General features: G+C 58.2%; 50 protein-coding genes and 6 pseudogenes (2 of these 56 running past the window's edge). 22 read left to right on the top strand and 34 right to left on the bottom strand.

Going from position 1 to position 57,671, the window contains the following annotated elements; all coding sequences use genetic code 11:
- On the top strand, positions 1-1,459 hold the 3' portion of the coding sequence (gene traG / locus N2601_RS32045; RefSeq protein WP_260305517.1) for a Ti-type conjugative transfer system protein TraG. Its footprint begins 464 nt before the window's first position; only the last 1,459 of its 1,923 coding nucleotides appear in the window; the start codon falls outside the window, past its left edge; its stop codon occupies positions 1,457-1,459.
- A gap of 6 nt (positions 1,460-1,465) precedes the next feature.
- On the opposite strand, the pseudogene N2601_RS32040 reads toward traG, so the two are convergent.
- Positions 1,466-1,693: pseudogene (locus N2601_RS32040) on the bottom strand (hypothetical protein).
- 564 nt (positions 1,694-2,257) lie between these two features.
- Here N2601_RS32040 and N2601_RS32035 point away from each other — a divergent pair.
- A pseudogene (locus N2601_RS32035) lies at positions 2,258-2,701 on the top strand (thermonuclease family protein).
- Between the two features lie 157 nt (positions 2,702-2,858).
- Here the strand turns inward: N2601_RS32035 and N2601_RS32030 are convergent.
- A complete protein-coding gene (locus tag N2601_RS32030) occupies positions 2,859-3,035 on the bottom strand; it encodes a hypothetical protein (RefSeq protein WP_199773607.1) in 177 nt (58 codons plus the stop codon).
- A 364-nt stretch (positions 3,036-3,399) separates the two neighbouring features.
- Between N2601_RS32030 and N2601_RS32025 the strand changes: the two genes are divergently transcribed.
- Entirely contained in the window at positions 3,400-3,657 is a 258-nt protein-coding gene (locus N2601_RS32025; RefSeq protein ID WP_104825952.1) for a WGR domain-containing protein, read from the top strand.
- A gap of 30 nt (positions 3,658-3,687) precedes the next feature.
- On the opposite strand, the gene N2601_RS32020 is transcribed toward N2601_RS32025, so the two are convergent.
- From N2601_RS32020 to N2601_RS31975, 10 genes and pseudogenes are all read right to left on the bottom strand, one after another.
- Entirely contained in the window at positions 3,688-3,861 is a 174-nt protein-coding gene (locus N2601_RS32020; RefSeq protein ID WP_260305516.1) for a hypothetical protein, read from the bottom strand.
- Positions 3,862-4,192: 331 nt separating this feature from the next.
- On the bottom strand, positions 4,193-4,684 hold the full coding sequence (locus N2601_RS32015; protein ID WP_260305515.1) for a hypothetical protein: 492 nt from the start codon (positions 4,682-4,684) through the stop codon (positions 4,193-4,195).
- Positions 4,685-4,949: 265 nt separating this feature from the next.
- Entirely contained in the window at positions 4,950-5,114 is a 165-nt protein-coding gene (locus tag N2601_RS32010; protein WP_260305513.1) for a hypothetical protein, read from the bottom strand.
- Between the two features lie 325 nt (positions 5,115-5,439).
- A complete protein-coding gene (locus N2601_RS32005; RefSeq protein ID WP_015341939.1) occupies positions 5,440-5,748 on the bottom strand; it encodes a DUF736 domain-containing protein in 309 nt (102 codons plus the stop codon).
- Positions 5,749-6,095: 347 nt separating this feature from the next.
- Positions 6,096-7,151, bottom strand: a complete 1,056-nt coding sequence (locus tag N2601_RS32000; protein WP_260305512.1) for a Fic family protein — start codon at positions 7,149-7,151, stop codon at positions 6,096-6,098.
- 145 nt (positions 7,152-7,296) lie between these two features.
- On the bottom strand, positions 7,297-7,605 hold the full coding sequence (locus N2601_RS31995; protein ID WP_015341939.1) for a DUF736 domain-containing protein: 309 nt from the start codon (positions 7,603-7,605) through the stop codon (positions 7,297-7,299).
- Positions 7,606-8,231: 626 nt separating this feature from the next.
- Positions 8,232-8,540 (bottom strand): annotated as a pseudogene (locus N2601_RS31990) (zincin-like metallopeptidase domain-containing protein); the annotation flags it as partial.
- 104 nt (positions 8,541-8,644) lie between these two features.
- Entirely contained in the window at positions 8,645-9,637 is a 993-nt protein-coding gene (locus N2601_RS31985) for a site-specific integrase (protein ID WP_260305511.1), read from the bottom strand.
- On the bottom strand, positions 9,634-10,572 hold the full coding sequence (locus N2601_RS31980) for a tyrosine-type recombinase/integrase (RefSeq protein WP_260305510.1): 939 nt from the start codon (positions 10,570-10,572) through the stop codon (positions 9,634-9,636). Before N2601_RS31980 ends, N2601_RS31985 begins: the two co-directional genes overlap by 4 nt.
- Positions 10,569-11,789, bottom strand: a complete 1,221-nt coding sequence (locus N2601_RS31975) for a site-specific integrase (RefSeq protein WP_260305509.1) — start codon at positions 11,787-11,789, stop codon at positions 10,569-10,571. Before N2601_RS31975 ends, N2601_RS31980 begins: the two co-directional genes overlap by 4 nt.
- Here N2601_RS31975 and N2601_RS31970 point away from each other — a divergent pair.
- From N2601_RS31970 to N2601_RS31950, 5 genes and pseudogenes are all read left to right on the top strand, one after another.
- Positions 11,776-11,973 (top strand): hypothetical protein, encoded by a 198-nt coding sequence (locus N2601_RS31970; protein ID WP_260305508.1) that lies wholly within the window; start codon positions 11,776-11,778, stop codon positions 11,971-11,973. The genes N2601_RS31975 and N2601_RS31970 overlap by 14 nt on opposite strands.
- Before the next feature lie 57 nt (positions 11,974-12,030).
- Positions 12,031-13,122: an alkene reductase gene (locus N2601_RS31965; RefSeq protein WP_260305507.1), complete on the top strand. Its 1,092-nt coding sequence runs from the start codon at positions 12,031-12,033 to the stop codon at positions 13,120-13,122.
- 30 nt (positions 13,123-13,152) lie between these two features.
- A complete protein-coding gene (locus N2601_RS31960) occupies positions 13,153-13,776 on the top strand; it encodes a TetR/AcrR family transcriptional regulator (protein WP_260305506.1) in 624 nt (207 codons plus the stop codon).
- A 51-nt stretch (positions 13,777-13,827) separates the two neighbouring features.
- On the top strand, positions 13,828-14,115 hold the full coding sequence (locus N2601_RS31955) for a YciI family protein (RefSeq protein ID WP_260305505.1): 288 nt from the start codon (positions 13,828-13,830) through the stop codon (positions 14,113-14,115).
- Between the two features lie 3 nt (positions 14,116-14,118).
- Positions 14,119-14,712 (top strand): annotated as a pseudogene (locus tag N2601_RS31950) (DNA-3-methyladenine glycosylase I); the annotation flags it as partial.
- Positions 14,713-14,829: 117 nt separating this feature from the next.
- Here the strand turns inward: N2601_RS31950 and N2601_RS31945 are convergent.
- The 7 genes and pseudogenes from N2601_RS31945 to pmtA all read right to left on the bottom strand — a co-directional run.
- Positions 14,830-15,460: pseudogene (locus tag N2601_RS31945) on the bottom strand (ArdC family protein); the annotation flags it as partial.
- Complete coding sequence (locus N2601_RS31940) at positions 15,457-15,687, bottom strand: hypothetical protein (protein ID WP_260305504.1); 231 nt, start codon at positions 15,685-15,687, stop codon at positions 15,457-15,459. The pseudogene N2601_RS31945 and the gene N2601_RS31940, both read right to left, overlap by 4 nt.
- A 70-nt stretch (positions 15,688-15,757) precedes the next feature.
- On the bottom strand, positions 15,758-16,345 hold the full coding sequence (locus N2601_RS31935) for a hypothetical protein (protein WP_260305503.1): 588 nt from the start codon (positions 16,343-16,345) through the stop codon (positions 15,758-15,760).
- A gap of 586 nt (positions 16,346-16,931) precedes the next feature.
- Positions 16,932-17,320 (bottom strand): annotated as a pseudogene (locus tag N2601_RS31930) (DUF1419 domain-containing protein); the annotation flags it as partial.
- Positions 17,321-17,394: 74 nt separating this feature from the next.
- The gene (locus N2601_RS31925; RefSeq protein WP_260305502.1) at positions 17,395-18,438 is read right to left on the bottom strand and encodes a DUF3991 and toprim domain-containing protein; all 1,044 of its coding nucleotides are present in this window, start codon (positions 18,436-18,438) and stop codon (positions 17,395-17,397) included.
- A gap of 189 nt (positions 18,439-18,627) precedes the next feature.
- Complete coding sequence (locus N2601_RS31920) at positions 18,628-18,798, bottom strand: hypothetical protein (protein ID WP_260305501.1); 171 nt, start codon at positions 18,796-18,798, stop codon at positions 18,628-18,630.
- 870 nt (positions 18,799-19,668) lie between these two features.
- A complete protein-coding gene (gene pmtA, locus N2601_RS31915) occupies positions 19,669-20,259 on the bottom strand; it encodes a phospholipid N-methyltransferase PmtA (protein WP_260305499.1) in 591 nt (196 codons plus the stop codon).
- Positions 20,260-20,755: 496 nt separating this feature from the next.
- Here pmtA and N2601_RS31910 point away from each other — a divergent pair, with 496 nt between their 5' ends.
- The 4 genes from N2601_RS31910 (at position 20,756) to N2601_RS31895 (ending at position 25,189) form a co-directional block, all read left to right on the top strand.
- Positions 20,756-21,832, top strand: coding sequence for a type I restriction endonuclease (locus tag N2601_RS31910; protein ID WP_260305840.1), 1,077 nt, complete (start codon positions 20,756-20,758; stop codon positions 21,830-21,832).
- Between the two features lie 629 nt (positions 21,833-22,461).
- Entirely contained in the window at positions 22,462-23,547 is a 1,086-nt protein-coding gene (locus N2601_RS31905) for an extracellular catalytic domain type 2 short-chain-length polyhydroxyalkanoate depolymerase (protein WP_260305497.1), read from the top strand.
- Between the two features lie 576 nt (positions 23,548-24,123).
- Positions 24,124-24,600 carry an Hsp20 family protein gene (locus N2601_RS31900; protein WP_260305496.1) on the top strand — a complete coding sequence of 159 codons (477 nt, stop codon included), beginning with the start codon at positions 24,124-24,126 and terminating at the stop codon, positions 24,598-24,600.
- Positions 24,601-24,949: 349 nt separating this feature from the next.
- A complete protein-coding gene (locus N2601_RS31895) occupies positions 24,950-25,189 on the top strand; it encodes an Hsp20 family protein (RefSeq protein ID WP_260305493.1) in 240 nt (79 codons plus the stop codon).
- Positions 25,190-25,315: 126 nt separating this feature from the next.
- Here N2601_RS31895 and N2601_RS31890 read toward each other — a convergent pair whose 3' ends face one another.
- Positions 25,316-26,032, bottom strand: coding sequence for a hypothetical protein (locus N2601_RS31890; RefSeq protein WP_260305490.1), 717 nt, complete (start codon positions 26,030-26,032; stop codon positions 25,316-25,318).
- 480 nt (positions 26,033-26,512) lie between these two features.
- Between N2601_RS31890 and glmS the strand changes: the two genes are divergently transcribed.
- From glmS to N2601_RS31860, 6 genes are all read left to right on the top strand, one after another.
- Positions 26,513-28,339, top strand: coding sequence for a glutamine--fructose-6-phosphate transaminase (isomerizing) (gene glmS / locus N2601_RS31885; RefSeq protein ID WP_260305489.1), 1,827 nt, complete (start codon positions 26,513-26,515; stop codon positions 28,337-28,339).
- Between the two features lie 71 nt (positions 28,340-28,410).
- Positions 28,411-28,941 (top strand): FMN reductase, encoded by a 531-nt coding sequence (gene msuE, locus N2601_RS31880; RefSeq protein WP_260305488.1) that lies wholly within the window; start codon positions 28,411-28,413, stop codon positions 28,939-28,941.
- 370 nt (positions 28,942-29,311) lie between these two features.
- Complete coding sequence (locus N2601_RS31875) at positions 29,312-30,385, top strand: efflux RND transporter periplasmic adaptor subunit (RefSeq protein WP_260305487.1); 1,074 nt, start codon at positions 29,312-29,314, stop codon at positions 30,383-30,385.
- Positions 30,385-33,531, top strand: coding sequence for an efflux RND transporter permease subunit (locus N2601_RS31870; RefSeq protein WP_260305486.1), 3,147 nt, complete (start codon positions 30,385-30,387; stop codon positions 33,529-33,531). Before N2601_RS31875 ends, N2601_RS31870 begins: the two co-directional genes overlap by 1 nt.
- Before the next feature lie 264 nt (positions 33,532-33,795).
- Positions 33,796-34,767, top strand: a complete 972-nt coding sequence (locus tag N2601_RS31865) for a 3'-5' exonuclease (protein WP_260305485.1) — start codon at positions 33,796-33,798, stop codon at positions 34,765-34,767.
- A gap of 393 nt (positions 34,768-35,160) precedes the next feature.
- Positions 35,161-35,700 (top strand): DUF1269 domain-containing protein, encoded by a 540-nt coding sequence (locus N2601_RS31860; RefSeq protein WP_260305484.1) that lies wholly within the window; start codon positions 35,161-35,163, stop codon positions 35,698-35,700.
- Positions 35,701-36,106: 406 nt separating this feature from the next.
- Here the strand turns inward: N2601_RS31860 and N2601_RS31855 are convergent, their stop codons facing one another.
- The 11 genes from N2601_RS31855 to N2601_RS31805 form a co-directional block, all read right to left on the bottom strand.
- Positions 36,107-36,523, bottom strand: coding sequence for a cupin domain-containing protein (locus N2601_RS31855; protein ID WP_260305483.1), 417 nt, complete (start codon positions 36,521-36,523; stop codon positions 36,107-36,109).
- A gap of 15 nt (positions 36,524-36,538) precedes the next feature.
- Entirely contained in the window at positions 36,539-37,912 is a 1,374-nt protein-coding gene (locus tag N2601_RS31850) for an NAD-dependent succinate-semialdehyde dehydrogenase (protein WP_260305839.1), read from the bottom strand.
- 59 nt (positions 37,913-37,971) lie between these two features.
- On the bottom strand, positions 37,972-38,739 hold the full coding sequence (gene tpiA / locus N2601_RS31845; RefSeq protein WP_260305482.1) for a triose-phosphate isomerase: 768 nt from the start codon (positions 38,737-38,739) through the stop codon (positions 37,972-37,974).
- Positions 38,740-38,771: 32 nt separating this feature from the next.
- Positions 38,772-39,410 (bottom strand): 3-oxo-tetronate 4-phosphate decarboxylase, encoded by a 639-nt coding sequence (otnC, locus tag N2601_RS31840; protein ID WP_260305481.1) that lies wholly within the window; start codon positions 39,408-39,410, stop codon positions 38,772-38,774.
- The gene (gene otnK, locus N2601_RS31835) at positions 39,400-40,668 is read right to left on the bottom strand and encodes a 3-oxo-tetronate kinase (RefSeq protein WP_260305838.1); all 1,269 of its coding nucleotides are present in this window, start codon (positions 40,666-40,668) and stop codon (positions 39,400-39,402) included. The genes otnC and otnK overlap by 11 nt, the downstream gene beginning before the upstream one ends.
- A gap of 23 nt (positions 40,669-40,691) precedes the next feature.
- Positions 40,692-41,624 carry an amidohydrolase family protein gene (locus tag N2601_RS31830; protein WP_260305480.1) on the bottom strand — a complete coding sequence of 311 codons (933 nt, stop codon included), beginning with the start codon at positions 41,622-41,624 and terminating at the stop codon, positions 40,692-40,694.
- A 36-nt stretch (positions 41,625-41,660) separates the two neighbouring features.
- On the bottom strand, positions 41,661-42,272 hold the full coding sequence (locus tag N2601_RS31825) for an aspartate/glutamate racemase family protein (RefSeq protein ID WP_245464039.1): 612 nt from the start codon (positions 42,270-42,272) through the stop codon (positions 41,661-41,663).
- A 112-nt stretch (positions 42,273-42,384) separates the two neighbouring features.
- Positions 42,385-43,461: an ABC transporter ATP-binding protein gene (locus N2601_RS31820; protein WP_260305479.1), complete on the bottom strand. Its 1,077-nt coding sequence runs from the start codon at positions 43,459-43,461 to the stop codon at positions 42,385-42,387.
- Positions 43,454-45,220 carry an ABC transporter permease gene (locus tag N2601_RS31815; protein WP_260305478.1) on the bottom strand — a complete coding sequence of 589 codons (1,767 nt, stop codon included), beginning with the start codon at positions 45,218-45,220 and terminating at the stop codon, positions 43,454-43,456. The genes N2601_RS31820 and N2601_RS31815 overlap by 8 nt, the downstream gene beginning before the upstream one ends.
- A gap of 58 nt (positions 45,221-45,278) precedes the next feature.
- On the bottom strand, positions 45,279-46,376 hold the full coding sequence (locus tag N2601_RS31810) for an ABC transporter substrate-binding protein (RefSeq protein ID WP_260305477.1): 1,098 nt from the start codon (positions 46,374-46,376) through the stop codon (positions 45,279-45,281).
- Between the two features lie 119 nt (positions 46,377-46,495).
- A complete protein-coding gene (locus N2601_RS31805) occupies positions 46,496-47,590 on the bottom strand; it encodes an isocitrate/isopropylmalate dehydrogenase family protein (protein ID WP_260305476.1) in 1,095 nt (364 codons plus the stop codon).
- Positions 47,591-47,890: 300 nt separating this feature from the next.
- Here N2601_RS31805 and N2601_RS31800 point away from each other — a divergent pair, with 300 nt between their 5' ends.
- Positions 47,891-49,717, top strand: coding sequence for a methyl-accepting chemotaxis protein (locus N2601_RS31800; protein ID WP_311319469.1), 1,827 nt, complete (start codon positions 47,891-47,893; stop codon positions 49,715-49,717).
- Positions 49,718-49,875: 158 nt separating this feature from the next.
- Here the strand turns inward: N2601_RS31800 and N2601_RS31795 are convergent, their stop codons facing one another.
- Together N2601_RS31795 and N2601_RS31790 are read right to left on the bottom strand one after the other, a co-directional pair.
- The gene (locus N2601_RS31795; protein ID WP_260305475.1) at positions 49,876-50,820 is read right to left on the bottom strand and encodes a GntR family transcriptional regulator; all 945 of its coding nucleotides are present in this window, start codon (positions 50,818-50,820) and stop codon (positions 49,876-49,878) included.
- Between the two features lie 89 nt (positions 50,821-50,909).
- Positions 50,910-51,656 (bottom strand): transporter substrate-binding domain-containing protein, encoded by a 747-nt coding sequence (locus tag N2601_RS31790; protein WP_260305474.1) that lies wholly within the window; start codon positions 51,654-51,656, stop codon positions 50,910-50,912.
- A 92-nt stretch (positions 51,657-51,748) separates the two neighbouring features.
- Here N2601_RS31790 and tam point away from each other — a divergent pair, with 92 nt between their 5' ends.
- A complete protein-coding gene (gene tam, locus N2601_RS31785; protein ID WP_260305473.1) occupies positions 51,749-52,519 on the top strand; it encodes a trans-aconitate 2-methyltransferase in 771 nt (256 codons plus the stop codon).
- A gap of 217 nt (positions 52,520-52,736) precedes the next feature.
- On the opposite strand, the gene N2601_RS31780 is transcribed toward tam, so the two are convergent.
- Positions 52,737-54,224: an efflux transporter outer membrane subunit gene (locus tag N2601_RS31780; protein ID WP_260305472.1), complete on the bottom strand. Its 1,488-nt coding sequence runs from the start codon at positions 54,222-54,224 to the stop codon at positions 52,737-52,739.
- 1,032 nt (positions 54,225-55,256) lie between these two features.
- Here N2601_RS31780 and N2601_RS31775 point away from each other — a divergent pair.
- Both N2601_RS31775 and N2601_RS31770 read left to right on the top strand, forming a co-directional pair.
- A complete protein-coding gene (locus N2601_RS31775; RefSeq protein WP_260305471.1) occupies positions 55,257-56,642 on the top strand; it encodes a M16 family metallopeptidase in 1,386 nt (461 codons plus the stop codon).
- A gap of 7 nt (positions 56,643-56,649) precedes the next feature.
- On the top strand, positions 56,650-57,671 hold the 5' portion of the coding sequence (locus N2601_RS31770) for a M16 family metallopeptidase (protein WP_260305470.1). 328 nt of this gene lie beyond the right edge of the window; the window shows 1,022 of its 1,350 coding nt (coding positions 1-1,022); it begins with the start codon at positions 56,650-56,652; the stop codon falls past the right edge of the window.

The following is a 57,671-nucleotide window of genomic DNA, read 5'->3' as shown; positions in this document are numbered from 1 at the left end:
GCTGCACGGCGAGGCCGACTGGATGAAACTGGCTCATGCCGAAAAGCTGTTTGCCGAGAGCGGCGGCATCGTCATCGGCGAGCGCTACCGGGTCGACCGGGATAGCTGCGCGGCACAATCGGTCCGCGCCGACAGTCCCGAGACCTGGGGAGCAGGCGGTAAGTCGCCGCTGCTTTGCTTCGACGGTTCGTTCGGATCGTCGCACGGTATTGTCTTCGCCGGATCCGGCGGCTTTAAGACGACGTCTGTCACGATCCCGACCGCGCTCAAATGGGGCGGTGCGCTCGTCGTCCTCGATCCGTCGAACGAGGTCGCGCCAATGGTGTCGAAGCACCGTGGCGATGCCAACCGCGACGTCTTCGTGCTCGATCCGAAATACTCAGAAATCGGCTTCAATGCGCTCGATTGGATCGGCCGGTTCGGCGGAACGAAGGAGGAGGATATCGCCTCCGTCGCATCGTGGATCATGAGCGACAGCGGTGGGGCGCGTGGGGTTCGCGACGATTTCTTCCGCACCTCGGCTTTGCAATTGCTCACCGCACTGATTGCCGACGTTTGCCTGTCGGGCCACACGGCGGAAAGCGACCAGACGCTGCGGCAAGTGCGCAAGAATCTTTCCGAGCCGGAACCCCAGCTGCGCCAGCGGCTGCAGGAAATCTATGACGATTCAAATTCGGATTTCGTGAAGGAAAATGTCGCGGCCTTCGTCAACATGACGCCGGAAACCTTCTCGGGCGTTTATGCCAATGCGGTCAAGGAAACGCACTGGCTATCCTACCCGAACTACGCCGCCCTGGTCTCTGGCAAGACCTTTACGACGGGTGATCTTGCAGACGGAAAGACGGACGTGTTCATCAACGTCGATCTCAAGACGTTGGAGACCCATGCGGGCTTGGCGCGCGTCATCATCGGTTCGTTTCTGAACGCGATCTACAACCGCAATGGCGAGATGCCGGGCAGGGCGCTCTTCCTTCTCGATGAGGTGGCACGCCTCGGCTACATGCGCATCCTGGAAACCGCGCGCGACGCCGGCCGCAAATATGGGATCACGCTGACCATGATCTACCAGTCGATCGGCCAGATGCGCGAAACCTATGGCGGCCGCGATGCGGCCAGCAAATGGTTCGAAAGCGCGAGCTGGATTTCATTCGCTGCGATCAACGATCCGGAGACCGCCGACTACATCTCGCGCCGCTGCGGCATGACGACCGTCGAGATCGATCAGGTCAGCCGCAGTGTCCAATCGAAAGGATCGTCGCGCACGCGATCGAAGCAACTCGCCGCCCGGCCGTTGATCCAGCCGCATGAGGTGCTGCGCATGCGTGCCGACGAGCAGATCGTTTTCACGGCCGGAAACGCGCCGCTCCGGTGTGGGCGCGCAATCTGGTTTAGGCGTGAGGACATGAAGGCATGTGTGAAGCCGAACGCGTTCTTCCGCGATAGCGCGGACAATCCGTAAGATCGGTCAAGTCGCATCGGCGGGCGGCTCGTCCAGCAGCCCATCGAAGACTACGAGCAGCGCGTTGGTAATGGCCTACCCCAGAGCATCGCCTGCAGCACGGAGATCGTCCTCCGTGCCGTCACGCGCGGCCTGGGCAAGCTCGAAGCCCTGCTCGCCGACAATCTGTTTCGCGACTTCGATTGCCCAGAGACCGAAGTCGCCGCAGCTTCCAATTTGAACCGTATCGTCGATGATCAACCTTTGGATATTTCCGCGCCCATAAACGCGGTTGCGACAAATGACAGTATATGAGCCATAGCGCAACGCCGAATACCGCCTTCCGCCGCTCTTCAAGAACCCTAGAGCAAAGGACAACTTGCGTTTCGTTTGCCAGCTTGAAACCTATCCGATCGGCCGGCGCGCAGCGCAGCGAGCAAGGCCGATCGACAATAATGAAGAGTATCGGAGAAATCAGCGTGAGCGTCCGCCCGAGGGCGGGATTTCGGGAATTCTCGTCGTGCGAGGAGCGGGAAATAACGCAGCCGCAGGAGCCTCAATATAGTGGCCCACCGGGGAGGCGGGACCGACTGCGTCCCGCTCTCGCACTCCGCCCGATATTCAGCAGGCCGTAAAGACAGATGAAACCGGGTTCGACATAGATTGATGCAAACAGCCGAGGACGGGCAGTTGTCGAATTTGGTGCCGTTGAGACCGCAGCGCAAATCCGCCAGCGGGAACGATCGATATCGGCCGCAGCGAAAATTCCGAACGGGACAGAACGGCCCGCGCAAGTTGCTGATGGCGGTCATCTCAGCCATCATCATTGGAGCGGGGAGTTGGCTTGCATACGGCGGCGCTGGCGATCTCTCCCGCGTGCTGGCTCTCGCCAAGATACCTTCCACGGATACGTCGTCGGCCGCATTTTTAATGTGCGGCGAGAGCGTGCGGACGAACTGCGTCGTCGATGGCGATACGTTCTGGTTCAAGGGAGAAAAAAATCCGCATTGTTGATATCGACCGCCGGAACTCAGCCTACCGCGCTGCGAGGCGGAACGGATCAAGGGCGAGGCAGCGAAGGCGCGCCTATTGGCGCTTTTGAACGCCGGCAAGTTCTCGTTGTCAGCAGGCTTGCGGCACGAGGACAAGTACGGCCGCAAACTCCGAACCGTCACGCGGGAAGGGCGCTCGCTCGGCGACCGCCTCATCGATGAAGGTCTTGCCCGCCGCTGCGATGGCGCAAGACACGGATGGTGTGGGTAACCAACTGCGAGAGGATCGTCACCCGGATGAGCGGAGACCGATTCGGGCACCGTGAGCGTCGCGATTAGAGCCGTGCGCCGCAGGCGTCTCGCCCAAAGACCGTCGGCTTTGCACGTTTAATCGACCGAGACCCGAATTCTATCTGTTGATGGTCACGTTAGCGCGTTCGTGACCCGCGATAGTAAAAGCGCTCGACCAGCGCAGCACCCAGAACCGGCAGCAGCGCCAAAACCGCAAGCTGGAACATCCCATCGAGGCTGAAAAGAATGGACACGGCGATCGCAACGATGGCGCCCAACAGTGCGCCGATGACATAGGAAAGATAGCCTTTCATGTGACATCCTCATGCTGTTCCCGATCCATGGTCTTCCCGGAGGTGAAATCCGGGCGAAGAGAGAAACCTGCGCCAGCGCACACCTGAAAGAGTCGAAGCTCCCTGAAATAGACTCCTCTCATTTTATATTCGAGGTCCGGCGGCAGTCGAAGACATTCATTGTGCCCAGCCCAGCCTCGAGGGAAACCCCGCGCAATTGGTTTAAGTTCCCTATTGATGGTCGCCAGCCGCACGAACGGCATTAGGCAAGTCCGCGCAAGCCCATGGTGTCCGGTCGCATATCATCAGCGATATGAATCGATCCTTGCCGACCGATTCATAAGTCTCGTTGGACGCGATTCCCGGCATAGGCGATTCTGATCTCATGATCGCCCAACCGTACCATCTCTATGTCGAACGCTCTGACGCCGCCAGAAACATGGCGCGCTACTACGCTATGTCGATCGAGCCGAATCTGTTCGGTGACATTTGTCTGCTCAGGAAGTGGGGCCGCATTGGCACGAAGGGTCAGACGATGGTCCACCATTTCGGGCGGGAGGAGGAAGCAGTCGAACTGTTTCTCGATCTGCTGCGACGGAAACGAAAACGCGGCTATCGCCCGCGATCTGTCGTGCCAACATGAGAATGGCCCGCCGAAGCGGGCCGTTTTGCCTCATCGGCGCCGGTTCCAGTCGGTCTCGAAGCACACCTCGGTCTCGACGAAGAACGGGATCTTAACGCCGAGTTTCAGGCCAAGCTTGCCCTTACGGAAGAAGTGGCTGATCACCTTGCCGAGGGCGAGGAGCCGGCGGCCGGTCGCGGCGAGGAACTGAGCGAGTTGTTGCATGATGGATCTCCTTGTCGATTGCGTCATTTGCGGGGATCGACGGCAGACCGGAAAGGAGGATTGCACCTGGCAAGGCCGAAACGGATGTGGAGGACCTGGCGGCGGCTGAATTTTGATGCGCGAGGAGCCGCGGAATGCGGCGGGGAAAATTCCGGCGGCGCCAGGTCGCGGCCGGCCGGACGGACGGGCTGCAATATCCCGGATGAGAGATGACAGCTTGTCGACGAGGACAGTGGAACGGATCGCTTTGCTGCGATCGAAAACTCGCGAATGCCCTCACGGAGAGACGGCTCTCGCTGCCCCTCGGACATTGAGATCGTACAAAGGCTCCTCAGGAGCCTGCACACCTCGCGTCGACGATACACGCCGCATGAATGGCGATGCCTGTTTCCTGGCGGATATCCCTGATGATCGCTGCCAGCGACCCGAGCTCGGTCTCGCACAGCGCGACCATTTCTGGATAGTCGATTTCGACTCCGTCGCAATCTGCCGACAATGCGTTCGTCCAATCGCTACCGTTGATGCGGTATTCGTTCGTGTCGAAATCGATCTCAAGCTCATCTAGCAGATTGATGGTGAAGCGCCCGAACATCTCGTTCTCACCTTCGAGCCGATACGCGGCATATTCATCGTCGCCGGCAAGAACGCTCCGCTCCAATGCCATGATGGTGCGGAGGCAAGCGTGAGCCGCATCGAGCCCTTCGATGAGTCGGTCATGGAGGGCTCGCGAGAACTCGGTATCGCAGCCGAAGCGGTTTGTAAGCACGACGAGCCGGAAACCGGCAAGCTTGGTGTAGAGAACAAGGTTCTGATCGGTGGTCATAATGTGATCTCCTTCGTTGATGACGGAGATCGGCCGCTCCGTGGCAAAGAGGGGTCAAGGACCGCGGACCGCGGCTCGCAAGCGGGGAAACCGATTTTTCCAAAGCGCGGCGGAAAAATTGGAGGAGACCGCGCCGTTCTTGATGCCGGATTTGCTGGAGTAAAATAGGACGGGAGAGAGAGAAGAGACCCGCGAGCCAGGAGGAGCCGCGACCGTGTCCGGCGTGAGCCGGCGGACCGGCTAATACAGCAGAATGAGAGCCGCCTCAAAAAGGCGGCTCGGCGTCGATCGCACCGTCCTGTTCGGCAAGCGTCATGGCCAGATCTGCCTGGGCAAGTTCAAGCTCGCCCTCGATCTGGCGGCGCTCGGCGGCATCGCAGGCGTCCTTCAATTCCATCCGCAGTTCTTCAATGTGCTGCTCGATCGTCATCGTCTCATCTCCTTGAGTTCGTGAAAGACGAGACGGCGGGGCGGGAAGAGATGACGGGGTCAAGGAGCGCGGCAGCGACCGGCGGAGCCGGTGGGTGGGGGTGCCGATTTTGTTGGAGCTGAGGGCACCGGAGCGAAGACAAAATTGGGGGCACCGCTCGTCCTTTGACGCCGGCATTTCCTCCCGGCACAGATACTCCATCTGAGCAGACAATAGTTCCTCTCCGTATCGCACCGAAAAAGCCGGCGACAGGCTCGATGCCTGCCGCCGGCTTGTCTCTATCGCCGGTTTGGCCCCGCCTTGGCGGCGGGGCCTTGTCCGGGTCTCAGTCGCGGTTGGGGCGGGACCAGATCAGCTGGTAGCCGTCCTCGCCCTCGACCTCGGTCAGCGTTGCGTAGATCGGGGCGGGGAAGCTCGGATCGTCGAGCTTGACCGAGAGGTAGTCGCGGTCCTGCTCGGAGCGCTTCTGCCAGGCCGCACCCAGCTCGACATTGCCCGCGTAGATGCGGAAGTGCGGGCCCTTGTCGGAGGGGTTTTCGATGCGGGCGATGCGGGCCTTGACGTTGAGGGCGAGCGTGCGGATCGAGCCGTTGAAGCCGGTTTCGGAGGTGGTGAAGGTGCCGATGGTTGCCATTGTCGTATTCCTTTGCTGTTTCGGGCCGCGCCCATCGCGGCCTCGATGGCTGTCGCAAGGATCGGGGACGATCGGTCCGCACCTGAAAGGCCGGAATGGAATGGAGGGCGGCCAGGAGAAACTTTGTTGTTCCGCGAGGAATGGGCGCATTGCGCGCAGGGGAAGAAAGTTTTGCAGGGGCGTTGCGGGGAGGCGATCGAGGCGAAGCCGGTCTTCGATCAGACATGCCTCATCGAGCCCGCGAATGGAGCGCCGCTGCCCCTGGGAAATGGACGTGGCAATGACGGCCGCGCACAGTTGGGCCATAGCTCTGATCTCGGCGCATCGGCGGGCCAATCACTCCGGCTTTAATTCAGGCCGTACCAGGTCCCGCGACCCGCTCCATGAAGGGTCAGATGCCCCTGCTCGGTCAACGCCCGAAGATGATCCTTGACGGTGTTGCGGCTTGCGCCTGTGGCCTTGGCCGCGTCCATCACCGTAACGCGCCCGCGCTCACGCGCCAGTTCGAGGATCGAGACCGACAACTCCGGCAGCTCGCCCACCAGGAGGCGTTCACGTTCGATCTTACGCTCGAGCCGCTGCTTCTGGCGCTGCAGGCTCCGGAGGAAAAACTCGACCCACGGATTCCAGTCCTGTTGATCTGTCCGGATCGTACCCTGCGTTCGACGAAGCGCGAGGTAATAGGCTTCCTTGTTCTGCTCGACAACGCTTTCGAGAGAGCTGTATGGCACGTAGGTATAGCCCGCCCGAAGGAGCAGCAAAGTGGTCAAGGCTCGCGACAGGCGGCCATTGCCGTCCTGGAAAGGATGAATTTCCAGAAAGACCACCACGAAGACAGCGACGATGAGGAGAGGGTGAAACGTCCCATCCTTCTCCTGGGCCTGTTGCCAGGACACCAGTTCCGACATCCGGCCCGGCGTATCAAAGGGAGATGCTGTCGCGAAGACGACGCCCAGGCTTCGTCCATCTTCGTCGAAGGCTTCGACGTTGTTGGCAAGGGTTTTCCAGTTTCCCCTGTGTCGCTCATCCTTGGTCGAGTGAGCGAGTAGATCGCGATGGAGTTGTCGGATGTGATTTTCATTAAGCGGGATCGTGTCGAAGGCGGAGAAGATCGTTTCCATTACCTCGGCATAGCCTGCGACCTCCTGTTCGTCTCGGCTGGTGAACGAGCCGATCCGGAGGTTCGAGAGCAACCTTTCGACTTCTCGGTCGCTTAGCTTTGCGCCTTCGATACGGGTCGAAGAGCCGATGCTTTCGATCGTAGCAACACGGCGCAAACTGGAGAGCCGGTCCGGCGCGATACGACCGAGCGCTCGCCATGCACCTTTGAATTCGTCGATCTCGGCGATCAACGACAGGATCTCAGGCGTGATACGCAATTTCGCGAGATCGAGGGCCGTCATCCATTATCCCATCCGTTTCCATCCGAATGGGATATGACATACCGGGCTCCATTTTTCCATCCATTTTCATCCAATGAGGAAGAGCGGCGGAAAAAGTCAGAGCGCGGGAAAGGCCCCGCCTTGGCGGCGGGGCCTTGTCCGGGTCTCAGTCGCGGTTGGGGCGGGACCAGATCAGCTGGTAGCCGTCCTCGCCCTCGACCTCGGTCAGCGTTGCGTAGATCGGGGCGGGGAAGCTCGGATCGTCGAGCTTGACCGAGAGGTAGTCGCGGTCCTGCTCGGAGCGCTTCTGCCAGGCCGCACCCAGCTCGACATTGCCCGCGTAGATGCGGAAGTGCGGGCCCTTGTCGGAGGGGTTTTCGATGCGGGCGATGCGGGCCTTGACGTTGAGGGCGAGCGTGCGGATCGAGCCGTTGAAGCCGGTTTCGGAGGTGGTGAAGGTGCCGATGGTTGCCATTGTCGTATTCCTTTGCTGTTTCGGGCCGCGCCCATCGCGGCCTCGATGGCTGTCGCAAGGATCGGGGACGATCGGTCCGCACCTGAAAGGCCGGAATGGAATGGAGGGCGGCCAGGAGAAACTTTGTTGTTCCGCGAGGAATGGGCGCATTGCGCGCAGGGGAAGAAAGTTTTGCAGGGGCGTTGCGGGGAGGCGATCGAGGCGAAGCCGGTCTTCGATCAGACATGCCTCATCGAGCCCGCGAAGGACGTGGCTTGGCTCAGCGGCGGAAGGGATATGGCGATGGCAGCTGCGCCCCCGACTGCCTGCCGGTCCCTGCAACGGCGGTCCCGCTGCCCCGTCCACATGTCAAAAATCAAACATCCGGGAACAGCCGAACAAGGGCATTGCGTTGGCCGTTCTTCGGACTATCGTCGTGCGCGCGAATCGTCGCCTGGAGGATCTCTGCGTCAGCAGACAAAGGCATTTACCATCGAAATCAGCCGTCCCGGAAGCTCAACCGATCGACCGCAGCACCTCGATCTGGTGCAAACTGGACCTTATTGCTGATCGTGACACGCCGACCGCGACCGAAGGCCGAGAGTTGCCGGCCGCTAGCGAGGCCAACGACCGGCGCTGACAAGTCTTCATGCATCAAGGCGCTCGTCGGCTGCGTCGGGTTGCAGCGAATGCAGGAACGTTACGGCCCGTTGCGCACGCGCCGCCGCCTGGAAGATCGCCCGTCTGTCGTCGGTCAGGAGCTTGAGCCAGGAGTTGAGGTAGGACGCGTGACCGGGGCGGGGCTCGAGCTCGGGAACAATCCCGAGGTCGGCGCACAGGAAGCAACTGCCGAGCTCCGCAATCAATTCCTCGCGGGCTCGCTCGGATTTGTCTTTGGCATAGCGGCTGAGGTCGCGACCGAGGCGGTGCGCCGGCGCCGTCCAATGCACTTTATGCCGATATCGGCATAATGTCCATTATGCCGTAAGCCGCATTATGCCGCATGGCCGATATTAAGGGCGGAGGCCCCTCCAATTGGTCATGCGGCGGTTCGGCATAATCAGAGCGATTCTAGGAACGCGAGCAGTTCATCGTTGGGTCGATATCGTCCTGGATGGGCTTCCGGTCTGGTGACTTGAGAGAGAGCCTTCTCCTTCAACCGCATGTCGGCGTGGATATAGATCTGTGTCGTTTCCACGGATTCGTGCCCGAGCCAAAGCGCGATCACGGATTGGTCGACGCCATGATGGAGCAGTTCCATCGCGGTGCTATGCCGCAAGGTGTGCGGTGTAACCCGTTTGCTTGCGAGGCTCGGACATGCTCGGGATGCCGTGAGGCAATGCTTGCGCACCAGATGTTCCAACGCATCACGACTGAGCCGCTCACCGCGGATCGAAGGGAATACGGGACTGTCGCTGTCACGGCGCTCCCCAATCCAACCCTGGATCAGCTTTGCCGTATCGCGACGAAGAGGCGTACTGCGTTCTTTTCGCCCCTTACCGAGGCAACGGATGTGAGCGCCTGCGCCAAGGAACACGTCCGTGCACCGCAGACTGATCAGTTCGGATGCTCGCAATCCGGTCTGAAGTGCAAGCAACAGCAGAGCGTGATCACGCCGCCCCACCCACGTCGTTCGATCCGGCGCGGCCAGCAGCGCCGCTATTTCCTCTGCGTCAAGGAACGTCACGCTTCGCTTCACGTATCGCTTGCTTGGCATCGAGAGAATGCGCTGGCAATGGAGAAGCCAGGTCGGATCGGTCATCGCGACATATCGGAAGAATGACCGGATGGCGGCAAGGCGCGTATTGCGGGTTCGTGCCGTGTTACCGCGCGCCGTTTCAACATGGGTCAGGAACTCGGCGACAAGATCGGCGTCGAGATCTTCGATCGTCAGCTTCGTGGGCGGCTTTCCACACCGTGAACTAGCGTAGCGTATCAGCAGCCGCAATGTGTCCCGGTAGCCGGCGATGGTATGGTGGCTTGCCTCCATCTGTGTGCAGAGCCGGTCTGTGAAGAAGCGTTGGATGAGGGCAGGGAAGCTGGCCGCCTTCATTGCTCCCCCTCCGCCGCAAACGTAATCCGGGCGGAGGCCAATTCCAGCAATTCCGGGACTGCTTCCAGATACCAATAGGTATTGGCCGGGCTCTCGTGACCGAGCCAGGTCGTGAGTTTGATCATCTCGCGCCCGACATCTTGGCCTGAACGATACCAGTTCAGCATCGTCCGAACCGCGAAGCTGTGGCGAAGGTCGTGGATGCGCGGCCCGCGTCCATGGCGCCGGTAGTCCTGCCTGGGCCTCAAACCGATCTGCTGGCAAACCAGCGCGAAGTTGTAGCGTGCGCCGCAATCGCCGAGACGATCGCCCTTGCACGTGACAAACATGGCCTCTGAGCCGCGCCCCAACAGCCGGTCCCGCTCACGCCCATAGCGTTCGAGCTGCCGCACGACCGTTCGATCCAAGGGCAACATTCGTTCCTTGCCGAGCTTCCCGAAGCGGACACGAAGGACGCCGGTCTCAATATCAAGATCAGACTGGTCGAGACGCAGGGCTTCGTTAATCCGAAGCCCTGTCACGGCGATCAGGCCGAAGAGCGTCGAACAGGTGAGACCGCGCATGCCGTACACCGATGGCAACGTTCGGGCTTGCTCGACTATCGCAAGGATTTCGGCGTCGCTGTAGATGTGTGGATGAACCCGTTGGACATGAGCGGGCACCAACCCTTGGGGTGGAACCTCGTGCCGCGGATCCATGCCGTGTAGCCAGAGGGCAAATTGACGTGCCACCCGGAAGCGAGCGCCCCGGGTGGCGGCACTGGCGGCGGGGAGGCTCTCCAGCCAGCGCGTGATCAACCTGGTATCGACATATTCCGCGCCATCCTTGTCGGCAAAGGCGGTGAAGCGACGTAATATGCGTTCGTCCGTACTCAGGTCGGCGCCCAGCCGTCTTCTGATGCGAAGGTAGCGGTGCTGTTCGGCAAGGAATCTCATTGTGCTGCCTCCGCGATCGGCCAAGGCTGGGCGATGGAGCGCAATCCATCCGTGTCGAGCTTCGCATAGATCATCGTCGTAGCGCGCGATCGATGTCGCAACAGATCGCCGATCTCCTCTAGCGAAGCACCGGACCGCACTAGGTTCGTCGCAAGGCTGTGACGAAGGACATGCGATCCGACATAGGGTGTCGGCGGTTTGACCCCGGTTGCCGCAAACGCTTCCCGCAAGATCGAGTTGATGATCTGGCTATCCTTGAATGGACGGTTCGGCGCCCGGTGGCTCACGAACAGCGTCCGGGTTGTCGTCGAAGTCCGCTCCTCGCGCAAATACCTGCTGATCGCCTCGCCCACGTCTGGCGGGATCGGCAGCCGGTCATGGCGTTGACCTTTTCCGCGAACCAGAATCTCACCGGCTCGCCAGTCGATGTCATCGAGCTGGACTGCCATAACCTCTGGCGCGCGCATGCCGAGCCTCGCCATCAACAGCAACATAGCGTAGTCGCGGGCGCCTCGCCGCGGATTGGTCGCGACCGATGCCAGCACGGCCTCCACTTCATCGGGCGACAGATATCGCGGAAGTCTCGCGCCCCAAGGCTTGTGTACCTTGGGTACACAGAGCGAGAGGTTAGTGGTGGTGAGCCCCTGGGCGAACAGATACTGGAAGAAGCCGCGCAGATGCGAGGACAATGTCTTATCCCGGTAGGGCGTCTTGCGCGCAACAACATGCTCCATGAACGCAACGACGTCGCCCGCATTTAGCGCAGCAAGATCGAGCATGCCGTCTCCGAAGCGATGAGCCAGAAAGCGGGCCGCGAACCCCTGCACGTGCTTGGCGGACCGTGTGCTGAGACCACGTTGCCGCAGAAGGTAAAACTCGAGTTCGCTGAGAAGCTCTTTGCGTTCGGCTTGAGCAGCAGTGAGCCGCGGGCGTGTCGCCACGCCGATTTCGATCAGGTGCTGGACGAACAGCCTCGCAAGGTTGGGAACCTTGATTTGGCTCTTCGGTGTCGTCGGCAGCCGCTGACCCAATTCGACCGCAAGCTCTGTCGTCAAACCTGACGGCGCAACTCCCTCGTCTTCAAGCAGTTGGCCAAAGCGCCGCAGGAGATAACGATAATTCTCCACAGTGGCAGGCTTGTAGTTCTTGGCGGAGAGACTTTCCTCGAAAGAGGCGAGGTACGGCTCAAGGCAGGTAAACCGGTTGGGTATTTCCATCATTGTGCTCCGGGTTGGTGGAGCAACAATTTTGTTCAAAAACCTCTACATCAATTCGATACCGGCCTTTGCTGACCTGCTGGCATACATGACGGGTCGCGTTGATTACGGCAAGCCAGGAGCGCCGCAAGAGGATGGTTTGGCACATGTCGGCAGGGAAGAGATATCGATGTTGACAGAGTAGGACAATTGACCTAATCACCGAACTAGGACAAATGACCTAATCCGAGGGGAAAGTTTCATGATAGCCGATCTCTTCAATACCTTTCAGCTAAGCGATTTGCCGCTGTCCAATCGCATGGTGATGGCGCCGATGACGCGCAACCGTGCCGATGGTGGCGGCAATGTGACGCCGATGATGGTTACGCACTACCGGCAGCGAGCCACTGCTGGACTGATCATTTCAGAGTCCACCACTGTTTCCGCAGAAGCCATCGGCTATCCCTGCACGCCCGGCCTTTTCGCCGATACGCATGTGACCAGCTGGCTTCACCTGACCAACGCGGTGCACTCCTCCGGGGGGCGCATTTTCGTGCAACTGCAACACTGCGGCCGGGTTTCCCATCCTAGCCTCCAGCCGGAAGAAGCTTCCCCGGTCGCGCCATCGCCGGTTCGTCCAGCCGGCAAGGCAGTCACATACGCCGGGATGCAGGATTTTGTGACGCCGCGCGAACTGATGCTCGCGGAGATTCCAGGTCTCGTCGCTCAGTTTCGACATGCCGCGGAGTTGGCAAAGCGTGCGGGATTCGATGGGGTCGAGATTCACGGAGCGAACGGATACCTGATCGACCAGTTCCTGCGCGACGGCAGCAACCGGCGAGGTGACGCGTACGGCGGCAGTGTCGGCAACCGCATGCGATTGCTGAATGAGATCCTCGACGCCGTCAGTGAAGTTTGGCCCATAGGGAGAATTGGTGTGCGTCTGACACCAGAAAACAGCTTCAACGACATGGTCGATTCCGACCCGCAAGCTCATTTCGAATACATCATCCGGGAGCTTGGCGCTCGAGGGCTTGCATACGTCCACGTGCTACAAGGGGACATGTCAGCAAAATCGTCTGTGGTTGACTATCGCGCTCTTCGGGCGTGTTTCGCTGGCACATATATCGCGAACAACGGTTATGACCTAGCCCGCGCAAAGCAGGCAATCGCAAATGGCGAAGCCGATCTCGTGGCATTCGGCCTGCCCTTCCTTGCCAACCCTGATCTCGTACGGCGTTATCGGCAGGGATTGCCGTTGAATACGGCTGACCCGGCGACTTTCTATGGTGGGGACGACGCCGGATATACTGACTATCCGTTCTTCACGGGCGAAGAGGCCTCTGCTGCCTAAGGCGTCCGAAGAACAACAGGAGGCACTGCGATGGCCAATCGGGCGACACGTGAACAGATCGTCGGCGTAGCGGACGATCTGTTCTACCGCAGGGGATTTGATCACACGTCCTTTGCAGACATTGCCGAGCTGGTGAAGATTTCTCGAGGCAATTTCTATCATCATTTCAAAACGAAGGACGACATTCTCGAAGCGGTGATCCAGAAACGCCTGGCTGATCGCAATGCTATGCTGGAGCGATGGGAGATAGAGGGCAAGACACCTGTAGAGCGGATCAGCAGCTTCATCGATATCCTGATTGTGAATGGGGATAAGATCAAACTGTATGGATGCCCGATCGGGACCTTAACGAGCGAGCTTGCGAAGCTGAACCATCCAGCGCAGCCAGACGCCGGCAGATTGTTCATGCTGTTTCGGACATGGCTTCGCCGTCAGTTCGTAACACTCGGTCGAGAAGCCGATGCGGATGTGCTTGCCATGCATCTTCTCTCCCGGAGCCAGGGCGCAGCGACCCTTTTCAATGCATTCCAGGATCAAGACTTCGCTCAGCGCGAGGTCGATCAGATGAAGGACTGGTTGAAGGATATCGCTGCCGAGGCGTCAAAACCGACCGGGGATAAGCTGCCTCGAACAAAACCGCTCGACGCGTCATAGCGCGGCAAGCGCCTTTCTCATTCCATCACAGCTCAAGAAACGGGACAGTTCATGTTTATCGTATTTCTCAGGTTTTCCGACAACAAGCCGCAGGCCTCTCAATTCCTTGAGGGACACAATGCCTGGATCAAGAGAGGCTTCGATAGCGGAACTTTTCTGCTTGCAGGCAGCCTGCAGCCGAACGCGGGAGGGACACTCCTCGCCCACAACATTGATCGGATAAGCCTTGAGGCGCTGGTTCAAGAGGATCCTTTCGTGGCTGAGCATGTGGTGAGCGCCGAGATCCACGAAGTCACGCCAGGCCGGCTTGATGAACGGCTTATGTTCCTGAAAGGGTAATTGATGAGCGGAACTGTCCTGGGTCATGACGGGCGGCCGCGCTGCCGCTGGTGCGCGGCCGCACCGGAGTTTCTTCATTACCATGACGTCGAATGGGGCTTTCCGGTCTCCGACGATTTTCGTCTTTTCGAAAAACTCTGCCTCGAAAGTTTTCAGTCGGGCTTGAGCTGGCGCACGATCCTTGCCAAGCGCGAGAACTTCAGGTCTGCCTTCTGTGCTTTCGATTTCAACCGCATCGCGCAATTCGATGGTTCCGACGTCGAGCGACTCTTGAAGGACGAGGGCATCGTCCGCCATCGCGGCAAAATCAATGCTGTCATCAACAACGCGAAGCGAGCGCAAGAGCTTGTCAAGGCCGAGGGCTCTCTCGCCACCTACATCTGGCGCTTCGAGCCGCGACGGGAAGATTGCGCCGAGCCGCAGACTGCATCGACTTCCGCGGCTTCAATTTCGCTATCGAAAGATCTGAAAAGGCGTGGTTGGTCCTTCGTAGGGCCAACCACCGTCTATGCATTCATGCAGGCGATGGGGCTCATCAATGACCACGTCTCGGGATGCGAGATCGGGGCCTCGGTCGAAGAAGCGAGAGCGGAGTTCATCGCCCAGCGTAGCCGACGGAAAGCAAACAGGCAGCAATTATGCCGACCATCAAGGCGGAGTTGGCGTTTAATTCCAATGCCGTTCTCATCAGATTCGGCATAATCCGGCTTACGGCATAATGGGTGACTTCATGACTCAAGGTCGCGTAGTAGCTTGCCGCATCCTTGAAGTTCTCAAATGGTGGCATCTGAATGAGATCGGCGCCCGGCGAGAAGAAGGCCTGGTTGCCGCCGTGGCGAATTGAAGCACCGGTATTGCGGAAGAACTGATCCGCATGCCCGACGCGATCGACCGGATCGACAACCGGCACCAGCCGCTGATGGTACTGCTCGGGAAGTCCCTCGATCTGTTCGACGTTGAATACGCTATACGCCTTTAAGAAAGGGATTTCCCGCTCGACCTCGCCGCCGCTCGCGTCGGTTTCGGACTTGGTGAAACGACTGGCGAATACGACGGTCGTGCCCGTCTCGCCTTTACGGACTGCGGCGCCCAGTTCGAGGGACTGCTTGAACGTCATCCATCTGGATGACGTATACCCCCGTGCGACACCCTCCGACCATAAAAGCAGCACGTTGACGCCAGAATAGGGTTGCCCATTGTAACGCAGCGGCCGGGTAATGCGGCCTGCCGTGTTCGCCGAATTCCATGGTTTCATCCACGGCCGCACGCCCTTCGCCAGGTCTTCGATGATCTTGTCGGTGATACGGCTGTAGAGATCGACCCGCCGATTTTCTGTGTTGCTCATATCCAAACCTCCGTTTCAAGGTCGCGCTCGTCGCGGCCCGTTGCGGAGGGCGAAAGCAGGAGCAGAACAGCCGACGGATGCACCGGAACAGCCGCAACGAAGTGGAGGACGGCGAAGCCGTTGCGTCCGTAGGCGGCTCCTGCAGACCCGCCGAAGGAACGGGCCGCGACGGGCGTGCCATCGGCTTCATTTCCTTTTCCCTGCTGGCCGGGTTGGGGAAACGACAACAGGCCGGCCCCGCCCTGGAACCGGCCGACTGGAGTTAGTGGAAAAGGCGGGGCCGGAGCCCCGGAGTGGCTAGTCGAAGGCGGAGATCTGCGCTTCGGCAGCCTTGCGATTGAGCGAGTGGCCCGGCTGTTCGACGGGGCGGTCGAACGGTTTCCAGGTCTCGCCGATCACCTGGGCATAGGCGGCGACGGCGCCTTCGGCCGCCATCCTGAGCGAATGGGCCTGTATGCCCATGTCGGCGGCGAATTCCCGTTTGCGCTGGGCGGCGCTGTCATAGCCAACGGGACCGTCCAGGTCCTCGTCACGGGCATCGTTGGCGGCCTTGGCGGTGGCATCGCGGGCCTCGGTGACCGCGCGACTGTAGAACTGGCCGGCGCCGTGGGCCGAGCCGACGTAGGCACCGACGATCCGCTGCAGGTGGATATGCATGGCCTTGTCGCCAAGCCCATCGCCCAGCGCATCGGCGGTTTCGATGACCAGCCGTTCGTGCAGGTCGCGGATGCCATCGCTGTCGATGACCGCGGTGCCGAAACTCTCGGCGATCTTCAGCGCCTGGCTGGTGTCGGGGCATGTCAGCCGGACCATCTCGATGGTGGCACCCTTGCGCAGCTGCACGACGCGGGCGGATTGGCGAGATGAGGTTGCGGGCTTGGCCATGATCGTTTCCTTTCGAGGTCTTCCGAAGTCGTGCCGGCCCCATGCCGGCTTGCCCTTTGGTGCGGTCACCCCGAACCGGCGGAAAGACGGGCGCTTCAGGGTCCGGCCCCACCTGGACGAGCGGAGCCGGTTTGCGTGCGAAGGGGGCAAGGTGCCCTCGATGAAGCACGCGAACCTGCTCCGAGAAGGACGGCGGGGTCCGGCCGCGCCGCGGCGCGATAGCGGCCTTGAAGCGCACGGACGCCGGTTCAGACCGCAGCAAAACCGAAGGGCAATCCGGCGTGGAGAGGAAGATGACGTCCTTGAAACGAAACGAGAGGCCCCCCCCCCGCAAACTCCGTCTTCCCCACGCACTGGACATGACCGCTCGGCCTACCGCTTGGCCGGCTTAGGCAGCCGTTAGGATTGCAGCCAGCTCGGACCGTGCGAGTTGCGAAGGCCGCGAAGCAGACCGCCGTCATCATGCGGCGGCCCCCCATCCGGGCGTTGTTGAGGTCGATTTCCACCGGCGGCCATGCCTGGCGGCATAAGCCTGAAGCACCGCTTGCTGCTCCGCCGGCAGGGGCGGCAATACTTAACGGCGACAACGGGCAACACGCGTCTTTGGCCGGGTAGCCGGCTCTGCTTCCCTGGTCATAATGGCGACACGCATGGTGTCGACGGAGGCCTTTTCGGAGAGGTCGCAGTAACCGTGGAAGTACCGGATCGCCTCATCGATACGCAGCGCGAAGAACACTGACGTCACCCGGCCTATCAGGAATTCCCGCATCGCGAACAGCGAACCGCGGATCCAGAGCGGCGGCAGGAACTCGAACATGTAATCTGCTCGGCTCGGCGATCTCGAACCATTCGCCAGCGTAGCGGCGATGCGTCACCATCCCAACGATCCGGTCGCTGGGCATGGCGGTCGAACATGCGGAATATCTGCTGGCGGGTTGCGATGCCCTGAAACACCTTGCGGATTGAAGAGGTCATCTGCGGCTCCCTTGCGCGGTCCTCAGGCCGAAGCGCGGCGCAGTCCTCTCGACCCTGCCATCCTCTTCAGCCCTTCATGACCCTTTCCTGCCGCCGACATCGCGGCTGGCCGGGTCCAGGGCCGGCTCAAGCCGGGCGAAGCCTCCCTTGACGCGGCCGGCGCGCTTGCGGCACGCCTCTTCCTCTTTTCTTCCAGCCTCCCTGTTCCTGTTCTCATTCCGCTGCTTCACGCGAACCTTCAAAGCCTCGTTCCAATCCTCTCGCGGTGGGCGGAGCCGCATCCAGTCGCAGCCGGCCTCATTTGCAAGCGCCCGCAATCGCTCGGCAAACATGTCTCCTTGAGGGTTGGCGTCGGTGGCGGCGACAAGCTGAACGTCGCGACGTGAGGCAAGCGCCCCAAGGGCTGCGGTCGTGGTAGGAGACCAGCCGCCGCCTGTGCTGAGATAGAGTGTGCCATCACGCAACCCCTCGATTGCCGCCAGGCTCATGGCATCGATGGCAGCTTCCGTCACAGCCAGGCGCATTGAGGCGTCAGGGCCGAGGCGGAACAGGACCTTCGCTCCCCCGTTGGCAAATCCGCGATATTGCGGGCCGCGCGCCTCCCAGCCCGTAATGTCGCCGGCATGGTTCGTATGAGCGGCCCATAAGCTGCCCTGCGGGCCTTCGCGAAGGAGGTCGCGTTTGATCGCCGCGTGGAGCAGGGATGTCGGAAGGCAGCGATCGTCGTGCAGATAACGCCATGTCGACGAGCCTGGCCACGGGCGGCGGCGTGCCCGCCAGCGATCGGAAAGGGAAAGGTCAGATTTGTTGACGGGGCTTCGCGATTGCCATTCGGGTGCGGAGATTTCGAAGCCCACCAAACCCGCAACCTTTTCGACGGCCTCGAGAAAGTCACAGCGATCAAGGTGATCGACGAGCCCGAAGACATCGCCCTTCGCCTCGCTGAGCGGGTCGAACCATCCGCGCCCTTCATGCGTGACGATGATGATTCCAGCGCTGCGTCGAAACTTCACCGCGCGACGGGTGCTTTCCTTGGCGTCAATGGCAAATCCGGCCTGTTCCAGCACCGCGGCGCAGCTTACGGCATCGCGCAGCGCTTCTATCTCTCTTCTCTCCATTTTCCTTCCGATCGCGAAGCGATCGCCTCCTGCTCGTCAGTTCCAACCATCTGCCGCTTTCGCGGCCGCGAAGAGCAAAGGCCGCAAGGGCGCGGCTGGCAATTTGGTGAATCATGCAAGGTCCGCCGCGGCGAAGCCTCCCTTGCGGCCTGCCGCTCGCAAGCGGCACGCCGCCGCTATGCCGCCGGCTCAATGCCAAGGCGTGAATTCATGGACGATCTCAAGATCGTCATCGGCGTCGATTTCGTCGGACGGCAGGACGCCGTATTCGCCGTCGACGGAAAAGAGGGTGACGGGGACCATCAGGTCGCGAGAGAGCTGGAAAGCGTGGGACTGGGCGAGAGTGAGATCGTGCGACATGTGAGAGGCTCCTTCGGAGCGGGCCAATTCCCGCTCGATGGCTCCTCAGAAGGCCCGGGGCGGGGGGCGATCACCGCGACGCGAAGCGGAAGCGGCCGCAGCTTGCTAGCGGACCCCTTGCGGGTTGATCGTGGAAGATCCGGAACCGGGCCAGGACTCCATCAACAGAGAGCGGGATGGGACTGGTTAGGGAGTGCCTCACGCAACGACGCTCGGCTGCATCGACCAGGTTACGATCTGCCGCCTGCGATCGCGAATGCCGGGCGGGCTCATCGGCCGCCTGCCTGCGCGATGCCATCGTATCGACCGGCTTCTGGCATATTCGAACTCGGTTATCCCCTGATGAGAAGATTGAGATGGCCGACGATATGAGCATCGAAATTTCTTTGTTGGTAGAGCATGGCCGGGACAGGAGGCTAGCGACTTCTATGAGGCCGCTTTTGGTGCTCAACGGGTCAACTCTTGCAATGTGGATGCCGCTTTGGCGGGCTTTGCCATGCGCTCTGGCGCAATGCCCGTTGCAGTCGCTGGATCCAGTCCCCGGCGCGAGCAACACCCCTCTTACGGCGACCGCTTTTTCCCGAAAGTAGCGCCGGGGCAGTCAGCGCCATTTTCACGATTAACGTGAATGACATTGAGGAACCCGCCCGGCGCGGTGTGACTGCCGGCGCGATCGTCCGCAATGAGATAGAGCGGCCATTCTTGGTCGCCGCGTGGCCTCGATCTTCCATCCGTTCGGCCCCGTCTGGGCCCCGGTCGAACCCAGGGCAGAGCGCGTCTCGAAGCCGCCTAAGCGCTTTCCAAATCGGTCGCGTCGACCATCAGATTAGCGATCGAAACCTTCGATCAATGTTTATAAGTTGGCCGAGGTCATCTCGTCTTTCGGTACGCCCAAAGTTGTGCCGGCGGGATGTTGCGCATCATGAAAGCCAGATGACGGACCTCGTATCCGGCGGGAAGCGCGACGACTGGAGAGAGCAATCCATAGGTGATTTGGACGACGGGCCGCCCTGTCGGAATCCGTTCGAGAAGATCGAGGATCAGCGACAATCGCTTTGAAGGCGGCAAATGAAGGAGGGGCACCGCGGAGATGACGCAGTCGAACTTTGCACCTCGCTCAGCGCCCAGAACGAGATCCAGCGCAAACGCGTCTCCACATCGAACGTCGACCTCGGGAAAATCCTGCTGAAGATGCCGACAGAACTCGGGCGAATACTCGATAGACAAGAGCTCCTTGGGCCGAACGCCGCGCGCCAGGATCTGTTTGGTGATTACGCCGGTTCCCGGACCCAGTTCAAGGACAGGAAGGCCGGAGAAAGGATCGATAACGCTTGCCATCTTCTTTGCCGTCGCAACGGAAGTGGGCGTTATGGCGCCTACCGCTGTGCGGTCGCGTTTCCAGCCCTTCAGGAACTCGATCTCATCCTTGAACTTCAAGCCCATCCGCTTCCGCACGCCCATTTTGCCTCCCCTTTGACACCTGATCAGAATCACGGGAGCGACAAACACCGTCTAAATGCGACAAATGCAAGCCCGTGGCGGTATTTTCCGCGCGATTATCGCGTTTTGCTCATAAAAGAACTCGCGGCGAGCACAACTCACTAGCCAGCCACGCCCTTGGTGCCTCCATGGTGAAGAGTCCGCAATGGCTTGCCCACGACACGCTCCAATCCCATCGGGCAGGTTCTTAATGGTCGCTGATCTCCATATCCGCGTCAACGTCGGCAATGCTATCTTCAACGATCCTCCCAGTGGCAAACAACGAGATTAATGAGCGGGGTTGTTTTTTCACACTACAACGGTGCTGCAGTCCTGCAACGGCCCAGGGCCGGTCTTCTTACCGAGGCGCAGTTTCGCGGGCGCACTAGAATATCACTGTAGTTGCTAAAGACTTATCTAATAATCTGCGATAAGTTGCGGAGAGGCGGAATTTTAAGCAACCGTCGTGGGAGGGAAGATGAGTTCGATTGAAGAAAGTCTTCGTGCAATTGCGGAGCGCGTCAAGTCGCATTCCAGTACTATGGCGACGGAGGAAGCGGTGAAGACTGCGGTCGTTCTCCCGTTCCTGCGGGCTCTAGGCTACGACGTCTTTGACCCGTCAGAAGTCGTGCCGGAGTTCACCGCAGACGCAGTGGGGAAGAAGGGCGAGAAGGTTGACTATGCGATCAAGCTCGATAATCAGATCAGAATCCTGATCGAATGCAAACCGATTTCCGTGGCGTTGGAGCGCAAGCACCTCGACCAGCTCTATCGCTACTTCAGTGTCACCGATGCCAAGTTCGCGATCCTCACAAATGGCAGGACCTTCAATTTCTACACCGACCTTGAAGCGCCGAACAAGCTCGATGCTCGACCATTCCTCGTTTTCGACATCAGCGACGTCCAGTCGGGCATTTTATCCGAGCTGCGTAAGTTCGAGAAGGCCACTTTCGACGTCTCGAACATTTTGGCCACCGCAGAGCGTCTCAAGTACACTTCGGGTATAAAGCAGGTCATTTCTAAGCTTATTGAGGAGCCGAGCGAGGAATTCGTAAAGATGGTTTCGCACGATGTCTACGAGGGCAGGATAACGGCTCCCGTACGGGAACTGCTGACAGGCGTCGTCCGAACCGCCTTTCGCGAAGTGATCATGGATACGGTGAAGAGCCGGTTGTCGAACGCTCTTGCGGAGACGCAGGAGGTCATCGAGAATATTGATGCCCCCGTCGCCGAAGACCCTGAGGTCATAACGACCGAAGAGGAAGTAGAAGGCTACATGATAATAAAAGCGATCGTTCGCGAAACCATCAGCGCCAAGCGCGTGGTCATGCGAGACGCTAAGTCCTACTGCGCAATACTCATCGACAACAACAATCGCAAACCGCTGGCGCGACTCCACTTCAACAGGGCAGTCAAGTACATCGGGCTCTTCGACGGGGAAAACGAAGAGCGCTTAATCGTCGATACGCTCGACCAAATCTACGAATACACCGACCGGCTGAGGGCGACGGCCCAAAAGTATGCCGCTGAAGCTGCTAAGGTAGCAGCGGAATAACGGGGCAATACGGCGGGCCGAGGGATTGAACATTAATTGCGCAAACCTCGGCCCGCTAGGTCGTCTTAAATGCCGGCTACCAGGACTCTCGAAAGGCTAGGCTGGCGGCGGCAGCCAGTCGACCGGTCACAGTTGACGAGCGCTAACGCCGTTGCCTACAGGAGCTTGCTCTCTAGGATGGCGGAGTAGCCCAAAATCACCAATGCCGATGAGACCTTTCGAATAGTGACTTTATTACCCGGCAGTACGGATCGGGAGGCTCCGGATTCAAACCGGCATAATTCGAAAGAAATACCAGTCTTGCCATATTCTCGGGAGTTCCATTACAGTTAAAGCACACAGTGATCCTTGACCCCGATCGGCCTGGCAACGAACCAATCGATTCGTCACATCTCCAAAAGCGAGCGACACACGAAATTGTCGTCGAGGGTGCGGCGCATCGGGCGAGGAGCCATACCCCTAACATTTCAATTGACCCCCATTTTTGTTTGGCATGGCATTTGTATGACATCAGCCGTGCTGGGACGAGTGGCGGTGAAACCGCAAGCGGCACGAAAAGCCTCCTCTGACAATCTGCTCGCAAATCTAGGGACGCGACCAAAGCCATTGCTGCAAAGGGGTATGACTGTATGAGCGCAAAGATTTTTCTGGATTGGAAGAAGACCAAGTTTCGTAGCCTAGTTAAACGAATTGTCACGGCAAGTTTCAGCCTGCTGCTGCTGACCGGGGTGGCCCAAACCCAAGCGCTGCCAAGACTGAAGATTGATCGCAACGCCATCTCGGTGTCGGGCCTATCATCGGGAGCATTCATGGCCTCGCAGTTGCAGGTCGCGTATTCATCAAGTTTCATGGGAGCAGGCATTGTCGCTGGTGGACCTTATTTTTGCGCTATGGGCAATCTCAGCTATACGGGTATCTGCATGGGCCAAGTGCCGCGCGTTCCTCCCAATCCTGCGATGTTGTTCGCTGCAGCGGAAATGTCTTCGAGGATCGGCACCATCGACCCACTTTCCAACCTTGAATCGAAGAAGATTTACATTTTCAGCGGTACTGCCGATACGATTGTCAAGCAAAGTGCCGTCGATGCTGGCGTCCAGTTTTTCAAATTGGCCCGTGTTCCTGATTCAAACCTCGCCTATGTCAGCAATTACCCTGCCGGTCACTCGTTCGTTTCAAAGGTCTTCGGGAATTTGTGCCCGGCCAACGCAACGCCGTACATCAACGAATGTCCGAACGATTCTCCAAATATTGCCAACGACAACAATTACGACCAGGCTGGCGCGATTTTGCAGTTCATCTATGGCAACCTTCACCAGCCGGCGGCCAAACCAACTGGGAAGTTGAGGACGTTCGACCAGAAACTCTACGGGGCCGCCAACCCGGTGTCGAGCATGGCGGATGTGGGGCATGTCTTTATCCCCGACAGCTGTGCCAGGCCTGGAGCCACCTGCAAACTGCATGTCTCCATCCATGGCTGCCGCCAATCGCAGCAATCGATCGGAGACGATTGGTATACCAAGCTTTATCTGAATAACTGGGCGGATACCAACGATATCGTAGTGCTGTATCCGCAAGTCAATAAGTCACTCCGCAGGCCGTATAATCCCCGGGGTTGTTGGGACTGGTGGGGCTTTACAGGTAGCAACTATGCGATCAAGGGTGCCGTCCAAATGGACGCCATTATGAAGATGATCGCTGCTCTGGGCGCCTCCTGACGGCGAAGCGCCAAGACACATTTGTCGCGATGGCGACATCCGTTCTCCTTGAGTGGACCGAGTGTTGTCGCACGCGGGCACCATAACCGACTTGCGCCCTGGGGCCGAGCGTAACCTTGACCACATTGACGAGAATTCGACGCCCTACGGCATCTTCTCCCGAGCGTCGGAAAGGAATTTCACTTCAGATTACCATCGTGCGAGAGATCGAACGCGGCGACCTTTGTGCGCATGGACAGAGAGGTTTTTATAGGTTTTTACGCAGCATCCGAATGAAAATGGCGCGCCAACTGCAATCCATTCGACATCGCGTCAACCTATCTCAGTTTTGATTTTTGCAGATTCGAAAAGATGGTGACATTCTTAAGCACTCGAGCTTGTAGAATGCTAAGTATTTGAGTTTCCAACATTATTTTGCGTCCCCCCCTCTCGAAAAGTCTTGCCAGCCCTCTTGACGCTGTCTCGCTAGATACCCATTTCGACTGTCGTCGACGCCAAAAAGGGTCGGCTGAGTCAGAGGGCGCGGAGCTTCTTGGCGGCCCCTCGTATCTATGTTGCTCAGTGGAGGATGTAGCTATGAGAACAAACCTCGACGTTACCCCTTTCAACGTTACCCCTTTCAATAGGTCAAGCATCGGCTTCGACCGCATGGTCGGTCTTCTCGAAAATGCCAGCCTTAACGCTGACAACTGGCCGCCTTTCAACATCCTAAAACTCGGCGAGGACGCGTATCGCATCGCGGTCGCAGTGGCAGGTTTTGCCGAAAACGAACTGACGATTATCCACGAGGCGAACATGCTTGTGGTGAACGGCGCGAAGTCGGAGAGCGACGAAGCACTGAATCTGCATCAGGGCCTTCCCGCAAAGTCGTTTGTGCGCAGATTTGAGCTGGCTGATCACGTAATCGTCGAAGGCGCAAAGCTCGAAAACGAGCTGCTGCTCATCAATCTCAAGAAGGAAATACCTGAGGAGATGAAGCCGCGTCGGATTGCCATCCAAGCCGAGACTGCGAAAGCGGCTTCAAAGCAGACTGTAGGCGCCAAAGCGGGCTAGCGTGATGCGCACCTGCTTACCTCGGCTGTTACCGAACAGCCAAGGACGTCATCGCACGAACAGGAGGAAAAAACCGAAGAAAGGATCATAGTCATGAGTATACGTGGCCTGATCCCATGAAGCCGTGGCAATAGCAAAGTTCCGAACGTCTATCGTGGCGACGACATGGATCCGTTCCTGTCGCTTCACCGCAATGTCAAGCGTCTGTTCGACGAAGTCTTCCGCGGTTTCGATCCGCCATCGTTGTATGGTGGCACATCGCCGATTGGCCGCACGTGGAGATAAAGGAGAATGACGACGAAATCCGCGTGACAGCGGAATTCCAGGCATCAATCCAGAGGATATCGAGTTGCTGCTGGAAGACGGCGTGCTTACGCTTCGCGGTAAACCAAGTCCGAAACCAAAGACAAGGATCGCCGGTCAGCGAGCGTTATTGCGGACGCTTCGAACGGCAGCTGGCTTTGGGTCGCCAGGTGATGAGAGTAAGGTCGCCGCAACGTTCAAAAACGGTCTTCTTGCCGTGATGCTGCCGAAGACCGAGAAGGAGCAAGCCAACGTCAAGCGGATAGCTATCGACAACACCGAATAGTACCGACCACTGCAAGCTCGCCGGGTACAAACGTACCCGATGAGCTTCGGCAACGGCGTGGCTGTCTTACGGCCGCGATCGAAAATTCACTAGGCGCTGCGCTGTAGTCGTAGCGCGGATGGGCCTCTAATGGGCAAGCAGAGGTGGAGCGGGGAAGTCCAATACATTGCTCGTATAGCTTTCGACCAGTGCACTAAACGGAGTACCGTCCTGAAGCTTCAGCACTGCATGATGTTCGAGAAGAAAGGGCGGTAGTATAAGATATCCCGTTGCGGGTGTTGGTAGCTCCTTTTGCACGTCCCATCCTTCTGGAAGAGGGGACCACAGCAAGTTGGAAGATAGATTTGTGCGGGTGAAATTGAGAGATTGGACGGCTCTGCCAAAGGCGACGTCGCTCGTATTCAACGCTTTATTCATGTCTATTGTTAGCCTCCCCGGAACATACCAATTGTCGGCCTCAGAAAGGACGCGATTGCCGCAAACGAGACGGACATGTCGGTAGGCGATGGGCTCGTTAGGGCCGACCGCCAGAAGTTCTCGGATGCGGCCATCGACGGGCTTGTCTTGCCCACGTACCCGCTGTGCAACGATCTTAGAACCTTGTGGAGCGAGATTGTGTCCGGCACACCAGCGATCGAGCGTCAATGTGGCGCTAGCATTACTCAGGAGATTTGCATTCAAGGTCTGGAGAATCGCAAGTGCTTCGATCCGGGCCGTTGGTGTGTTTGGCCATTGGACCGTGGTGAACGGTTCCTGCGCCGATATGTTATGCGCGGCCAGCATAATCGCAGCAACAGGTGCAAATGCGATAACCCGTATAAACTTCCAACAGCAAATTGACACGAAAAGTTATCCTTTTGGCGAGTTTGATGAGTGGTCGATATCGATATTTATGGCTAGGTAGGCTTTCCCACAAGAACGCTCGACGGGAACTATTCTAGAAGGCTGCGTGAGCGGACCTTCCGTCCCACGTTCGGGGTTTCCGTAGATTTCTGGCACCAATGATGGCTGCTGACCGCATCATGACGGATGTTACTCCTGCCTCGGGAAACCCGCCGGTTTATGTCTGAGGCGGCACCCATCATGCCGGATTGAAAACCCACGCGCCAATCCAGGACGTAAATGGGTGTGATCCAAAGAATCGATTTTCCCAATAAGTCGAGTGCCGTTAGAAAGCGCTGAATTTGACTTAGCGCGACACCACGACGGTTTTGCGACGGAGTTCTGACGAAATGAAAGCTGTCATGGCGAGTGATTGTAGCTTGTCGCACTCCAGACTGACGGACTACGTGAGTGCGTTGTGGCCGAAAACGCGGAGAATGTATGTGCGGGATTGTGGGTATTGTCGGCCATCGTCCGGTTTCGGACCGTCTGATAGACGCATTGAGACGCCTTGAATATCGTGGCTACGATTCGGCAGGCGTCGCGACGATCGACGGTGGAACGCTCCATCGCCGGCGCTGTGAGGGCAAGCTCCTCAATCTTGAGGCAAAGCTGAAAGAACAGCCTCTGGCGGGCACAATCGGCATTGCCCATACGCGCTGGGCAACCCATGGCGCGCCGACGGAACGCAATGCCCACCCACACTTTAGCGACGGTATTGCCGTCGTCCACAATGGGATAATCGAGAATTTCGCCGAATTGAAAGATGAGCTGACCGCGGCCGGCGCCGAGTTCCAAACCGACACCGACATGGAGGCCATCGCGCATCTCGTGGCAAGACTTCGCCAGGACGACATGGGTTGGCGCGAAGCTATGCATGCGATGCTGAAGCGCGTCCGAGGCGCTTACGCGCTGGCTCTGCTCTTCGAGGAGGACCCTTCGACTATCATGGCTGCCCGCAATGGTCCGCCGCTCGCGATCGGTTACGGAAGCGGCGAGATGTTCCTCGGGTCGGACCCGATTGCGCTGGCGCCCTTCACCAACGAGATCACTTACCCGATCGACGGCGATTGGGCGGTCATCGACAAGACTGGCGTCCGTATCTTCGATATCGACGGCAAGGTCACTACGCGGCCCCGGCAGATCTCGGTGGCGGCGGCCCATATGATCGACAAGGGCAACTATCGCCATTTCATGGAGAAGGAAATTTACGACCAGCCGGAGGTCATCTCCGATACCCTCAGCCATTACATCAACTTCAGCGACAATCGGGTGGTCGCGGTTTGGCGCGACACCGTCTTAGCCAACGTACAAAGCTTGGCGATCTCCGCCTGCGGCACTGCGTACCTGGCCGGGCTGGTCGGCAAATACTGGTTCGAGCACTACGCTCGTCTGCCGGTCGAAGTCGATGTCGCGTCGGAATTTCGGTACCGCGAAATCCCGTTCTCGCCACAGGTGGCAGCTCTCTTTATCTCACAATCGGGCGAGACGGCCGATACCCTTGCTTGCCTACGCTGTTGCAAGGAGCACGGCCTGAAGACCGGTGCAGTCGTCAACGCGCCCGAATCGACGATAGCACGGGACTCAGACACCGTGTTCCCGATCTTCGCCGGACCGGAGATCGGCGTTGCGTCCACGAAGGCCTTTACCTGCCAACTCGCCGTTTTAGCTGCGCTCGCGGTTGCCGCCGGCAGGGCGCGTGGCACCCTTACGGAAAAGGAGGAGAAGACACTGGTCGGCTGCCTTGCCGAGATGCCGCGCGTCATGCGACAGGTGCTCGACAGCATCCAACCCAGCATCGAACTTCTGTCGCGTGAATTGGCAAAGTGCCGCGCTGTGCTCTATCTTGGCCGAGGCACCAGCTTCCCTCTGGCCATGGAAGGCGCCCTGAAGCTAAAGGAGATTTCCTATATTCACGCGCAAGGTTATGCTGCCGGCGAACTGAAACACGGTCCGATTGCTCTCATCGACGAGAACATGCCGGTTATCGTGATCGCACCGCACGACCGCTTTTTCGATAGGACCGTTTCCAACATGCAGGAGGTTGCGGCCCGCGGCGGACGGATCATCTTGATCACCGATGAGAAGGGCGCTAGCGCCTTGAAGCTCGACACGATGGAAACAATCGTTCTTCCAAATGTGGACGAGATCATTGCGCCGATGATCTTCTCGCTGCCGATCCAATTGCTCGCCTATCATACCGCCGTGTTTGTGGGCACTGACGTCGATCAGCCGCGCAACCTGGCAAAATCAGTCACCGTCGAATAGGCCGTCGTTTCCGTAAGGGACGAATGCCAGAGTTTAGATGACTTATAACTGCTAAGCATTTGGAGATCGACATGCCGCAAACGAAGATAATTGGCTTCTCGGGCAACATAACACGACCGTCCACGACGCGCACATTCGTCGACCATATCGTCGGGCAACTGGCAATCAAAACGCGAGCGGTGGCGCAGTCCTTCGATGTCGATGATCTTGGACCTTCACTGTTGAAAGCCAAACGGTTAGACGACCTCAACGCTCAAGCGCGCGGCGTCGTAGACCAGATGCTGGAGGCAGACGTCCTGGTCGTAGGCTCACCCACCTACAAGGGGAGTTACACCGGCCTATTCAAGCACTATTTCGATTTGCTCGACCCAACATCGCTGAGGGGCAAGCCTATCATCATCGCTGCAACGGGCGGGGGCGAGCGTCATTCGCTTGTCGTCGAACATCAGTTGCGCCCTCTGTTCGGGTTCTTTGAAGCTCTTGCGATGCCGACCGCGATCTATGCCACCCGTAAGGACTTCGCCCACGGGGAGGTGATTTCCGAGGCCATCCGCATGCGTGTAGGCCGGGCTGTCGAGGAAGCAGCCTACGCAATAGGATGAACAGACGCAGCAAACGTCGGCGCACCAGGCTCTATTGTCCCACGCGTACCTTACGAGGCGATTTAGCGGTATTCAACGCCTCGCAGATAACTTTGACCCTGTGTTTCCCTGCTCCAATCGGCTGCTTTGACGAGCGTGTTCAATCCCGGCTGTATCCAGCAACTGATTGGCGATCTGTGACGGTGTCGCCGACAAGAACCTGCTGCCTTGGATCGAGGAATAACCTGACATTACAGGTGTTTCAAAGATGTTTCGACCAGTTGCGTTTTGTCACCTTCGAGAACGTCAGGCATTTCAACTTTGCTCCACAGCCGACAATTTTAACGCCACAGTCAAGCGCGGACACCCGTGAACTGCGAGGAATTGCTATTTGAGAAAGCCGTTTATTCTACTCGCCGCCGTTCTTTTTTGTGCAGCACTCCAGTTTCCCTTCGCCAACAGCATGGCTGAACAGGCCGCCGCGCCCGCTCTCACCGTCTCTCTGACAGCGCCGGCAAAACGGGACTGGCCGGAAACCGTTCCCGCGAGCGGCTGGCTGAAACCGTGGCAGGAAGCGATCATCGCCTCCGAGACGAGCGGCCTGCGCATCACTGACGTCCTGGTCGATGTCGGGTCCGTGGTCACGAAGGGGCAGACGCTGGCCCGGCTTTCGCAGGAGAGCGTGCTGGCAGACCTTCGCAAGCAGGAGGCGGCTGTCGTGACCGCCAAGGCAAATCTGACGAAGGCCAAGGCGAATGCGGATCGGGCGCGGCAGCTCAGCTCTTCCGGGGCTCTCTCCGACGAGAAAATCACTGAATATTTCGCCGACGAGCAGACGGCGACGGCAAGCCTGGCATCCGAGGAAGCCGCGCTCGACAGCGAAAAGATCAAGCTCGGGCAGACGACCATCACCGCCGTCGATGATGGCCTCATAACCTCGCGTTCCGCCAACCTCGGCGCCGTCGTCTCAACCGGCACCGAGCTGTTTCGCATGGTCCGTCAGCAGCGTGTCGAATGGCAGGCCGAAGTATCGGCGCGCTATCTGCCGCGGATTTCCGAAGGCTTGAGCGTTGCGATCAACGGGCCGGACGGGCATGCCATCGAAGGCAAGGTAAGGCTTGTCGGGCCTTCGGTCAGTACCGACACGAGCCGGACAATCGTCTACGTCGCGCTTCCAGCCGATGCCCGTCCGCGCACCGGCCTTTACGTCACGGGCAACATCGAATTGCAGACCACGCCGGCCCTGACCGTGCCCGAAACGGCGATCGTGTTCCGGGACGGCATCAGCTACGTCTTCGCGGCAGGCGAGGACAACCGGGTGCGCAGGGTTCGGGTGGAAACCGGCCGTCGCAACAATGGCGAGGTGGAAATCATCTCCGGCGCAGATGCCTCGTCGAAGGTCGTGACCTCGGGCGGAGCCTTTCTGTCGGACAATGACTTCGTGAAGATTGCGGAGAAAAACTGATGAATTTTTCCGCCTTCTCGATCCGCAATCCCATACCAGCGATACTGCTGTTTGTGATGTTTGGATTTGGGGGGCTTTGGGCATTCAAACAGTTGGCGGTTCAGTACTTTCCGGATATGGACCTTCCGACTATCAGCGTCACCGCCACGCTCGATGGTGCTGCGCCGACGCAGCTCGAGACGGAGGTTGCCCGCACCATCGAGGATAGTCTCACCTCCTTGAGCCATCTCGACCATATCACCACGATGATCACCGATGGCACCGTCTCGATCAAGGTTTCCTTCAAGCTGGAGAAAGACAGCGAAGCCGCCCTCAACGAGGTTCGCAATGCCGTCGACAGCGTCAAGGCCGACCTGCCGGCACAGATGGCGACCCCGAGCGTTACGAAGGCCACCGTCCAGAGCTCCGCACTGGTCACCTATGCCGTGCGCTCGACCGCTCTCAACGAGACCGAACTGTCCTGGTTTGTCGACAATGATCTGACCAAGGCGCTGCTGTCGGTGCCGGGCGTGGGCCAGGTCAATCGCATCGGCGGGATCGATCGCGAGGTGCATGTCGATCTCGATCCGTCGACGATGGCGTCGTTCGGTGTTACCGCCGCGACCGTATCGGCGCAGTTGAAGGCCGTGCAAGCTGACACGTCCGGCGGCCTCGGCGAGATCGGCGGCACACGTCAGACATTGCGCACGCTCGGCGCCGTAGAGTCGGTCGATGCCCTGAGGGAGCTCACTATACCCCTCGCAAACGGGCAGCGGGCCCGGCTCGACGATGTCGCATCCGTCAGCGACAGCTTCGCGGAGCGCTCCTCGATGGCCTATCTCGATGGCAAGCCGGTGATCGCGGTCGAAATCAAGCGTTCGAACGGGTTTTCCGACAGCAGTGTTTCGGCTGACGTTGACACGGCAATGAAAAAGTTCGCAGCGGCGCATCCGAATGTGCAGATCCATGCAGTCTACAGCATGATCGGGTCAATTCTCGGCAATTATGACGGTTCGATGCACATGCTGTATGAGGGCGCGATCCTGGCGATCGTGGTCGTCTGGCTCTTCCTTCGGGACTGGCGCGCAACGATCCTCTCGGCCGTGGCGCTGCCCTTGTCGGTCATCCCGACCTTCCTGGTCATCTATCTCGCCGGCTTCAGCCTGAACGTCGTCACCTTGCTGGCACTGTCGCTGGTAGTCGGAATTCTGGTCGACGATGCCATCGTCGAAATTGAAAACATTGCCCGCCACCTGCAGATGGGCAAGCGGCCGATCGATGCCGCGATGGAGGCTGCCAACGAAATCGGCCTTGCGGTCATCGCCACCACCTTCACGCTGGTGGCCGTCTTCCTGCCGACGGCATTCATGAGCGGCATACCGGGCCTCCTGTTCCGTCAGTTCGGCATCACCGCCGCTGTTGCCGTCGTTGCCTCGCTTGTCGTTGCCCGTCTGCTCACCCCAATGATGGCCGCCTATTTCATGAAGGCCCATCCGTCGGAGCAGAAGGATGGCCGCATCATGCGCGTCTATATGGCCGTCGCGAAGGCTGCCCTCGATCACAGGAAGACCACGGTGGCCATGACCGCCGTCGTCGTTGCGCTTTCGCTTTCCGTTATCCCCCTCTTGAGAACGGGATATCTGCCCGCCGCTGACGACTCGCGGACGCAGATCACGCTCACCCTGCAGCCCGGCGCCACTGTCGAGCAAACCGATGCCGCAACCAGGAGGGCCGCAGATATTCTCAGTGAGGTTCCCGACGTGACGCATGTGTTTGCGGCTGTCGGCTCGGCATCCTCGGGCGGTGGGGCGAAGATCGCCAGGAGCGGTGTCGGGTCTGCCGCGATCGTCGTCGTGCTGACGCCCATTGATGAGCGCGACCGCAAGCAATCGGAAATCGAAAACGATATCCGGCAGGCGCTCTCCGTCCTCCCCGGCGTGCGTGTGGCGGTCGGTATCGGCAACGGCACCAAGCTCGATATCACCCTTGCCAGCGACGACGCCAATGCGCTCGACAGCGCAAGCACGGCGTTGGAGGAGCAACTGCGCACGCTGCAGGGCATCGGCGCGGTCACATCGACAGCGGCCAGGCAGGCGCCGGAAATTCAGATCACGCCCGATTTTGCCCGCGCCGCAGCGCTTGGCGTGACGTCGAATGCGATCGCCAGCGCCGTGCGCGTGGCGACGAACGGAGAATATTCTTCCGATCTGCCGAAGCTCAACCTGCCGCAGCGGCAAATCCCGATCGTCGTCCGCTTCTCGCCTGAGACGCGCAGCAATCTCGACGACATCAAGAACATGCGCGTCGCCGGCACCAACGGCAATGTCGATCTCGGATCGATCGCCGATATCCGTATCGGCGGCAGTCCTTCGGAGATCGACCGCATCGATCGCATGCGCAATGTCACCGTTTCCGTCGAACTCAACGGCCGCATCCTGGGCGACGTCAACCGCGAGGCGAAGGCACTGCCGGCGCTCCAGCACCTGCCGCCGGGCGTCACGCTGGTGGAACACGGCGAGCTTCAGCGCAGCTCGGAGCTGTTCCAGAGCTTTGCCCTCGCAATGGCGATCGGCGTCTTCTGCATCTATGCGGTGCTCGTCCTGCTGTTCCACGATTTCCTGCAGCCGTTGACACTTCTGATGGCCCTGCCGCTCTCGCTCGGCGGTGCGCTGGTGCCGCTTGTGGTAACCGGCACCAGTTTCTCGATGCCCGCCGTCATCGGCCTTCTCATGCTCATGGGCGTGGTGACGAAGAACTCCATTCTGCTCATCGAATATGCGATCATGTCGCGTCGCCAAGGCATGTCCCGGTTCGATGCGCTCGTCGATGCCTGCCACAAGCGGGCGCGGCCGATCGTCATGACCACCATTGCCATGGCCTCGGGCATGCTGCCGGCTGCGCTCAGCCTGATGGGCGGAGATTCAAGTTTCCGGCAGCCAATGGCGATTGTGGTGATTGGTGGCGTGATGATGTCGACGCTGCTCAGCCTCATCGTCATCCCGGTCATCTTCACCTTCGTCGATGACCTGCAAAATTTGCTCAAATCGTTCAGTCGCCGAGCGCTTCGACGCCACGCGACCTGCGGTCGAGAGACGGAATTCGGTTTGCCACGCGTGCTCGGCGGCGATACGGGGAAAATCCCTAGCGATGACTCCATCTCAGCATAAAGTCATCGAACCCACAATCGGGACTGCAGGCGTTTTTTGACATACGCTTTTCGTTGTCGATCAAATCACCGAATTCCAAAAACAGCTCCTTTGTTTGTAACGATTTCCTGCGCGCGCCTCTACTGCCCACGGGGCGAAGTCGCTACGCTGCTGATTTCCACAGTTTCCATGTTTTCTCCCTGATTTGTTGGAGGAGATGCCTTATACCGATTTGCCAGACAATGTAGTCTCGAGAGTTCGTTCTGAGATAACGTCGGGGATTGAGTGACGCAGCAGTTCGATTTATTTGTTTCAAATGAGACACCTTCCGCGAAGGCAACTGCTTCATTGCCTGCAAAGCGCCAGTCGTCAGCTGCTTTGAGTGAGGACGATATGGTGCAGCAACTCCAGGCGACCGGCCGATATCGCATCCTCAAAAAGCTTGAACCGCGTGCCGTCGCAACGGAGGCGCGTCCGGGATTCCCGTTGAAGGGCGTTATTCTTGATACAGAAACAACTGGCCTCAACCATCGCAGGGATGAGATAATCGAGATCGGCACTGTTGCGTTCAGCTTTGATGAAGCGGGCAATTTCGGCGACGTCATCGGCGTCTATGGCGCCCTGCGGCAGCCGAGCACACCAATCCCAGAAGAGATCACGCGTCTGACCGGCATCACCGACGAAATGGTGGCCGGCCAGATCATCAATCTTCAGCAACTCCGCTCGCTTGTCGAAGGAGCCGACCTCATCATCGCTCACAATGCTGGCTTCGATCGGCCCTTCTGCGAAGCCTTTTCACCCATATTCGCCGGCAAAGCCTGGGCGTGCTCGGTCTCGGAAATCGATTGGGCGTCACGTGGCTTCGAAGGAACCAAGCTTGGATATTTGATCGGACAGGCAGGCTATTTTCATGAGGGGCATCGGGCAGTGGATGACTGTTTTGCGTTGCTCGAAGTTCTCGCAGAAGATTGCGTCGGCCACGGGCAAACGCCGTTCGCCGAACTATATCAAGCGAGCCAGCGCTGTCGTGTCCGCATCTACGCGGAAAACAGTCCGTTCGACATGAAGGATCACCTGAAGGCGCGCGGCTACCGTTGGTCGGATGGTAGTGATGGGCGCCCGAAATGTTGGTGGATCGAGATTGCAGAAGATGGTCTCGATGACGAGCTTCGCTATCTGCGCTCGGAAATCTATCGCTGGGATGACGCTGATCCACCGATGAGACGCCTCACCTCATTTGACCGTTTCAGGGCGTGACGACGGCTGGTGTGGCGTTGTATTGCAGGCTCTGCAAGTTCGAATCCCATCTGAGGCGCGTTACGAGAGTACCAAATGCCGGAAAGACCGTGAGCAAGCGAAGCTCACATTACGTCGGTCTTGAGCGGCTTCAACGTGCGCTCATCACCGGTGAGATCAGTGATGGTCCGGCATAAGACAGACAAATTCACATTGATCCAGGCTCATGAAATGGCGGTGCGAAGGATGTTAATAGACAATGGCTGATCGGTCGCAGACGGCAAGCGAGAGCCTCTTTCATCGCAACCTCACACGGCCGTGGTAAAATGCTCGGATTAAGGCTGGAGCGGAAGTTGTCCAGGGGCAACTTCCGCCGAGTTTCAATATCAGCAACACCAAACCGAAGAAAAAACGATGTCTGAACTCGTAGTGCTCGGCTTTGACAACTCCGACCAGGCGGACGTTGTCCTCAATCGCCTCATTCAGCTCCAAAAGGAATATCTAGTCGATCTCGAAGACTCCGTGGTTGCGATCCGCGACGCTTCGGGCAAGGTTCGTCTCAAGCAGAGCGTTAATCTGGCGGCCGCCGGCGCCGCGAGTGGCGGGTTGTCAGGTGCCATCTGGGGATCGCTTGTCGGCCTTTTGTTCCTCAATCCCCTTGCGGGCATGGTTATCGGCGGTGCCTTCGGGGCAGGTTCCGGCGCTTTGGCAGGCTCGATGACGGACTACGGCATCGACGACGACCTCATCAAGCGACTTGCCGACACCATCCCCGTAAACAGCTCGGCGCTCTTTTTGCTGATCCGGAAGGTTCAGCCCGAGAAGGTTCTACAGGACTTCCAGGGTGAACATGCGCGGATATTAAGAACGTCGCTCTCGCCCGAGCAGGAGGAGCGTCTGCGCAGCGCGCTTGCTTCCGAATCGTCCGCCGCGGCGCCGCCGACAGGAGCATGACGAAGAATAAGAGGCCGGTGGGAAAACAAATCGACTTGCGCCACGAACCTGGTCTTCAAAGGCGGCGCCGCGACGTTCTGACTTACTTCGCGGTCTCAAAGTCGGACCCTTCTGAACCACACAGGCCCCCAATTCTGACGCTTCGTTATTGCCTAGTTTTTTGAACCACGCCTGACGGTATGAACAAGGATTGTCCAGCCGTCAGTCGACCGACTTTTAGCCATCGAGCTCGTATTCCGGGGTTGAGGCTGAAACGTCGGCCGGCAATTTGTCGACGAGATCCCGAGGCTGAAGGGCGAGCCCGTGGCACCCTCTCGCGCGAAGGAAAAAAGCGCAGCTTTCGAGACGTCGCCCTCAAAGGCGGTTTGACGATCACGGACCGTAATTTCGGCAACTTCGATAAACATCAGGCAGCCCCACCGTAGTGACCGTGCTCGGCATCGATTGGCCTTTCCTCTCCGGTTACCAACATCGTGCGGGTCGCATCAATCGAAGCGTATATCCAGAAAATGCGCATCGGCTGGCTATCCGAGGCGTTGATGAAGCGGTGTGGCACGTTGGCGGGAATCCATGTGGTGTCGTTCGCGGCAAGCCGGTGCTGGACGCCGTTGATTTCTGCTATGGCGTCGCCATCCAGGACCATCACGCTTTCCTCACAATTATGCTTGTGGAGCCCGATCGAAGCGCCTGGATCGAAAGCCGTGATACCATTGATCATGCTCGTCGAGCCGCACTTGCGGGTGACCAACGGCGTAGTCTTCGCTCCGCCGCCACGGTCATTTGTCTTCATTTCTTTTGGACGAAGTATCACCGCCTCAGCCATCTCGTTTCCTCCTGCTTAGGCTTTAGTCGGGCCGACCCAGACCGTTTTGATGTTCACGAATTCCCGGATGCCATAGACACCAAGCTCGCGGCCGTATCCCGACCGCTTAATGCCCCCAAAGGGGTAGCGGGGGTCCGATGCCACCATTCCATTGATGAAAACTGCTCCGGCCTCGATTTTGCGAGCAAGCTGCTTTGCCCTTTCGGTGTCGCGTGACCAAAGGGCGGATCCGAGACCAAACTCCGTTTGATTTGCCAACCGAATGGCTTCGTCGGCATCCTTGGCTCGAATGATAGCGGCGACGGGGCCGAAGGTTTCCTCGCAGAACGCCACCATATCTGGCGAGACATTGTCGAGAACGGTCGGCGGATAGTAGAAGCCATCGCCTTCAATGGGTTTACCCCCTGCACGCACGTTAGCCCCGGCAGCAACGGTCTTCTCGACCTGCGCATGGAGAGCCGCAAGCAGGTTTGCTCGCGCCATTGGACCGATGTTCGTGTCGCGCTCGGTGGGATCGCCGATCTTGAGCTTGGCGACGCCTTCGCAGAACAGCTCAACGAAGCGCTCTGCCACGGGCTCCTCGACGATGAAGCGCTTTGCATTCACACACGACTGACCAACGTTGATATAGCGGGCCTGGACGGCCACGGCAGCAGCTTGCTCCAGGTCTGCGTCGGCAAGCACAATAAAAGGATCCGAACCGCCAAGCTCCAGAACCTGTTTCTTCAGGGCCTTGCCCGCTTGCCCGGCTACGATGGCACCAACCTCGGTGGATCCGGTGAGCGTGACGGCGGCAATCCGGTCATCAGATATCAATCCGGCGACCTTCGACGCATCGATGAGGAGGGTCCGGAATAGGCCGTCCAGGCAACCTGCCTTCCGCATGATGTCCTCAACGGCGAGGGCGCACTCCGGAACGTTGTTGGCGTGTTTGAGGATCGCGCCATTGCCAGCAGCTAGCGCCGGTGCCGCGAATCGGAAGAACTGCCAAAACGGATAGTTCCAGGGCATAATCGCAAGGACCACACCCAACGGAGCAAACGCCACTACGCTCTCGGTGGCATTGGAGGCGACAGGCTCGTCAGCAAGATACTGTACAGCGTGCTCAGCATAGAAATCGCAATTGTACGCACATTTTTCGATTTCAGCCTCTGCCTCCGCGATAGGCTTGCCCATTTCGCGGGTTATCATCTTGGCATATGTCGACTTGCCTTGGCGAAGGACAGCCGCCATTCGCGTCAGGAGGCCTACACGTTCGCTGATCGGAACCTCACGCCATTTTCGCTGAGCATTATCGGCCGCAGTCAGCGCGGCGTCTATGTATTCATCGGTATGCAACTCGTAGGTTGCAATCTCTTTTCCGGTCGCTGGATTGATCGAGGTGAGCACGTTTGCCTCCCTGGGCTTGCTTGACTGTAAGACATGAGACTGCGAGGTGATGTCCCTGGTCATGCTGCGGCTCTTACAGACCGACCGTGCTCGCATATAGCTGAGAACTGTTTTGCATCGAGGCTTGCGCCACCTACCAGCAGTCCGCCCACTTCAGCGATTGCTAGAATCTCCGCTGCATTCGATGGCTGGACTGACCCTCCATAAAGGACACGAATTTGCTGGCCACTGTCGCCCCAATGCGCCAGAAGCTCTGACCGGATATGCCGGTGCACGTGAGCGATTTCATCCAGGGTCGGAGTGACACAGGTTCCGGTAACCCACGTCGGTTCATAGGCGATAACGATCTGGTCGATAGAGGAAACGCGCGGAACGGAATAGGTCAGTTGGCTGGACAGAACCGCGAGGGTTTTGCCTTCTGCCTTTTCCTGACCGCTTTCGCCGATGCAGATGAGGGCCGTGAGACCGACCTCTATCGCCTGAATCGCCTTTTGGCGAACCAGATCGTCACCCTCAGCGTGACGCAGACGGCGCTCCGAGTGGCCAATCATGACGAATCTTGCTCCCGCGTCTTTCAACATTTCGGCAGATATCTCGCCGGTGAACGCTCCCGATCTTTCAGAGCTACAGTCCTGGCCGCCCAACTGCAGTTTCGTGTCCTTGATCACAATCGATGAGACTGCCAGCAGCGTTGCAGGCAAAAACATGACGACTTCGACGTCACCGTCCATGCGCTCACAAGAACGGGCAGTCTCTTCAAGAACAGCCAAGGAGCTGTTCAGGCCATTCATTTTCCAATTGCCTGCGATGAGATAGGGACCAGTCATCGCTTCTCCTGTCGTACAAGTTCCTGATTTTCTCAGTATGCGCCGAATACGGCTCTCAGCTCGGCCACGTTTTCTTCGGTCAGCATCCGCGTTGGTGCGCCACGTAGGAGCACGAGAAGCTTTGACGTCTCCTCAAGTTCTTCTGCCGCATAGACAGCTGATCCGATATCCTTGCCGGTCACCACGGGTCCATGGTTTGCCAGCAAGACTGCCGCATAACGTCCTTTTAGTTCACGGATCAGATCACCGGCCTTCTCGTCCCCCGGTCGCACATAACGAACGAGTTTCACCTGGCCAACCCGCATCACCACGTAAGGGGTCAACGGAGGAATGCAGTCGTCCGGATCGACATCTGTCAGGCATGAGAGAGCGGTCGCGAAGGTCGAATGCAGATGCACAACGGCCCCGGTCTGCGGTCGTGTCTCATAGAATGCGTGATGTAGGAATATTTCCTTGGAAGGCTTATCCCCGGAAAGATGCCGACCATCTCGGCCAAGCTTGCTGATCCGAGCGGGATCAAGAAAACCCAATGATGAATTCGTTGGTGTCATGAGGATGCCGTCATCCACGGCGGCACTGATGTTTCCCGCCGTACCGACTGAGTACCCTCGTTCGAAAAGCGACCGTGACAGGCGCACGATTTCCTCGCGAACTGTGGATTCATTGCTCATGTGATGTCAGCCTGTTCAATGCTTTCCTGAAGAAATCCTGCGCACCGAAGTTTCCAGACTTCAGCGCGAGAGCTATCGGCTTGTCACCGAGCGACAGGAGGACTGGTACGCCAGGGTCGATTTCCTGGCCGATGGTGAGCGCACCAAGATCAAGGGCGGAGACTACGGCTCCCGAGGTCTCGCCGCCTGCGACCACCAATCTGGTTACACCAGCAGCCACGAGTTTCTGCGCAGTCTCGGCGAATAACCCGTCAAGCTTATGTGCGACTTCATCGCGGCCGTACTTATCCTGCATCCGGCGAACGTCTTCAGGAGTTCCGGAAGAGTAGGCAAGTGGTGCTTTTCCGTGATTTGCCTGGATGAACTTGACGATATCGTCGGCAGTCGTCTCACCGCTCATGACCTTGTCTACATCAATAGGCAGCGTCGGATGGCTCGCCTTATGAAGGTCAATCTGGCCCCGGGTCGCACCAGAGCAGCTTCCGGCAAGAATGGCTTCCGGCCCCGTCGTACCGATGGAGTTGCCGTGGGATCCTTTCGCCAATCCGCGTCGAATGAAGTTGGCGGGCAGGCCGATTGCGATGCCGGAGCCTCCGGTCACCAACTTATGGTCGGCAATTGCGGCGCCGATGATCGCCAGCTCGTCGTCCGATGTGGCGTCGACGATGACCATGGTGCCTTCAGCGTTAGCGAGCGCTTCTTTTATCGCAGCTTCGCCTTGCCTGACCACTGGGGTAGGCACCAGACCAACCGGGGTCTTCGTCTGATAGCCGAGCCAACGCCGAATGTCGGAATCCGTCATTGGCGTCAGCGGGTGGTTTTGCATGCCAGACTCATTGAGCGGACGGTCATTGACAAACAGATGTCCCATGTAGACGGTACGACCCGCTCCGGGGAATGCAGGGCAAACGACGACACCTCTAGCGCCTAGCGCCTCCGCGAGTGCTTCACCAACCGGACCAATGTTGCCCTCTTTCGTTGAATCGAATGTCGAGCAGTATTTGAACACGATCTGCTGACATCCCTGTGCAAGCAGCCAGTCTAAGGCGGCAAGCGATTGTTGGACGGCGTTAGCTACCGGAATGGACCTGCTCTTCAAGGCTACAACGCCAGCTTCGACCTCTTGCGGAGCAGCTGCTGAAGGTACCCCCAGGAATTGCGCCGTTCTTAGACCTCCGTGGGAAGGCAAGCCTTTGGCGATAGTATTGGCTATGTCGCTTGCGCCCGTGAAGTCGTCTGCGATTACCCCGAGTAACATTGTGCGCTTCCTTCCCGCGATCTTCAAAAGCCGTAAAGCGTGGCCGCATTATCAACAAAAATCTTCTGGCGGGTCCCGTCATCGCCCGCCCACTCCGCGCAAAGGTCCATCAGTGTCGCATCGTTGGGCTTGCCGAATTTTCCAGGAGAAGGATGGGGCCAATCGGACCCCCACAGCACCCGCTCGGGCGCAATCTTAAGGTAAGCCCGAGCGACCGCTCCCATGTCTTCGTATGTCGGTGGCCCGACAACCGTGTCTTGGTAGATGCTTGATAGCTTCGTGTAGGCCTTTCCCTGTTCGAGCAGAGCGCTGATCACGGCAAATGCCGGGTGCTTGATGCCATCGGGCTGGGGAATTCGCCCAAGGTGATCAAAGACGACGGTCAAGGGAAGACGTGCGAACAGATCGGCATTCTTGGCTATGTCGTTGCCGGACATGTGAACCTGGATATGCCAGCCGAGGTCGGCTACCCGCTTGGACAGCGGCTCGATCATCTCGACCGTCGTTGCACCAGCCCTTCCTAGATTGAAACGGATGCCCCGTATCCCAGCGGCGTTCAATTCCTTGAGCTGCTCATCGGTTACCGATGTATCGACGACGGCAATCCCTCGGCCACGCGATTCCAGAATTTTAAGGGATTCCAGCAGGCAGGAGTTGTCGGTCCCGTATGTCGACGGCTGCACAATCACGCTGCGCTCGAATCCCAATCGAGAGCGGAGCTTTTCATAATCTGCAATAAGGGCATTCGGAGGTATCAGGCTTGCGTTTGGCGCAGCCGGAAAACGATTGTCATAGATATGGAAATGGGCGTCGCATGTATGAGCAGGCGCTTTGAACTTCGGATTGTTGTCCCCGGATGAATAAGGAACCGTGTCGGCGCTATTTGCAGCCGTTGAACAAGCAACGGCAGCAGCTCCAAGGGCGCCCACCATGAAATCCCGTCTCGTCAATTGCATATGCGTTACTCCTCCTATTTTTCCGCTCGCGTTGCCCTACCGGAGCAACTTCTTCAACTTCACGACCGCAGCGTCTGGGCTGCTGAAAACTGGGATAGAGGTGACTTCGCGGACTGGCGAAAGAGCGCGAGCGGTTGAAAAGTGCGCAAGCATGATTGCGTCGAAGTCACGGAGAGACGCGGCTGCTTCCTTCACAAGACGGTTGTGGGTCTCGGCATCGCCGCTTCTCACAGCCTCGATTGCCCCCTCGACAAGAAAACTTTGAATACTTGCCTCAGGGTTCAGCCGCTTTGCCTCTTCGTGAAATTCCTCCTCCATGCCCTCGCGAGCTGGAGGAAACGTGTAGAGCATCGCCGTTCGACCGCCTTGGTTGATAGCTGCTTCAAACATTGCTTGGTTGGGCTTCAGAACCGGAATGGGAAGCTTGGCGGCGGCCGCCTCAACTGCGGTACCGAAAGCTGAACAGGTAAAGAGGACAGCATCGCATTTCGCTTTCAAGGCATATTCTGCGAGACTGAATATCCGTTCCGCCAACTCCGGCGTGATTTCATCCGTCTTGGCTCGATCCGGTGAAAGGCTATCTTCAAGAAGATTGACAGTCTCCGCTTCCGGCCAGGCGGAGGCAAAGGAGGCCTTGATCGGCTCCATCGCGACGGGCGTCGCGTGGATCAGGGCAATACGGGGGGCGGACATTTTTGACCTCTGATGTGAACTATGAAGTCAGCGGCCGCCCGGGAGGAGGGCGGCCGCCTGACGTGGCCTACTTTTGCGCGCCGGAGAACAGCCAGACACTTTCAGGCGGGATTTGGGCCCACACCTTTCCAGTTGGCATCCGTTTCGTTCCATGCGCCTTCGCCACGAAATCACCGCGCCGCAGCCGGTATTCCCAACGATCTCCAAGGTAGATGCTGTCATCGAGGTCCATCTCGATACCATCGTTTAAAGGAGTATCGGCAACCTTGATCTGTTCAACACGAATGACAGCTCGCGCATCCTGCGCCGCTCCAAGGCCTGACATTTCGCGCACCGTTCCATTGAGCGCCCAGCCGTCACCGCCGATCACGGCAGCCTTGCCATCGACGGTATGAACCTTGCCTTTGACGATGTTGTTAGCGCCCAGGAAGTCCGCCGAATAGAAGCTGTTCGGGTTGGAGTAAATCTCCTGCGGACCGCCTTGCTGAACGATACGGCCGTCCTGCAGCAGGAGAATGTTGTCGGCCGCAGCCAAGGCTTCGCTTTGGTCATGCGTAACGAGGATTGCACAGATTTCCAGATCGAGGATCAGCTTACGAATCCAGTAGCGAGCCTCTTCGCGCAGCTTGGCGTCCAGATTGGACAGCGGTTCGTCAAGCAAAAGAACGCGCGGTTCGTAGACCAGGGCGCGGCAGATCGCGACGCGCTGCTGCTGACCGCCGGACAACTGCGACGGATACCGGTCCGCGAGGTGGCCGAGACCGAGGCGCTCAAGGATCGCTTGAACCCTGATGCCGATCTCGGTCGGATTGATGCCGCGCAGTTTCAGACCATAACCGACGTTTTCCTTGACGGTGCGGTGTGGCCAGAGCGCGTAAGATTGGAACACAAGGCCGATGTTGCGCTGTTCAGGCGGCAAAATTAGCTTCTTTTCGCCATCGAGTACAGTCTTCCCGCCAATTACGATTGTCCCGATCTCGGGCTGTTCGAGACCAGCGATGCAGCGAAGCAGGGTGGTTTTCCCACTGCCAGAGGCTCCCAGGAGCGCAACGATGCTTCCACGCTCCGCGGTAAAGGATGCACCCTTGAGGATTTGCAGGCCGCCCAGCCATTTCTGGACATTGTTTACAACGAGTTCAGTCATGGATTTTTGCTCCAAGTCGCAGGGCAAGGGCAAGGCCCGCACCTGTCAGGACGATGCTGATGAGAGAAAGTGCGGCAATGGTATTCATCGCGCCGGTCTGCAGCAGCGAAACCATGAGCGAACCGATGACTTCGGTGCCAGCGCCCATGAGATAAACACCTGTCGCGTACTCACGCAGGAAGATGATCATGATGAGAGCCCACGCGCCTGCAAGGCCGGGACGAACGATGGGGATTACGACGTCTTTCCACGTCCGGCCAATCGTCGCACCCGTCGTGCGAGCGGATTCTTCGAGTTCAGGAGCGACCTGCAGCAGCGTGCCTTGAAGGAGACGTAGTCCATAGGACAAGCCAACGACAACGTAGGCGACGAACAGGCTGACGAGGGTCGGACGCAGCGGCGTCAGGAATGGCACGAACAGAAAGACCCAGAAGAATGCCAGGCCGACGACGAGACCTGGAAGTGCTCGCGGCAGGAGGACGATGTAATCCAGAACCGTGTTCGACATGCCCCAGTTGCGGTGACCAGCCAGTCCAACGAGCAGGTAGATGAACACCGCAAGAGCGCCGCCGCCGACCGACAGAAGGATCGTGTTGACGATGCCGTTCTTAAGCGCCGGAACGTCCATCAAGTGGGCGAAGTTTGCCAGTGTGAACTGGTCAAAAAGGTTGACGCCTTCGCCCCATGCATCGACGAACGCACGGACAACGATCCCACCGATAGGCAGGACGACCGAGATGAACAGCCACAGCCCGATGATGGCAAGTGCGATGGCCTGTCCACTGGTGCCGAGCTTAAGGGTGGCAACGCGGGCACCCTTACCACCAAGAGCGGCATAACGCCGGGCGTTGCGCAGCAGTCGGCGCTGGATCGCAACGAGCGGCAGCGTGATGAGCACCAGGACGACGGCGACAACCGCCATCAGCTGGTAGGTCGGAGTGCCGAACAAGGTGGTGAGCTTGTATATGTAGGTCGTCAGGACCATGATGCCGTTCGGATCACCCAGGACGAGCGGAATGCCAAAGGTCTCAAAGCCGAGCAGGATGTTCAGGGCAACCGCGAAGATCAGCGACGGAAGTACCATTGGCAGAGTTACGTCCCGGGACACGCGCCATACCGATGCACCAGTCGTGCGAGCGGCTTCTTCGAGGTCCGACGGCAAATTGCGCATTGCAGCCGATACGTAAAGATAGACGTTCGGAACGTGGCTGAGCCCCGCGATTAGGATCATCCCCGAGAGGCTGTAGATATTCCACGGGACGAAGCCGATCAGATCACGAATGAAGATCGAGACAAAGCCTGCGGGACCGACCGAAACGGTGTAGCCGAACGCCAGAACGATAGACGAAATGAACATTGGCACGAGCACCAGAATCTCAAGTATGCGCTTGAAACGAATGTCCGTGCGAGTGATCAGGAAAGCCAGCACCCCGCCGAGAGGAACGGCGATGGCGACCAGGCCGAACGAAAATACGGCGGTAGTGCCCAGAGCCCGGTAAAAGGCTTTGTCCGTGAAAACATAGCGATAGGCATCGAAGCCAAAGCGGGCGCGAGCGCTGAAGAACGGTGCACTGAGGAAGCTCTGATACACGATCAGGCCGACAGGGGCGAGAACGGCAACGGCAAGGAGAGTGATTACGACAACGCGGTAAGCGTTAGCATTTCCCACCCGTGGCATTTTCGGCGGATATTTCTTTTCGGCTGGCGCTGACTTTGTGGTGGCCGCAAGTGCGCTCGGAGCCTGTGCGTGTGTAGACATTGTTGCCTCTCAACTGATCTGAGAGGCTGCGGCGCGAGCGCGCCGCAGCCGATGGGCATTAGCGACCGAGCGCGGCCTTCCAGTCGTTAAGAAACTGGACGCGCTTCATTTGATCCATGTATTCCAGAACGCCTTCGTCCACAGCGATTGGCTTCAAACCACCGCCGACACGCGCGTTCAGGGTCTTGATGTTCAGACCAGCTGTGACATCCTCGCGGACCGACGGCAGGCCGCTTTCAGAAAGGAGAGACTGGCCTTCGGCCGACAGCATGAAGTCAATGAAGAGCTTCGCGGCATTCGGATGCGGAGCTTCCTTCGTCTTCATGATAAGGCGGGAGAAGGCTGGCGTGTAATCGGTGGCGAAGTGAACACCGAGGTTCGGGCTTTCCTTGGCCCACTTAAGGGCATAGGAACCGATGATGTTGATCGCGATGACGTTCTCGCCGGAAACCACGGTTTCCTTCATGCCGCCCGAGCTGGAGTAGATCTTGGCACCATCATCGCCCATTGCCTTGGCGAGGTCCCAAAAGTCCTTGCGGTTGCGCGCATCGTTAGAATGATGCAGGAAGCCCGAGCCGCTCTTTTCCGGATCGAAGGTGGCAACTTTGCCCTGAAGTGTGGACTTGTTGTCCTTCAGGAAGGTGATCATATCGGCGTAGGTCTTCGGAAGCTTGTCTTCCGTCAGTGCCTTGGTGTTGAAGATCACGCCGATTGGCTCGACCGTCGTTGCGTAAAGCACGTTCTTGTAGTTTGCCCAGCTCGGGAGCTTGCCAGCTTCAGGGGAAGCGTACTCGTCGGCGTAGCCGTCCTGTACGAGCGTCATCTGCAGGTCCATTGCGGAACTCCACACCACGTCTGCCGTGGTTTGACCTGCTGCAGCTTCTGAAATGACCTGGTTATATGCACCGTTGGTACCAAGGTCGTTGTAGGCGATCTTGATGCCATATTTTTTCGTAAATGCGTCCTGAAGCTTCTGCGACTGTTCAGAGTCGGTCGAGGTGTAGACTGAAACGGCGCCTTCCTTCTTGGCAGCTTCGATGATGGCGCTGTAATCGGCCGGATATCCGGCGGGGACTTCCTGGGCGAAAGCCGCGGAAGTGAGGAGGGACAGCACAGCAGCCGTCGCGAGCCCTTTCGGGCCGATAAAAGAGTTCATTTGTTCTTCTCCCAAAGATGCGCCCGAGCAATCTCCTCCGGGCGGGCGAACCCGAGGGCGCACCGTGCGTCCCCGGGAAATCCAAACTGGCCAGCCAGAGGCCAGAAAGCCAATTGCTGCTAAGCGTTGGCGACCTTCTTGGCGGAACCTCCGTTGTTCACCGCCTGCGCGACGAACCTGCCGAACGTGTCGGTGTTCGTGTTGCCGCCGAGATCGCGGGTGCGCTTGGCCGGATCAGCGAGAACTTCATCCACGGCACGCTCGATCTCAGCGCCTGCAGCTTCGAAATGCGGAAGCTTCCGCTGTTCGCCGAGCCAGCTGAGCATCATTGCTGTGGAAAGGATGAGCGACGTCGGGTTGGCAATATTCTGACCCTGGATGTCCGGGGCGGAACCATGCTGCGCCTGGGCGCATACAAGGCCAAGTTCAGCATTGGCATTGATGGAGCCGGCAAGGCCAAGACTGCCCGAAAGTTCGCTGGCGAGATCCGACAGGATGTCAGCGTAGAAGTTCGTGGTCACGATAACGTCGAAGCGCGAAGGATCGCGAACGAGGTGTGCGGCCATAGCGTCGATGATGAAATCGTTGACCTTCACTTCAGGGAAGTCCTGGGCAACCTTGCGGACCTGCTCCAGGAACAAACCGTCGGTCAGGATGAAGTTGTTTGCCTTATGGACTGCGGTTACGCGCTTGTCGCGCTTCATTGCGAGCACGAAAGCCTGACGAGCAATACGCTCACATGCCTTCGCCGTGATCTTGCGAACAGAGAGCGCGACATCGTCGGTGGGCATGAATTCGCCGGTCCCCTTGACCATGTTACGGTCCGGGTAGAAGCCTTCGGTCGCCTCGCGCATGATGACGAGGTCCATGGTTTTCGAATTGTTCAGGAACGAGCGGGAACGAGCGGGGCGGACGTTTGCATAAAGATCAAGCTTGACGCGGTAACCGGCGGAGACGTTCACCCCGCCCTTGTCGCGTGCGGGGTAGTCCATGTGCGACTGCGGACCAAGGATGATACCGTCAGCTTTGCGAGCACGCTCCAGAACCTCATCGCGCAGGGTGGTGCCGTATTTTTCCAAGCTCGTGAAGCCAGTGTCTTCGAATTCATACTCCAACCCGAGACCAAAGGCTTTATCGGTGGCCTTCAGCACTTCCAACGTTGCAGCAGTGATTTCCGGGCCAATGCCGTCGCACTCTGTGACCGAAATTTTCATGTGATCTAATCTCCCTAGAAGGCGAAAGCATTTTCCGCCGCTCATCACCACGGCCTGATATTGGCTTTTTACGTATTAAAATGCAAATCTGTTTTGGAGAAAGCAATTATTTTCTACGACCGCGACGCAAATGCAGGCGGGTGAGAACCGATTTTCCCGCCAACGGATTGCCAGGAGATTCGATTTCTTCGAAAAACCAATCTCTGCTGCTGAACGGTGGCACAAACAGACGCATTATTGGTTTTTTAAATATCCAAATGCAAAGATTTGCCGGTTATTTGCCCCAGCGGAGGAGTTTTGATGTCATTCTTGAAGAACAGCAGCATCGGGCTAAAAATTCTGGCCATCACGGCCGGTATCAGCGTGCTCGCGGCCGGCAGCCTCGCTTACACGTCACTACGCTTTGGGCAGGCGGATGATCGCTATATTCGGTTTGTCAACTCTGAGGGAAAGGCAAACACCGATGTGGTGGCAGCCGCGCGTCACATGCAGTCGGTTGCTTATCGTGCCTATCAGCTCACCGCTTATTCGCCAGACGCCAAGGATTTCGACGATGTGGCGAGCAGCTATGACAAAAACGCACAGAGGATGTTTGACCGCCTCAATGCTGCAATTGCTGCGTACCCGGACGCAAGACCGGAACTGGAAGCGTTTCTGGCAAAAGCGACCGCGATAAAGGTTGGTCTCGACAAGGCCATTGTTGCTGCCAAAGGCAACCGCGACATGAACGCCTTGGCGGTTCTCGGGGCTGTTGACCCGAAGATTGACGAACTGGCTACGAGCCTTCGAGAGTGGAATGAAAAAATGGAAAAGCAGGTTGCCGACGGCATTCGCGACCTCTCGCAAGCGAACCATTCTACCATTCGCCAGAGCGCTACTCTGCTAGCACTCGCTATCGCTTTGGCAATCGCAGCCTCAACGGCACTGGCGACCTTCGGAATCTTGAGGCCTATCGCGCGGCTGCGGCAGCAGATGATGCGGCTTGCTCAAGGAGACCTTAGCATTGACATGGAAGAAGCGGCTCGCGGCGACGAAGTGGGCAAGATGGCAAAGAGTGTCATCACCTTCAAGGAGAATGCAATACATCGCTTGAGACTGGAGAAAGAGGCAGAGGAGACGGATCGCGCAAACGAAGAGGCCCAGCGTAGCCGTGCTGCCGACAAGGCTCGACACGATGCGGAGACCGACTTCGCCGTAAATACCCTGGCAACTGCACTCAACGCGCTCGCGACCGGCGACGTCACGTACCGAATTTCAACGCCCTTTGCCGGGAACTTCGACCGAATCCGGCAGGATTTCAACTCAAGCGTCGAAAAGCTGGAGTACACGCTGAGCGCCGTCTCGGTTAATGTTCGTTCCATCTCGGCAAGCGCAGCTGAGATTCGCTCTGCTGCCGATGACCTTGCCGAGCGCACCGAACAGCAGGCCGCTTCTGTCGAAGAGACGGCCGCCGCTCTTGAGCAGATCACGACCACGACACGCGATGCGACGCTGCGAGCGCAAGAGGCAGAGGACCTGGTTCGAAAAACGCACCAGGCAGCTCAAACATCGGGTGCAGTCGTTGGCGAGGCTGTCAGCGCGATGCAGGCCATTGCCACCTCATCGGGCGAGATCAACAACATCATCGGAGTGATCGACGATATCGCGTTCCAGACCAACCTACTTGCACTGAACGCAGGGGTGGAAGCGGCGAGAGCCGGGGAAGCTGGAAAGGGGTTCGCCGTTGTCGCACAGGAGGTCCGCGAATTGGCGCAGCGGTCCGCACAGGCGGCGAGGGAAATCAAATCGCTTATCACGACGTCCGGGGAGCAGGTCAAATCCGGTGTCGATCTGGTCGGACGGACGGGCAAAGCCCTTCAGGAAATTGTCAGTCACGTCGAAGAGATCAACAACCGGGTAGAATCCATCAACACAGCGGCGCGAGAACAAGTCATCGGCTTGCACGAGATCAATGGCGCGATCATCACAATCGATCAGGCGACGCAGCGAAACGCTGCGATGGTTGAGGAATCGACCGCTGCCAGCCACGGCCTTGCCAGCGATATCGCCGAGCTAAATCAGCTCCTGCGGCAATTCATCATCTCTTCCGATAATCATACCTCGGCTTCCTATTCGCGAGCAGCGTAATGCTGCTATTGGGAGAGTGGTTATCGTTTCCTCAAGTTTATTTGCTCGTTTAAGTGCTGAAATCGAATTGCTGCTCATGGAATTCCATTTAAGCCAAAAAAAGGCCGCTTGGTCTTGAGCAGATGGCTAATCCCGATGAAAGCGCTGCATAAGCGCTATCAATTGTCGACCGCGGCGGGCCTGAAAAGTTCAGCCTGCCTCACTCCTGCAACCTCTTGTGACCAGAGCAAGGGCGACTTTCGCGTCAGTGCTCCGCCCAGATGCCTGCGCATGGCGTAAGAGGCTTCGACAATTTCACCGCGTTCGAGGAGGGACAGGATTGCGAGGTGATCCTCGCACTGAACGTGCAATCGTTCGCGATCGACGTTTGAGCGATATTCCAGGAGGCGTCGCATCCGGTTCACTCGAACCAACGAAAGGTGGAAGAACGGATTACCGCTCATCTTGATCAGCTCTTCATGAAACAACGACCCGTTATAGAGCAGCCTCTCGGCCGGTAGCGTACGAATATCGGTTTCGAGCATCCGGGACTGTATGCGACGTTGCTCATCGATGATCTTCCGGTCCAAGGCGAATGTTGGTTCAAGCATCGCGGCAGGTTCGATAAGCATTCGGAAGCGATAAATCTGTTCGAAGGCTTCAGCCGTTTTCGCGACCGGCAGAAACCGCCAGCCGTAACCCTGCTTTCGTTCCGCCCATCCTTCTCTGGCAGCACGCATCAGAATGTCGCTGACCTGCGCCTTCGTGAAGCCATATCGGTCACGAAGCATTTGTTCGGTGACATCGGCAGGAATGCGATCCGTCAGCCAATCTTCCGCCAGGCGGTGGTAATCGCTCATCGTCTCTTGCAGCTGGTCGCCCGGAGCTTCGGCGGGCTCATCGATCACCTTCGTCGATACGAAAAAGCCGCGATTAGGCTTTTGCTCAAGGAAGCCCTGTTCGAAGAGCACCTGCATGGCCTCACGGACGGGGGAACGCGAAACACCGAATTTGTCAGCCAAGCCCTGAGTGCTCAGGTGATCGTCTGGCTTCAAATCACCGGACCGGATCAGTTGGCTGATCTCTTTCGCAATGTTTGCGGTCAACTGGCTACTGTTTCGCATCCTGGCGCACTCATGGGTCTGAATCGTCTTCGCCTAAGTTAAGGCCTGATTGAGCGGAACGCAAAGGTGAGACCCCATCCCTGTGACAATCAGGGTGCAACATCCGCATGGCTCATTTCGTTTTGGTCGTATGCGGCGCGAATGGTGCCGTCGGCCTTCATTTCATCCATCATTCGAATGGCTGCATCCAGCGCATGGACATTTGCCGGAGGCACCACAATGGCCGTACCGGCCTCATGGAAATGGCCTTGAACGGCGTGACAGCCGTCTAAACCGGAAAGCATGCTGATAATGGACTCTTTGCCCAGAGCAATCGCGTCTAGTTCGCCGCCTTTGAATTTAGCCATCGCTTCATCGAGCGAGCCGTATCCGACGATGTCGGTATTTCTCAACGTCCTCTCGGCGCTTCGCAGCGTCGCCGTCCCCGCGACACCAGCAACCCGGACACCCTCCTGATCAACGTCCTGCACTGTTTTGAAGGCGTCCTTTCGAGCAAGATAGGTGCTCACGCCAAGGTAATAGCTGGGGCCAACGCCAAGCACTTTTCGGCGTTGATCATCAACGGGGACGAACGATAGGGTCCATGATCCGTCATCGGCATTGGACACGATGTCGCCTGAGCTGGAGAATTCGATGAGTTCGAGCGGAAGGCCGGTGCGTTGTGCGATTTGCCTTGCAAGGATTATCGTGACCCCTCTTGCTTGCCCCGATATCTCGTCGCGAACACACCAGACCGCCGAGGCGGCGGGTCCAACCGCTACGGCAACCTTCAGCACGCCATTCGGGGCCAGTTCAGATTTTTCACTCGGCGAGAGTTCAAATGCATTCACAGACATAGAATCGTTCCGTTGCGTGTTTCTCCAACAGCCAGTATTGCATTTGTGTCATTGAAAATGCAAATCAAGGTGATTTTCATCGAAGGAGCGCCATGTCGACTTGGTCCCCATCCCAATATCTAAAGTTCGAAGACCATCGGACGCGTCCGGCAATTGACCTTTTGGCACGCGTTGTCGCAAATATTGTTGGGTCCGTGACAGACATAGGCTGCGGACCAGGCAATTCCACGGAGCTGCTCATCGACCGTTTCGGTTCGGCTGCAATTGCGGGTATGGATTCATCACTCAAGATGGTCGAAGCTGCCAAGAAGCGCTTGCCCGACTGCGATTTTCAGCTGGGCGATATCGGGCAGTGGCAACCGAAAGTGCCGCAGGACCTGCTATTCGCGAACGCCGTCCTTCAGTGGGTTCCAAACCACGATGAGCTTTTTCCGAAATTGCTGTCATTCCTTAAGCCTGGCGGGACGCTTGCCTTGCAGATGCCGGATAATCTAGAGGAGCCGACACATGTTGGCATGCGCACGGTAGCAGGGGACAAGCGTTGGTCTGATGCGTTGAAGGATGCCGACGGCGAGCGGACCTCGATCCTTTCGGTTTTGGACTACTGGTCCATTCTTAAACCGCATGCATCAAGCGTGGACATATGGCGTACCACTTACTACCACCCGCTTCGGGGACTGAACGGGATTGTCGAGTGGTTCAAGGGAACCGGTCTTCTCCCTTACCTTAGCCGGCTGAACGAAGCACAGCAGGTGGAATACCTTACTGCATACGAGGAAGAGCTTTCGAAGCATTACGCAGTCATGGATGATGGTACGGTCCTTCTGCCGTTTCCTCGTCTCTTCATTGTTGCGCGCCGGTAATTAAACTAAAGATCGCGCCGCGACGTCGGGACCGCAGCTCATTGGGGCAATGAAAGCCCCGAATTCATCGAGTGCGGCGTCGGCCAACTGCGCTGGAAGGCTTTGCGGTCTTCGCCGCACCCACCGTTGCCCGACCTGTAGACAAGTCTGGTCGCCAAGGGAATGGTGAAAAGCAACAGATGCGCTGGGGTTGAGGAGGGGGCTACAACTTCCTAATTCACTCGACCATGCGCAAGGCCGATTGGTCGGGTAAGTTCCGTGCCATCTCGGCAGCGACCTTGACAACCGTGGCCGCCTTTGCAGCAACGGTCGCCTTTTCGGCGGGAACATAACCGGCGCCGATCGCGACGTTCAAAGAGATGTAGTCGAGCGCGCTCTGCTGAACGGCCTCAGCGAGGCTTTCCTGCGCGTCAGAAACGGAACGCTGCGCGTCGAGAACGTCAAGCAGCGAGGAGGCGCCGTCCTTGTAGCTTACTGTCGAAAGGTCGAGGGCCTCCTGATAGGACTTCACCTGTGCCCGCAGTGCGGCAACCGTCTGAGCATCGCGACTGACGGCCGACAGGGCGTTTTCGACCTGTTCGACACCAGACAGCACGGTCTGCTTCCAGACGATGTACTGTTCGCGGCTGGTGGATTCGGCGTTCTTGACGTTGGCGCGCAACGCGCCGCCATCGAAGATCGGCAGCGACAGGCTCGGTCCGAACGACCAGGTCGTCAGGCTGCCGCTGATGGACTTCGTGTGAATGTAGGACGGCGAAATCGAACCGCCGAGTGTGATGGTCGGAAAGAGCTGGGCCTCTGCCACGCCGATCTGAGCGGTCGCAGCGGCAAGGTTACGCTCGGCGACACGGATGTCGGGCCGGTTGCGGATGAGGTCGGCCGGGATGCCCGTATCGACGCGGCCGCGGAATACCGGCTGGCCACCGCCGCCCTGCAACTGGGCGATAATGGTCGCCGACGGTACGTTGAGTAGGGTCGCGATATGATGCACCGCCTGACGGTAGCTGATTTCGAGGCCTGGAATTTCAGACAGCGTCGAGTTGACGAGACCTTCGGCCTGGACGACGTCGAGGCGGGAAACGGCGCCGGCATCGAGCTGGAACTTGGTGAGTTCAAGCGTTTCGCGGCGAGACTTCAGGTTGTCCCGTGCGATCGAGACGCGGGCCTGATAGTAGCGGACGTTGACGTAGCTGTTTGCCAGATCCTGCAGATAGGTCAGGCGAGCCACGTCAACGTTGGAATAGGCCGCATCCAGCGATGCGTTGGCGCTTTCCTTGGCGCGACGGTATTGGCCCCACAGGTCGAGCAGCCACGAAGCCGTGACATCGCCGCCGGTGGTGTTTTCCGTTTCCCTCTTGTTGCGCTGGCTGCCCTTTTCGCCGCTGGTCGTATTACCGCCTGACAGGAGGAGGCTCGGCATTCCGCCGGCGGCGGCCGAGACGACCTGCGCCTGCGCCTGATTGATGCGTTCCAGCGCCTGCTGGATATTGAGGTTTTCTGCAAGTCCCTGCTCAACCAAGCCGTTGAGCTTCCTATCGCCGAAGGCGGTCCACCATTGTGAACTCGAGACGTCGCCGTTGATCTTCGTACCGCCCTCCGAGAACTTGGCCGCGAGCGGCATTTCCGGTGGCTTATGATCGGGGCCGCTGACGCAACCTGCCAGAAGCAGCAGCAGGGCGGGGGCGGCAGTACGAATGGATACCATCACATTACCTACAATTGAATTACATGATCACTGTCTAAGGGGAAACGTGACACTCGGCGCTTCGATGACCACGCTCCCTAACTTGCAGCGTCATCGTTTTTTGCACGCTTGATAACGGCACGCGACTGATTGGAAAAATTAATTGTTCAGATCACACTGATCTACGTCATGGATTACAGCGCGGGTTCGTTTCGACTGCGTTTGAAATTCGCCTCCGCATTTGAACTCGAAAGCGCAGGACGAAGCCAATCTTATACTCACGTGGATCCATGTTGATTTTGCCAAGGGCTCCAAGTCGCGCCAGTACTTGAAAAATCTTCCACATGGATTGCGTAGAATGCAAAAGGCGGGGCAGAAGCCGCAATAAGGAAAGCTGCGGATGAACTGGCGCGGCTCATAGATCTTTCTCCGTTTGCGCGGGGTTTCCGAATGAGCCAAGCATTTTTCGTGCCGAAGCGGAAATCCCCGGGCGAAAGCAAGACTGAGAGTAAGCTTGTTGCCGGCAACGTATGCAAACAAACAGTCGAGCCAAACGCCTCGTTGAGCTAGGATCGGCGTGCGGCACGCGATTGATGGAGATGAAAACCCCAATCGAAAACACTCCCGCATTTCCCACCGCCCTTGTCATCTGCCGGTGCGACGCTCAAAAGTCATCCCAACTAAGCGGTCCAACGCCTTCTACTTCAACAGCGTGTTTATTAGGGAACCGGGCACACCCACCTACATCCCGGCGCCAAGCAAGTTGGTGAAGACTGATGAAATGCCAACAACGCAGTCGCTAATGGCACGTCGCCTTGTCCGATATCGGACAATGCTGAACACATCAGCAGGTTCGATTAGACCTATTTTTTTAAAATCAAAAGGAATTTTCGTCCGGCACGCATATTGCCTGAGATCCTCTGCTGATGGGTTCAACTCACGCGGAGATCTCTAGATGCCAGTAGAAGACACTACGTCGCCAGGCCGTTCTAACGCAGGGCGTTCCAGCTCCAGAACGACGCTTTCTCCAGAAAGCAACATCAAGGATGCCCAATGACTCGTACTAGGATGGAGTCGTGCATTCGTGCATTTGCCCTAAGCTTGGCTGCGTTGCAGAGCCTGATAACCTGGGAAGCGGCGGTCGGGGCTCCGCTAGGCCAATCCGATATCAGCGACTTCTTGCTGAACAATGGCTTGGAAGTGGTCGTCATACCCGATCACCGCGTGCCGATCGTCACGCATATGGTGCTTTATAAGGCCGGAAGTGCCGATGAGCCACCCGGCAACTCCGGCATCGCTCATTTCTTGGAGCATCTGATGTTCAAAGGTACGAAAAGGCACTCGGCTGGCACATTCGATACACAGGTGGCGGAGATCGGCGGTGAGGAGAACGCCTTCACTTGGTCCGACTACACCGCCTATTTTCAAACTGTCACGCCAGCGGCGCTCGAAACGATGATGGAATTCGAAGCTGACCGGATGCGCAATCTCGTACTCACCGATGCGGTGATCGCGCCCGAGCGCGATGTCATACTCGAGGAGCGGCGCTCCCGCGTCGAAGCCGATCCCGAGGAACTTCTAGAGGAGGAGACGCAAGCGACCCTCTATCAGAACCATCCTTACGGCCGTCCGGTGATCGGCTGGATGCACGAGATGGAAGGGCTCAATCGCGCAGACGCAGTAGGGTTCTACGATCGCTACTATGCGCCGAATAACGCCGTGTTGGTCGTGGCAGGCGACGTGAGCGCCGCGACTGTGCGCAAGATGGCGGAGGAAACATACGGGGCTGTACCGCGCGGCTCGGACCTTCCTCCGCGCATTAGGCCGCAAGAACCAGAACAGAACACCAAACGGACGGTCGTGCTCACCGACTCTCGGGTGACTGTGCCGAGCTTCGAAGAGTCCTGGGTGGCGCCGTCTTACAGGACGGCCAAGCCGGGCGACGCGGAGGCCCTTGATCTTCTGGCAGAAGTTCTAGGCGGAGGAATGCGCAGCCGAGCCTATCAAGAATTAGTGGTGAAACAAGGAATAGCCTCCTCGGCCGGCGCCTATTTCCAGGGAACGTCGCTCGATCCATCCAGCTTCACAATTTACGGCTCGTCGCGAGGCGAGGGGAAGATCGAGGCGGTGAAAGACGCCATTGACGCCGAAGTTCGGAAAATCATACGAGCCGGCGTTTCCGATGTGGAGCTCACGAGGGCCAAAAGTCGCCTTGTGCGCTCGATGATCTTCGCACGCGACAATCCCTCGACAATGGCCATCGTCTACGGGGCTGCCGTTGCGACCGGCGGTACTGTCAAGGACGTGCAGGAATGGCAGGAGAGAGTCCGCGCGGTAACGACGACGCAGGTGCAGGCAGTTGCCGAGAAATATCTTAACTCAGACCGATCGGTGACAGGATATCTGCTGCCGCGCGAGAACACCTCTTCAGGAGATTAAAAAGTCGATGATGACATTCAACGGATTACCGCTCGGAGCAGCCAAGCCGCTATTGTTCGTGCTGGTATTGCTGGGCATTGCTGCGTCGACGCCTGCGCGTGCGGCCATGGCTATCCAGGAGGTCAGGACAGCGAGTGGGATCAAGGCGTGGCTGGTGGAAGATTATTCAGTTCCGATTGTCACCATTCGTTTCGCGTTCCGAGGAGGTGGCAGCACCCAAGACCCAGCCGGCAAGGAAGGCCTCGTCAACCTCATGACAGGCTTGTTCGACGAAGGGGGCGGCGACCTTGACAGCAATACATTTCAGGAACAGCTGGACGATGCTGGCGCTGAGATGCGATTCAGCGCCAGCCGCGATACAATCTACGGCTCCATGCGTGCGCTTGCCGACAAGAAGGATAGTGCGTTCGATCTTCTTCGACTGGCCATCGAACAGCCGCGCTTCGATCAAGCGCCCGTCGATCGCATCCGCGCTCAGATCGTCTCCGGTATCTTGGCGGAAGCCAAAGATCCAGAGATGGCGGCACAGGTCGCATGGGCGAAGGCGATCTACGGTGATCATCCGTATTCGAAGCAGGAAGAGGGCACCGAGCAATCCTTGGCCGCTGTCCAGATCTCAGATCTCAAGGCGTTTCATAAGCGGCTTTTCACCCGCGGTAACCTTGTCATCGCCGTGGCGGGAGCAATCGATGCAGGCGCACTCAAGCGCGATCTGGATCAGATATTCGGCGAGTTGCCGGCCGAACCATACCTAACGCCAGTCATCGAAACCGAACCAAAGCTGGGGCAGGAAATTCGCATTGCCTTTGACTTGCCTCAGGTCCAGTTACGCCTAGCCTACCCAGGGATCAGCCGCCAGGACCCACAGTTCTTCGCAGCCTATCTTATGAACCAAACCTTGGGGGGTGGGGCGTTCACGTCCAGGCTCTGGAACGAAGTGCGCGAGAAGCGAGGGTTCGCCTATGGCATCGGATCTACCCTCGTGACAAATGCACATTCCGCGGCGCTCGCAGTCGAAACCAGAACCCG

Source organism: Rhizobium sp. CB3060, from assembly GCF_025200735.1.
Taxonomy (GTDB): Bacteria; Pseudomonadota; Alphaproteobacteria; order Rhizobiales; family Rhizobiaceae; genus Rhizobium.
This window is presented reverse-complemented; position numbering and strand designations above follow the sequence as displayed.

Coding starts and splice junctions, on each gene's coding strand:
- N2601_RS32030 (WP_199773607.1), bottom strand. CDS start 3,035: ATGAAAGGCTATCTTTCCTATGTCATCGGCGCACTGTTGGGCGCCATC.
- N2601_RS32025 (WP_104825952.1), top strand. CDS start 3,400: ATGATCGCCCAACCGTACCATCTCTATGTCGAACGCTCTGACGCCGCC.
- N2601_RS32020 (WP_260305516.1), bottom strand. CDS start 3,861: ATGCAACAACTCGCTCAGTTCCTCGCCGCGACCGGCCGCCGGCTCCTC.
- N2601_RS32015 (WP_260305515.1), bottom strand. CDS start 4,684: ATGACCACCGATCAGAACCTTGTTCTCTACACCAAGCTTGCCGGTTTC.
- N2601_RS32010 (WP_260305513.1), bottom strand. CDS start 5,114: ATGACGATCGAGCAGCACATTGAAGAACTGCGGATGGAATTGAAGGAC.
- N2601_RS32005 (WP_015341939.1), bottom strand. CDS start 5,748: ATGGCAACCATCGGCACCTTCACCACCTCCGAAACCGGCTTCAACGGC.
- N2601_RS32000 (WP_260305512.1), bottom strand. CDS start 7,151: ATGACGGCCCTCGATCTCGCGAAATTGCGTATCACGCCTGAGATCCTG.
- N2601_RS31995 (WP_015341939.1), bottom strand. CDS start 7,605: ATGGCAACCATCGGCACCTTCACCACCTCCGAAACCGGCTTCAACGGC.
- N2601_RS31985 (WP_260305511.1), bottom strand. CDS start 9,637: ATGAAGGCGGCCAGCTTCCCTGCCCTCATCCAACGCTTCTTCACAGAC.
- N2601_RS31980 (WP_260305510.1), bottom strand. CDS start 10,572: ATGAGATTCCTTGCCGAACAGCACCGCTACCTTCGCATCAGAAGACGG.
- N2601_RS31975 (WP_260305509.1), bottom strand. CDS start 11,789: ATGGAAATACCCAACCGGTTTACCTGCCTTGAGCCGTACCTCGCCTCT.
- N2601_RS31965 (WP_260305507.1), top strand. CDS start 12,031: ATGATAGCCGATCTCTTCAATACCTTTCAGCTAAGCGATTTGCCGCTG.
- N2601_RS31960 (WP_260305506.1), top strand. CDS start 13,153: ATGGCCAATCGGGCGACACGTGAACAGATCGTCGGCGTAGCGGACGAT.
- N2601_RS31955 (WP_260305505.1), top strand. CDS start 13,828: ATGTTTATCGTATTTCTCAGGTTTTCCGACAACAAGCCGCAGGCCTCT.
- N2601_RS31935 (WP_260305503.1), bottom strand. CDS start 16,345: ATGGCCAAGCCCGCAACCTCATCTCGCCAATCCGCCCGCGTCGTGCAG.
- N2601_RS31925 (WP_260305502.1), bottom strand. CDS start 18,438: ATGGAGAGAAGAGAGATAGAAGCGCTGCGCGATGCCGTAAGCTGCGCC.
- N2601_RS31920 (WP_260305501.1), bottom strand. CDS start 18,798: ATGTCGCACGATCTCACTCTCGCCCAGTCCCACGCTTTCCAGCTCTCT.
- pmtA (WP_260305499.1), bottom strand. CDS start 20,259: ATGGGCGTGCGGAAGCGGATGGGCTTGAAGTTCAAGGATGAGATCGAG.
- N2601_RS31910 (WP_260305840.1), top strand. CDS start 20,756: ATGAGTTCGATTGAAGAAAGTCTTCGTGCAATTGCGGAGCGCGTCAAG.
- N2601_RS31905 (WP_260305497.1), top strand. CDS start 22,462: ATGAGCGCAAAGATTTTTCTGGATTGGAAGAAGACCAAGTTTCGTAGC.
- N2601_RS31900 (WP_260305496.1), top strand. CDS start 24,124: ATGAGAACAAACCTCGACGTTACCCCTTTCAACGTTACCCCTTTCAAT.
- glmS (WP_260305489.1), top strand. CDS start 26,513: ATGTGCGGGATTGTGGGTATTGTCGGCCATCGTCCGGTTTCGGACCGT.
- msuE (WP_260305488.1), top strand. CDS start 28,411: ATGCCGCAAACGAAGATAATTGGCTTCTCGGGCAACATAACACGACCG.
- N2601_RS31870 (WP_260305486.1), top strand. CDS start 30,385: ATGAATTTTTCCGCCTTCTCGATCCGCAATCCCATACCAGCGATACTG.
- N2601_RS31860 (WP_260305484.1), top strand. CDS start 35,161: ATGTCTGAACTCGTAGTGCTCGGCTTTGACAACTCCGACCAGGCGGAC.
- N2601_RS31855 (WP_260305483.1), bottom strand. CDS start 36,523: ATGGCTGAGGCGGTGATACTTCGTCCAAAAGAAATGAAGACAAATGAC.
- tpiA (WP_260305482.1), bottom strand. CDS start 38,739: ATGACTGGTCCCTATCTCATCGCAGGCAATTGGAAAATGAATGGCCTG.
- otnC (WP_260305481.1), bottom strand. CDS start 39,410: ATGAGCAATGAATCCACAGTTCGCGAGGAAATCGTGCGCCTGTCACGG.
- otnK (WP_260305838.1), bottom strand. CDS start 40,668: ATGTTACTCGGGGTAATCGCAGACGACTTCACGGGCGCAAGCGACATA.
- N2601_RS31830 (WP_260305480.1), bottom strand. CDS start 41,624: ATGCAATTGACGAGACGGGATTTCATGGTGGGCGCCCTTGGAGCTGCT.
- N2601_RS31825 (WP_245464039.1), bottom strand. CDS start 42,272: ATGGAGCCGATCAAGGCCTCCTTTGCCTCCGCCTGGCCGGAAGCGGAG.
- N2601_RS31820 (WP_260305479.1), bottom strand. CDS start 43,461: ATGACTGAACTCGTTGTAAACAATGTCCAGAAATGGCTGGGCGGCCTG.
- N2601_RS31815 (WP_260305478.1), bottom strand. CDS start 45,220: ATGTCTACACACGCACAGGCTCCGAGCGCACTTGCGGCCACCACAAAG.
- N2601_RS31810 (WP_260305477.1), bottom strand. CDS start 46,376: ATGAACTCTTTTATCGGCCCGAAAGGGCTCGCGACGGCTGCTGTGCTG.
- N2601_RS31805 (WP_260305476.1), bottom strand. CDS start 47,590: ATGAAAATTTCGGTCACAGAGTGCGACGGCATTGGCCCGGAAATCACT.
- N2601_RS31800 (WP_311319469.1), top strand. CDS start 47,891: ATGTCATTCTTGAAGAACAGCAGCATCGGGCTAAAAATTCTGGCCATC.
- N2601_RS31795 (WP_260305475.1), bottom strand. CDS start 50,820: ATGCGAAACAGTAGCCAGTTGACCGCAAACATTGCGAAAGAGATCAGC.
- N2601_RS31790 (WP_260305474.1), bottom strand. CDS start 51,656: ATGTCTGTGAATGCATTTGAACTCTCGCCGAGTGAAAAATCTGAACTG.
- tam (WP_260305473.1), top strand. CDS start 51,749: ATGTCGACTTGGTCCCCATCCCAATATCTAAAGTTCGAAGACCATCGG.
- N2601_RS31780 (WP_260305472.1), bottom strand. CDS start 54,224: ATGGTATCCATTCGTACTGCCGCCCCCGCCCTGCTGCTGCTTCTGGCA.
- N2601_RS31775 (WP_260305471.1), top strand. CDS start 55,257: ATGACTCGTACTAGGATGGAGTCGTGCATTCGTGCATTTGCCCTAAGC.